We start from the raw sequence: 46793 nt of genomic DNA on the forward strand, positions 1-46793 counted from the left end.
CATCGCCATCCGCGGCCGCCGCCATCCGCGGGCATCGCCATCCGCGGGCATCGCCATCCGCGGCCGCCGCCATCCGCGGGCATCGCCATCCGCGGCCGCCGCCATCCGCGGGCATCGCCATCCGCGGGCATCGCCATCCGCGGCCGCCGCCATCCGCGGGCATCGCCATCCGCGGGCGCCGCCACCCGCGGACGATTCCGGCCGCCTCCTGTCAGAGCGGCCGGAACCACGGGTGCACCTTGCGGGGCCGGCGGCGCTTCACCTTCCCGCCCGGTGGGGGTGCCTCCCGGAGAACGCCGACTGGCCCAGTCCGTCCTGCGGGCGTCTGCCGGTGTGTGACACCGTGCTGAGGAGTGCGGCAAGAAGGGCACGACATGGGTGATCTCTTTCTCGTCCGGCACGGGGAGACCGAGTGGTCGCGGTCCGGCCGGCACACCGGCTGGACGGACGTGCCGCTCACCGAGCACGGCCGGGGGGAGGCGCGCCGGCTGACGCCGCTGATCCGCTCGCACCGGATCGGCGCCGCGTTCGTCAGCCCGCGGCAGCGGGCCCGGGAGACGGCGGAACTGATCGGCATTCCGGACGCCCGCATCGACGCGGACCTGCAGGAGTGGGACTACGGCGGCTACGAGGGCGTCACGACCGCCGACATCCAGCGCACCCTGCCGGACTGGTTCCTGTTCAGGGACGGGGTCGCCCCGGGGCCGCCGGAGCACCCCGGCGAGACGCCGGAGCAGGTCGGGGAACGCGCCGACCGCATGCTGGCCAAGGTGGACGCCGCGCTCGCCAACACCGAGGGCACCGTCGTCCTGGTGTCGCACGGCCACTTCCTGCGGGTGCTCACCGCCCGGCGCCTCGGCCTGCCGCCGTCGGGCGGCGCCCTGTTCCAGCTGGCCACGGGCACCCTGTGCCGGCTGGGCACGGAGCACGGACGGCCGGTGATCGCGGGGTGGAACATCAGACCCGGCACCGGATGAGCCGGCGGGAGGCCTTCGCGGACCGCGGTGTCAGACCTGGGCCGTAGTCTTCGAATGGGCCGGGCGGAGCACCACTGAGGCACCGCTGAGGCCCGAGAAGAGATGGCTGCCACCAGGGGGGAGTACGCCGTGACACGACCGCCCACCGCCGCGCAGCGCCGGGTCATCGACGCCGCCGACCCGGTCACCGGCCGGCTCAGCGGCGCCGAGGCGCACCTGGCGGCACTGGTCAGGCGCGGGCTCGCCTTCCGCCATCCGCGCCCGCCGCACGACCACTTCCTGACCCCGGCGGGCCACCGCATACGGGAGGGCACCCCGCAGACCCCTGAGCCCGCCGAGGCGCCCGCCGGCACCGGCGTGTTCGCGGCCCGGGCCGGCGGCGAGGAGGAGCCGCCCGGCCCCTCCCGGATGCGTGAGGTGCGCAGCGCCTGGCAGGGGCTGGTCGAGCTGCGCCGGATGACCAATCCGGACGGGGCCACGGACCGGCCCTGCGGCTGGGAGCGCACGCATCTGGTGCAGGCCGCTGCACTCGCCCTGGAGGCGGCCGGACACGCCCCGGCGGCGCCGGATGGCGACGGCTACCGGGTACGTGCGACCCCGCAGCCTGAGGCGGTCGCGGTGTACGGGCCGGACGACGGGACGCTGCGGGCCTGCGCGGCCACGCTGGAGGGGGCGGGCTGGCAGGCGGGCGAGTACACGGAGCCGCGAACCAGGGTGCGCTATCTCCTGGCCTCTCCGCGCCGGGTGTGACGAACATGCCAAGATCGACGGCGGTCGATGGGCCAGGGCCATGAGTGCGAGAAGGGGATGCCGTGAGCGAGCCGTTTTCCGTCCGGGTGACCGTCCGCGGGTACGAGACCGACGTACAGGGACACCTCAACCAGGCCGTATACCTCAACTACGCGGAGCACGCCCGCTGGTCGTTGCTGCGGGCGGCGGGAATCAGCCAGACGGAACTGATATCCGGGGGCGTGGGTCCGGTGGCCCTGGAGACGACCATCGGCTACCGGCGTGAGCTGCTCGCCGGTGACGAGGTCGACGTGACGTGCGCCTTCGAGTGGGGCGAGGGCAAGACGTTCCGGATCCGGCAGACGGTACGGAAGGCCGACGGCACGGTCGCGGCCGAGATCACCGCGGTCTGCGGACTGCTGGACCTCAAGGCCAGGAAGCTGGTCGCGGCCCCGCAGGACCACTTCAAGGAACTGGCCACGGCTCCGGCCCTGTTCGGGTTGTAGAGGTCCCGTGACCCCGGTCAGGGCGACGGCCGGTTCGGTGTCGTCGAGGCCGTCGCCCTGCCCTCGCGGCGGGTGTCAGCGCACGGCCGCGATCTCCTGCCCCGCCTCCACGGGGTGGGCGACGTCCGGTGCGTCAGGGCTTCTGCCCAGGTGGTTGAAGACCAGGTTGAGCAGCACCGCCGTGACGCACCCCGTGGAGATGCCGGAGTCGAGGACGGTCCTCGCGGTATCGGGGAAGGCGTGGTAGAAGTCCGGCGCGGTGATCGGGACGATGCCCACGGCGAGCGAGACGGCCACGACGAGGACGTTGTTGTCCTGGTCCAGGCCGGCCCGGACCAGGGTCTGGATGCCGCTCGCGGCCACCGACCCGAAGAGCACGACTCCCGCGCCGCCGAGCACCGGACGGGGGACCACGGCGATGAGGGAGGCTGCCATCGGGCACATGCCCATCAGGGCCAGGAAGCCGCCGCCGGTCGCGACGACGAAGCGGCTGCGGACGCGGGTCATGGCGACGAGCCCGATGTTCTGCGCGAAGGCGCTGCACATGAACCCGTTGAACAAGGGGCTCAGGGCCGAACCGAGGGTGTCGGCCCTCAGCCCCGCCGCGATCGTCTTCTCGTCCGCGGGACGCTCGACGATCTCACCCAGCGCCAGCATGTCCGCCGTGGATTCGGTCATGGAGACCACCATCACCACGCACAGGGACAGGATCGCGGCGAGCTGGAACCGGGGGGCGCCGAAGTGGAAGGGGGTCGGGAAGCCGACCACCTCGGCGTGCGCCACCGGCCCGAAGTCCGTGGCCCCGAACGGGATGGCGATCAGTGTGCCGGCGATCAGCCCGAGCAGCACCGCGACCTGCTTGACGAAGCCGCGGGTGAAGCGCCGCAGCAGCAGCACGACGACGAGGGTGATGCCGGCCAGGGTGAGGTTGGTGGTCGAACCGTAGTCGGGCGCGGCCGGGTTGGGGCCCTGGGCCCAGCCGAAAGCCACGGGCAGCAGGGAGACACCGATGAGGGTGATCACGCTGCCGGTGACGACGGGCGGGAAGAAGCGGACCGCCTTGCAGAAGACGGGGGCCGCCAGGAAGCCGAGCAGGCCCGCGACCATGACCGCGCCGAAGATGATCGGCAGCGCGTCGGACTTGTCGTGGGTGGAGGCGACGATCGCGGTCATCGGCGCCACGCCGGCGAAGGTGACGCCGTTGACAAAGGGCAGCCGGGCGCCGATCTTCCAGATGCCGAGGGTCTGGAGGAAGGTGGCGAGGCCCGCGGTGAACAGGCAGGCGCCGGTGAGGAAGGTCAGTTCGGTGCCGGTCAGGCCGATGGCCGCGCCGACGATCAGGGGTGGGGCGACGACACCGGCGTACATGGCGGCCACGTGCTGCAGGCCGCTGGTCGCCGTCTTCAGGGCGGGAAGTCTCTCGTCGACGGGGTGGGTCTCGTCGACGGGGCGGGTCTCGTCAACTGGGTGAGCGGTCACGGCGGCTCCTCCGGTCGGGTGACACGTCGGCTCTGACGTGGGTTTCATGGAGGTGGTGCGCGGGCAGGGCGGCGCCTCCCCGCTCGAGCGAGGCCGAGAGCTCGGGAGAGGGGCCGGGGACGGTGACCGTCCGGGGCGTGCGCGGCGACGCACGCCCCGGAGACGGCCGCCATGGACCCCGCTCGGATCCACGGCTGCCGACCGGGAGCCGTCCCTCCCGGCCGGAGTCCTTCAACTGGTCAGCTCTGGGCGGCGATCCGCGCCAGGCGCTGTGCTTCCTTGCGGGTCGAACGGGCGATCTCGTCCTCGTCCACGGTGAGCATCCGCCCGTGCTCGACGATCTGGCGGCCGTTGACGAAGGAGGCCGTGACCGGCGCCGCCGCACCGAAGACCAGCGCGGTCACCGGATCGGCGATCGAGGAGTGGGCCAGCGTGCCGAGGTTCCACAGCACCAGGTCGGCCAGCTTGCCCGGCTCCAGCGAGCCGATCTGCGCGGCCCGGCCGAGCACCCGGGCGCCGCCGTAGGTGCCCAGGCGCAGGGCCTGGCGGGCGTTGAGGGCGGCTTCGCGGTGCGCGCCGAGGCGGTTGATCAGCAGTGCGTTGCGCAGTTCGGTGTGCAGTTCGCCGGACTCGTTGGAGGCCGTGCCGTCGACGCCGAGGCCCACCGGGACACCGGCGGCGAGCATGTCGGGGACCCGGGCGATGCCGGCCGCGAGCCGGGCGTTGGAGGAGGGGCAGTGGGCGACGCCCGTCCCGGTGCGGGCGAAGGCGGCGATGTCGGAGTCGTTCATGTGGACGCAGTGCGCCATCCACACGTCCTCGCCGAGCCATCCCGTCGACTCGAAGTAGTCGGTCGGGCCCATGCCGAACAGCTCGTGGCAGAACTTCTCCTCCTCCACGGTCTCCGAGCCGTGGGTGTGCAGCCGCACGCCCTTGCGACGGGCCAGCTCGGCGCCCTGTTTGAGCAGTTCGGTGGTCACGGAGAACGGGGAGCAGGGGGCGACGGCCACCTGGGTCATGGCGTCGAAGGAGGCGTCGTGGTGCTCGTCGACGGTCGCCTCGGTGGCGGCCAGTGCGCCCTCCAGACTCTCCACGGCGAAGTCCGGCGGCAGGCCGCCGTCCGACTCGCCGCGGTCCATGGAGCCGCGGGCCAGGGTGAAGCGGACGCCCGTCTCGCGGGCGGCGCCGATGATGGCGCCGGACAGGTCGCCGGAGCCCCGGGGGTGGACGTAGTGGTGGTCCATGGCGGTGGTGACGCCCCCGCGGGCCATCATCGCCAGCGAGCCCCGGGCCGCCGCGGAGACCATCGGTTCGTCGATGCGCGCCCACGTCGGGTACAGCGCGACGAGCCAGTTGAACAGGTTGTGGTCGGTGGCCAGGCCCCGGGTGATCCACTGGTAGAAGTGGTGGTGGGTGTTGACCAGGCCGGGGGTCACGAGGTGGCCGGAGGCGTCGATGCGGCGTACGACGTTCTCCAGGCCCTCTGGTGCCCTGCCCGAGCCGAGCGCCTCGATGCGGTTGCCGGCGACGACGACGTGCCCGCTCGCGTACTCGGTGTCGTTCGCGTCGACGGTCGCGATCGAACAGTTCTCGATGACGATGCGCTGGGCTGCTGCCATGGTTGGTCCTTTTCGCTCTGTGGAGAGGGCACGGCAGGACCCTGGGAGTTTTGAGTGCCGCGGCCGGGGAGACGGATCCGGGGCCGCGGGTGCCGAAAGGGGGTGCCCCCGATGGGGCCGGGGGCACCGGCCACGCTTTACAGGTTGGTGAGGTCCACGGGGATCCTCGCCTCGCAGCCGTCCCGCAGGACGGTGGCCTCGATCAGGCCGTACGGGCGGTCGGCGGCGAAGTACACCTCATTGTCGTTCTTCAGCCCGAAGGGCTCCAGGTCCACCAGGAAGTGGTGCTTGTTCGGCAGCGAGAGGCGGACCTCGTCGATCTCGCTGCGGTGGTTGATGATCCGCGCGCCCATCTGGTAAAGCGTCTGCTGCAGCGAGAGGGAGTACGTCTCGGCGAAGGCCTGGAGCATGTGCTTCTTGGTCTGCTCGTAGGACTTCTCCCAGTTGGGCATCTTCTGCTCGTCGTCGCTCCAGTTGAACCGCCAGCGGCCGGAGACCTCGGTGGCCAGGATGCGGTCACGGGCCTCCTGGAGGGTCGTGTACTGGTCCTTGACGTAGCCCCAGAACTCGGAGTTGGTCGAGTTCATCACGACCAGGTCCTTCAGACCGGAGATGACCTCCCACTTCTCACCGTCGTAGGTGATCTGGGTGAGCCGTATCTCCTGGCCCTTGCGGACGAAGGAGTGCTTGACCTCGTCGGCGCCGATGAACTTGGAGTTGGCCTCGGAGGTCTCGATCCGCTCCCAGGCGTACTCCTCGATGCGGATCCGGGCCCGGTGGATCGGCTCCTGCGAGGTGACGAAGTGGCGGGCGAGGTGGATGCCGAACTGCTCGGCCGACTCGATGCCGTACTCCTTGGCGAAGGCGAACACCGTGTTCTTGGTGGTGTCGGTCGGCAGGACGTTGGCGTTGGAGCCGGAGTAGTGGACCTCGTCCATGTCGCCGCTCAGCGCCACGGAGACGTTGAGGTCCTTGATGTGGTGGGTGGCGCCGTCCCGCGTGATCTTGACGACTCGGTTCTCGGCCTTGCCGTACTGGTTCTGTCCCAGGATCACGGGGCGGGCAGGGCGGGAATGGTCGGACATTTAGCTAGCTCCCTCGGTAAACGGAGTAGCCGAACGGGTTGAGCAGCAGCGGTACGTGGTAGTGCTCGCCCGGTACGACGGCGAAGGTGATCGCCACCTCGGGGAAGAACACGTCCGCGGCACCGCTGTCCCGATTCGCGGGGTCGTCCTGCTGCGCATCGGCTTGCTTCTTCTCGAACTTCTCGGACTTCTCGGACTTCTCGGACTTTTCGAGGTATGCCTCGACGGCGAAGTCGAGCCGTACGTGAGTGGTGCCCTCCGGCAGGACCGGGAGGTCCTTGCACCGCCCGTCCGCGTCGGTCACGGAGCCGCCCAGCGCCTGCCAGTGCGCCTCGCGCCCGGCACGGGCGGAGAGCCGGACGGCGACGCCCTCGGCGGGGCGGCCGATGCTGGTGTCCAGGATGTGCGTGGACACGGAGGCGGTGGTCGCGGTGCTCATACTCAGTCCTCTTCAAGCAGTCGGGCCAGCCGGATACGGTTGATCCTGCCCAGCTCGGTGCGGACGATCTCCCGTTCCCGCTCCGGCGAGTTGCCGATCCGCTCCTTGAGCGCGTCGCGCATCTGCTCGCCCGTCCTTCCGGTGGCGCAGATGAGGAAGACATGGCCGAACCTGTCCTGGTAGGCCAGGTTGAGGTCGAGCATCTCCGCCTTCAGTTCCTCGGAGGCCCCGGCCATGCCGCGCTGCTCGCGCGCCGAGGCCGGGTCGCCCGGCCGGGGGCGGCCGATCGGCGGGTGGCCGGCCATCGCCTCCCGCAGGTCTTCGGCGGTCAGCTCCGCCACGGCGGCGTCGCTGGCGGCGTAGAGGTCCTCGGGGGTGGCGTACGGACGGGTGGCCAGCAGCCGCCTGCCCCACGCCGTGGAGGCGCACGCCTCGTGGAGCGCGGCGAGGGCCGCGCGCTCCTCCAGGGCGTTGAGACGGGCGAGACCCGGTGGCGTGGAAGTGGGCTTCACGGGTGCCTCCGCGGCCTGGTGCTGAACGGGCTGCCTGTAGCTAACGCCCTCGAAAACACCACGTCAACACTTTGTTGAAAATTCGGTGTAACAAGCGGCTCCGGCGGGGCGGCGAGAGCAGCGGGACGGTGCGGGCCGGACGGCGCCGCTCGTCAGCAGGCCGGCGGTGGCCACGACGGCCGCTCGCCGGGGCCCGGCCTCCGCCCGTCGGGGACCCGGCGGTGGCCGAAGTCGCCGCTCAGGCCTTTTCGCGGTTGAGGTAGTTGTAGACGGTGAAGCGGCTCACGCCCAGCGCGCTCGCGACGGTCTCCACGCCGTGCCGTACCGAGAAGGCGCCGCGCGCCTCCAGTATCCGTACGACCTCCTGCTTGGACTTGCGGTCCAGGTCGGCCAGGGGCCTGCCCTGCTTGCGCTCCATGGCGGCCAGGATGTGGTCGAGGGAGTCGGCCAGCTGCGGCAGCCGCACGGCGACGGCGTCGGCGCCCTCCCAGGACAGCACGACATCGTCGGGACCGGCCTCGTCCGGCGGGAGCATCTCGCCGCCAATCGCGTCGACCAGCGGTTTCACCGCCGTGATGAACGGCTCGTCGGCGGCGCCGGTCACTTGTCCTCCCCGACGACGTTGAGCTGCAGGGAGATCCGCGTGGCGCCGGCCTCCAGGGTCTTGCGCAGCAGGGCGTCCACGGCGGTGAGCACGGCGTCGGCGCCGCCCTCCGCCGTGTTGCCGAACGGGCCGACGTCCACCGCGTCGAGCTCGGCGGCCTCGACGACCTGGCGCGCCACCAGCGCGTGCGCCGGCGCCTCGTCGAGGTCGAAGGGCTCGGTCGTGAACTCCACTCTCAGTCGCACTGTGCCCCCAGGCATCTGCTCCGGCCCGCGCTGTGCCGCCGGGTCCGCGACCGGGGCCGGACCGCTCCGGCCGCTTGGTGAGACCTTAACCGACGCAGATGAGGACCTCGTCCCCCGAAGTCACCGCTTCCCGCCCCCCGAAGTCACCGCCTCGCGCCCCCCAAGTCACTGCCTCGCGCCCTCCGAAGCCGCCGCCTCGCGCCCGCCGCCTCGCACCCCCCAAGTCACCGCCTCGCACCCCCCGAAGCCGCCGCCTCCCGCCCGCCGCCTCGCACCCCCCAAGTCACCGCCTCGCACCCCCCGAAGCCGCCGCCTCCCGCCCGCCGCCTCGCACCCCCCAAGTCACCGCTTCGGAAGCCGCCGCCTCGCGCCCGCCGAAGTCGCCGTCTCCGAAGTCACCGCCTCCCGTGCGACGGACGCTCCGCCCGCCCGCGTAGAGCAGACGACGGACATCAAGCGCGACATCAGCACGAAGAGGGGACGGCACGGTGGCAGGGCGCACATCGAAGGGTGTACTCAGGACGGCCCGTACAACGGCGATCGCGGCGGCGGCCATGGCGGCGCTGACCGCGTCCCAGGCACCGGGGGTGGTTCCGGCGGGGGTCGCGGAGCCCGCGCGGCGGGCGGCACCCGCCGATCACGGCCCCAGCGTGTCGGGCGACACCCCGTACCGCACCGAACTCCCGCCGCTGCGGGCCCGGAATCCGGCGCAGCACACCGGATCGGCGGTCACCGGCGGCGCCGTACCCGCGAGCGTGTTCGCGGCGTACCGGCGCGCGGAGGCGGAGCTCGCGCGTACCGAGCCGGCATGCCGGCTGCGCTGGCAGTTGCTTGCCGCGATCGGCCAGGTGGAGTCCGGGCAGGCGCGGGGCGGCCGGGTGAGCCCGGACGGGACGGCCGTGCCGCCGATTCTCGGGCCCCGGCTGGACGGCGGCGCATTCGCGGCCGTCCGGGACACCGACGGCGGCGTCCACGACGGGGACACCGTGTACGACCGGGCGGTGGGTCCGATGCAGTTCATCCCGTCGACCTGGGCGCGCTGGGGCGTGGACGGCAACGGCGACGGCAGGGCCGACCCGGAGAACGTCTACGACGCGGCGCTGGCCGCGGGGCGCTACCTGTGCGCGGGCGGGCGGGACCTCTCCGACCCCGCCGAACTGGACCGGGCGATCCTCGGCTACAACCACTCGCGGTCCTATCTGCGCACGGTCCGGTCCTGGTACGCGTACTTCCTCGACGGGCACCGCGTGGTGCCGGACGCGGCCGCCGGGGCCTCGGCGCCGCCCGAGCCCGCGCCGGCCGGCCGCCCGAAGCCCTCGCCCAAGCCGTCGGCCGGGCGCCCGGACGGCGCGGAACCCTCCGCGTCCCGGACGCCGTCCGGGCCGCACCCCGCGCCCTCCCCCACGCCGTCCGGCACGACGGGCACGCCACTGCAGCCGCTGCAGACGCCGCACACCCGGCAGCCCGGTGTGCCCGTCCCCGCACCGAGCGTCACGCTTCCCGGCGGCGGGCTGCTGACCGGCGCGGATGAGAAGTCGATGGGTTCCTCCCCCTCCACAACCGCGGATACTCGGCGGTAATGTCGCCCCCCGCCGGTTGCACAGGACCGGCGGGTGAGCGCGAAGGGGCCCTCATGGCGACGGACATGCCTGCGGAGACGTCCGCGGACCTCCATCAGGACGTAACGGCGGCCCACGACCGGTGGCAGCGCATGTGGAGTCACCGCGAGCAGTTGCTCAAGGTGGCCCGGCGCCGGTCGATGAGCCCGGAGGACGCCGAGGACGCCGTGCACGAAGCCATGCTTCGCGCCGCCGAGCGCCCGGACCTGGACGACGAGCGCCTCGGCGCCTGGCTGACGACCGTCACCATGCGGCTGTGCGTCGACCGGTACCGCCAGGTCAACCGGGAGGCCCAGGTACGCACCAGCCCCACGCTCGTCGCGCCGGGTCCGGTGCCCGTCGAGGAGGCGGTGTGCGACCGGGCCGAGGCCAGGTGGCTGGCCGTGCGAAGCGGTGAGCTGCCCGCCCGCCAGGCCGAGGCGCTGCGGCTGAAGTCCGAGGACCTGGACGTCGGTCAGGTCGCCGTGCGGATGGGGCTGAGCTACCGGACCGTGGAGTCGCTGCTGGCCCGGGCCCGGCGCACACTGCGCGCCTCGCTGGCCGGGACGCTCGGATTCGCGCTGTTCCTCATCGGGCACGGGCGCCCGCGCGGGGCCGGGAAGGCCCAGACGGCGGCCGTCGCCTCCACGGCGGCGACCCTGGCGGCGGCGGGACTGGTGCTGCCGTACGCACTCGGCGGGGGCGGGAACGGCACGGACGCCCCGGCGCCGCGGCCGGCCGTGTCCAGCAGTGCGCAGGCGCCCGGGGCCGACACCACCGGCGGGGTGCACACCACAGCGGCACCCGGGTCCTCCTCCGCGACGGCCGCGGCCCGCTCTCGGCGCACATCGGTCTCCCCCTCCGGCGGAACGCTTCTGCCGCTGTCCGTGCCGTCCCTGCGGGACGTCTCGTCGGCCCCCCTTCCTCAGCTGTCGGCGCCCGGGGTCCCGCGGGTGCCCGGCGTGCCGAAGGTGCCGGACCTGCCGGTCAGGTCCGTCCTCCCGCCGGCGCCGTCGGGGCCGTCGGTCGCGGCGGTGCCGTCGGCCCCGGTCACCCGGGCCGTACCGTCCGCTCCGCCGACCGTGCCCGGCCCGGGCACGCCTTCGCCGAAGCTGCCGTAGCCGCCTCCCGGTAGAGGCGCCCGGAAGCCCCCGTAGAGGGGCCCGAAAAAATATCTCGCCGTGGCGCGACGGACGCCCCGCCCCTCCCCGTAGAGCAGATGTCGGAGCTGTTCACGCGGGCGGAGGGTAGACCGGATGGGTGTCGAGATCTGTGTGGAAGGGCTCACCAAGTCCTTCGGCCACCAGGTCATCTGGCAGGACGTCTCGCTGACGCTGCCCGCCGGGGAGGTCTCCGTCATGCTCGGCCCCTCGGGCACCGGCAAGTCGGTGTTCCTCAAGACGCTCGTCGGACTCCTGAGGCCGGACCACGGTTCGGTGAAGGTCGCGGGCCGGGACATCACCAGGCTGCGCGAACGCGAGCTGTACGAGGTGCGGAAGCTGTTCGGCGTGCTGTTCCAGGACGGCGCGCTGTTCGGCTCGATGAACCTCTACGACAACATCGCCTTCCCGCTGCGCGAGCACACCCGCAGGTCCGAAAGCGAGATCCGGCGCATCGTGCTGGAGAAGATGGACATGGTCGGGCTGATCGGCGCCGAGGAGAAGCTGCCCGGTGAGATCTCCGGCGGGATGCGCAAGCGGGCCGGTCTCGCCCGCGCGCTCGTGCTGGACCCGGAGATCATCCTCTTCGACGAGCCCGACTCGGGCCTCGACCCGGTGCGCGTGGCCTATCTCAACCAGCTGATCGTCGACCTCAACGCGCAGATCGACGCGACCTTCCTGATCGTCACCCACGACATCGCCTCGGCCCGCCAGGTGCCCGACAACATCGGGCTGCTGTTCCGCCGTGAGCTGGTGATGTTCGGCCCCCGCGAGCAGCTGCTGACCAGCGACGAGCCCGTCGTACGGCAGTTCCTGAACGGCCGGATGCAGGGGCCGATCGGCATGGCGGAGGAGAAGGACGCCGCCCAGGTCCGGCAGGAGCTCGCGCAGTTGGACGACCACACGCTCCGGGAGCCGACTCCGCGCCTGCTGCCGGGGCCGGGCATCACCCGCCCGCCGCGCTGGGAGGCCATCGCGAGGCGGGAGGCCGCACTGCACCGGAAGGAGGCCTCCGACGCATGAGCCTGTCCCCGACCGCGGCGCTGCGCCATTCGGGCAACCTGTTCGCCCTGGCGCTGGACGTCGTGCGTACCGTGCCCCGACGCCCGTTCCAGGCGCGGGAGTTCATCCAGCAGGCGTGGTTCGTCGCGAGCGTCACCATCCTGCCGACGGCTCTGGTGTCGATCCCCTTCGGCGCGGTCGTCGCCCTGCAGATCGGCAGCCTGACGCGGCAGTTGGGCGCGCAGTCGTTCTCCGGTGCCGCCTCCGTGCTGGCGGTGCTGCGGGAGGCGTCGCCGATCGTCACCGCGCTGCTGATCGCGGGCGCGGGCGGCACGGCGATCTGCGCGGACCTCGGCGCCCGCAAGATCCGTGAGGAGATCGACGCGATGCAGGTCCTCGGCATCGACCCGGTCCACCGGCTGGTCGTCCCCCGCGTGCTGGCGTCCATGGTGGTGGCCGTCCTGCTCAACGGACTGGTGTCCGTCGTGGGCGTCGCCGGCGGCTACTTCTTCAACGTCGTCCTGCAGAACGGCACTCCCGGCGCGTACCTGGCGTCCTTCACCACCCTCGCCCAGCTGTCCGACCTGTGGGCGGCCGAGCTGAAGGCGCTGGTGTTCGGGGCGATCGCCGCGATCGTCGCCTCGTACAAGGGACTGACCGCGCAGGGCGGCCCGAAGGGCGTCGGCGACGCGGTCAACCAGTCGGTGGTGATCACCTTCATGTTGCTGTTCGTGACGAACTTCGTGATGACCGCGGTGTACTTCCAGGTCGTTCCGCAGAGGGGCTGACCGATGGGACCACTACGACGCCCCCTGCGCTCCCTGGAGGAGCTGGGCACCCAACTCGCCTTCTACGGCCGCTCGCTGGCGTGGACGGGCCGCACGCTGCGCCGCTACAAGAAGGAGGTGCTGCGGCTGCTCGCCGAGGTCAGCTTCGGCCGGGGCGCGCTCGCCGTCGTCGGCGGCACGGTCGGCGTGATCGCCTTCCTGTCCTTCTTCACCGGCACCGAGGTCGGCCTCCAGGGCTACGCGGCCCTCAACCAGCTCGGCACCTCCAACTTCGTGGCGTTCCTGTCGGCGTACTTCAACACCCGGGAGATCGCCCCGCTGGTCGCCGGGCTCGCCCTGTCCGCGACGGTCGGCGCCGGGTTCACCGCGCAGCTCGGCGCGATGCGGATCAGCGAGGAGACCGACGCGCTGGAGGTGATGGGCGTGCCCTCGCTGCCGTTCCTGGTGACCACGCGGATGATCGCCGGTTTCGTCGCCGTCGTCCCGCTGTACGTGATCGGGCTGCTGTCCTCGTACCTGGCCGCCCGCACCATCACCACCGGCTACTACGGGCAGTCGACGGGCACGTACGACCACTACTTCCACCAGTACCTGCCGCCCGTCGACGTGCTGTGGTCCTTCGGCAAGGTGATCGTCTTCGCGATCCTGATCATCCTGGTGCACTGCTACTACGGCTACCACGCGAGCGGCGGCCCCGCGGGGGTCGGCGTGGCCGTGGGCCGTGCGGTGCGCACCTCGATCGTCGCGATCAACGTCCTGGACTTCTTCCTGAGTCTGGCGATCTGGGGCGCCAACACGACCGTAAGGATCGCGGGGTGAGGCCGGTGAGAACACTGAGACTCAGGCTGTACGGCATCGTCTTCCTGGCCGTGCTCGCACTGCTGCTGTCACTGGCCGTGGCCGTCTACCGGCAGGCGTTCACGCCCGTCGTGCGGATCACGCTGCAGGCCGACAGCCTCGGCAACCAGCTGGATCCACGCGCCGACGTGAAACTGCGCGGGCTGCTGGTCGGCGAGGTGCGCGCGGTGCACGCCGACGGCTCCAAGGCGACCCTCGACCTCGCGCTCAAGCCGCAGTACGTGACGTACATCCCCTCGGACGTACACGCGCGGCTGCTGCCCAAGACGCTGTTCGGGGAGAAGTACGTCGACCTCGTGGCGCCCGCCCGCTCCACGGCCCGGCCGCTGCGCGCCGGGGACGTCATCACCCAGGACCGCACGACGGTCGGAATGGAGCTGCAGCAGCTGATGAACGACCTGCTGCCGCTGCTGCGCACGGTCCGGCCGGGCGAACTCAATGCCACGCTCTCGGCGTTCGCCACCGCTCTCGAGGGCCGCGGCGACCGGATCGGCGGCAACCTCACCCGGGTCGAGGGCTACCTGCGCCGGCTCAACCCGCATCTGCCCTCCCTCAAGGAGGACATCTCACGGTTCGCCGACGTCGCCCAGGTGTACGGCGACGCGGCGCCCGACCTGATGGCGGTACTGCGCAACACCGTCACCACCAGCCGCACCCTCGTCACGGAGAAGGACCGGCTGGCGGCGGCGCTGCGCACGACCGCGACGGTCGCGGGCACCGCGCGGGACTACCTGGACGCCAACGGCGACCGGCTGATCACCCTCGGCCGGGTCTCCCGCCCCACGCTGGAGCTCTTCGCCCGCTACTCCCCCGAGTACCCCTGCCTGCTGAACGGGCTGGTCCGCCAGGAACAGGCGTCCGAGGACGCGTTCCGGGGCGGGGAGATGCGGATCACCCTGGAGGCGGTCCGCCCGCAGGGCGCGTACCGTCCGGGCGAGGAGCCGCGCTACGCCGACCGGTCGGGCCCGAACTGCCGGGGCCTGCCCCATCCGCCGGTGCCCGGTCCGAAACCCAGGCTCGACGACGGGACGTCGGGCGGCGGTTCGGACGGCGCCCTGCCCCAAGGAGCCGCCGTGTCCGCCACCCAGGCCGAGCAGCGGGCCGTCGACTCGCTCGTGGCCCCCGTCATGGGCGTGTCCGCGGACCGGGTGCCGCCCGTCGCGACCTTGCTGTTCGGGCCGCTGGCCCGCGGAACGGCGGTGAGCGTGGTATGAGGACCTCACAGGCCCGGCGGACCGCCGCGCCGCTGCTGAAGTTCAGCCTCTTCGCACTGGTCACGATCGCGGCGACGGCCCTGCTCGCCGCCACCGTGGTCAACGTCTCCTTCACCCCGAAGGACACCTACCACGCGGTGTTCAGCGACGTCACGGGGTTGGAGAGGGGCGACGACATCCGGGTGGCCGGAGTGCGGGTCGGGCAGGTCGAGGGCATCCGGATCAAGGACCGGACGCTGGCGGAGGTCACCTTCACCGTCGCCGTGGACCGGCCCCTGCTCACCAGCACCCATGCGGTCGTGCGGTACCGGAACCTCGTCGGCCAGCGGTACATCGCCCTCACCGAGGGCGCGGGTGACGGGACCCGGCTGCGACCCGGCGGCACTGTCCCACTGTCCCGCACGCAGCCCGCGCTGGACCTCAACGCCCTGCTGAACGGCTTCAAGCCGCTGTTCGCCGCGCTCAGCCCGAACGACGTCAACCAGCTCGCCACCGAGATCGTGCGGACCCTGCAGGGCGAGGGAGGCACGGTGAACAGCCTGCTCGCGCACACGGCGTCCCTCACCACGACCCTGGCCGACCGCGACCAGCTGATCGGCTCGGTGATCGAAAACCTCAACACCGTGCTGGCCACGCTCGACCAGCGCGGCGCCCGCTTCTCGGGGCTGCTCACCCAGTTGCGCCGGGTGATCTCCGGCCTGTCCGCCGACCGCAAGCCGCTCGGCGACTCCCTGGTGAACATCGGCGACCTCACCGAAGCCACCTCCGGGCTGCTGACGGACGCGCGTCCGCCGCTGAAGGACGACATCGCCGGGCTGAGAGATCTCACCGGAACGCTGAACAAGAACGAGAAAACCGTGGAGGGCGTGCTGAAGCGGCTGCCGAACAAGCTCGACGAGCTGACCGGGACGGCGTCCTACGGCTCGTGGTTCAACTTCTACCTCTGTGATTTCGACGGGCGCGTCGTGCTGCCGAAGACGAAGCAGGTGCTCACCCCCGAGTTGCACGTGGCGCAGGCGAGGTGCGGCGGATGAGCCCGCGCGTCGTGCCGGGCGGAACCCGGCGTCCCCGCCCCGAACCACTGGTGAAGGTGCGCGTCCTGCCACCGCGCCTGCCGAGGCCGAGGCTGCTGCCCCGCGGGAATCGGCGCCCCGGCCCGGAGCCGCTGGTGAAGGTGCACGTGCTGCCGCCCAGGCTGCCGAAACCGCGCCTGCTGCCCCGCCGCAGCGGGAGCCGCCGTCCCGAGCCCTTGGTGAAGGTGCGCGTCCTGCCGCCCAGGCTGCCGCGTGTCCGGCTGCGCCGGCCACGGCTGAAGCCGTTCCGCGAGCGCAACCCCGTCGTCGTCGGCGCGATCGGCCTCACCGTCCTGGCACTGCTGACGGTTGCCGCGTTCAACGCCGACAGCCTGCCGCTGATCGGCGGCGGACCGACGTACAGTGCGGCCTTCTCGGAGGCGGGCGGGCTCAAGCCGGGCGACGAGGTGCGGATCGCCGGTGTCAAGGTCGGCAAGGTCAAGGGCGTCGACCTGGACGGCGACCACGTCAGGGTGACCTTCAAGGTCGAGGACGGGCCCGCGTTCGGCACCGAGACCGGTGCGTCGATCCGGGTCAGGACGATCCTCGGCGCCAAGTACCTCGCGCTGTACCCGAAGGGCCCCGGCCAGTTGAAGCCGGGCAGCGAGATTCCGCGCGCCCGGACGGTGTCGGCGTACGACGTGGTGCAGGCGTTCAGCGACCTGACGACCACGACGGAGAAGGTCGACACCCAGCGGCTCGCGCAGGCGCTGAACACCATCTCCACCACCTTCCAGGACTCCCCCACGGAGGTACGGGCCTCCATCAGGGGACTGTCGAGGATCTCGATGACGATCGCCTCGCGCGACAAGGCGCTGCACGGGCTCCTCGACCACGCGAACGGAGTCACCAAGGTGCTGGCCGAGCACTCCATGGACTTCTCCGCGCTCGTGAAGGACGGCAGCGCGCTGTTCAAGGAGATCAGCCTGCGGCGCGCGGCCATCCACCAACTGCTCACCAGCTCCGCCCTGCTGGGCATCGAGCTGTCCGGCCTGGTCGACGACAACCGCAAGGAGATCGGGCCCGCCCTGAAGAACCTCAACACGTTCGTCACCATGCTGGAACGCAACCAGGCGAGCCTGGACCGCAGCGTCAAGCTGCTCGCCCCCTACGTCCGGGTCTTCACCAACACCCTCGGCAACGGCCGCTGGTTCGACTCCTACGTCCAGAACCTTCTCGCCGCGCCCGTCGTGCCGCGGACGGGAGGCTCGCGATGACCGCCCGCCGTATCCCGAGGAGCCGTCTGTCCCGCGCCCTGGCGCTGCTGACCGCGCTCGCGGTCGCCATCGCGCTCGCCGTGCGGCTGTGGCCGCACCACGACACCGTCCGCGTCACGGCGTACTTCCCGCGTACCGTCGGCATCTACCCAGGCTCCGACGTCCGCGTCCTCGGCGTCCGCATCGGCGAGGTGGAGAGGATCACGCCGGAGGGCGGCCGGGTGCGGGTGGAGCTGTCGTACGACAAGGGGCGCAGGGTGCCCGCGGACGCACAGGCCGCGATCATCAACTCCTCGGTGGTCAGCGACCGTTACGTGCAACTGCTGCCGGTGTACCGCAAGGGCCCGGTGCTGCGGGACGGTGCCGTGATCCCCGAGTCGCGCACGGCCGTGCCCGTCGAGCTGGACCGGATCTACGACAGCCTGCACACCACCGCCGACGCGCTGGGCCCGAAGGGCGCGAACAAGGACGGCTCCCTTTCCCGGCTGCTCGGGGTGAGCGCGGACAACCTCAAGGGCCAGGGAACACGGCTCAACCAGACGGTGGCGGACCTCTCGCAGGCGGTGGACACGCTGTCCGGCGGGCGGGGCGACCTGTTCGGCACCGTACGCAACCTTCAGGTGTTCACGGCCGCCCTGGCGGCCGACGACGCGAGCGTGCGGTCGTTCAACGCCGACCTCGCCGAGGTGGCCAAGCAGCTCTCCGGGGAGCGGGCGGACCTCGCGACGGCACTGCAGCACCTGGGGACGGCTCTGGGCGACGTGTCCGACTTCGTGAAGAACAACAGGACGTCACTGGCCTCGGACGTCAAGGGCCTCAGCAAGGTCACCAAGGTCCTGGTCACCCAACGGGCCGCACTGGAGGAGCTGTTGACGGTCGCGCCCACGGGTGTGTCGAACCTGGAGAACGCCTACAACGCCTCCGCCGGCACCCTCGACACCCGCAACAACGCGCAGAGTCCGCAGGACCCGGCGTCCCTGCTGTGCTCCCTGCTGAAGACGACCGGCGACGAGGGCGGCGGGAACCCCAGCTGCGCACAGCTGCGGAAGCTGTTCGACTCGCTGCCCGACCTCCCGGCCGCCCCGGCGGCCACCGGCACGGGCACGGTCGACCGCACGCTCGGCGGAATCCTGGGGGGCCGGGCATGAGTACGGTGCGCGGGGCTCGGGTGGCCGCGTGGACGGCGGCCGGTTCGCTGCTGCTGTCCGGCTGCGAGTTCAACGGCTGGTACGACGTCCCGCTGCCCGGCGGCGCGGCGGCGGACGGCCACGCCTACCACGTCACGGTCGACTTCAGGGACGTCCTCGATCTGGTGCCGCAGTCGGCGGTCAAGGTCGACGACGTCACGGTGGGGGCGGTCGAGAAAGTGGAACTGGACGGCTGGCACGCGCGCGTGCGGCTGCGCGTGGCCGACTCGGTCAAGCTGCCCGCCAACGCGGTCGCCGACCTCAGGCAGAGCAGCGTGCTCGGCGAGAAGTACGTGGCGCTGTCGGAGCCGTCCGGCACCCCGTCCGTCGGACGGCTGCGCGACGGCGCCGTGATCCCGCTGTCCCGCAGCGGCCGCAACCCGGAGATCGAGGAGGTGCTGTCCGCCCTGTCCGCGCTGCTCAACGGCGGCGGGGTGGCCCAGCTCAAGACGATCACCGTGGAGCTGAACAAGGCGCTGGGCGGCCGTGAGGACCGGGTCAGATCCCTGCTCGGGCAGCTCGACACGTTCCTCGGGAGCCTGGACGAGCAGCGCGGGGAGATCGTCCGCGCGCTCAAGGGCGTCGACCGGCTGGCCAAGCGGCTGGGCAAGGAGAAGAAGACCATCGCCCAGGCCGTGGACGCGATCCCGCCCGCCCTGAAGGTCCTGGCCGACCAGCGCCGCGACCTGACGAGGATGCTCACCGCCCTGTCCGAGCTCGGCAAAACAGGCACCAGGGTGGTCAACGCCTCGCACGACGACACGGTCGCCGACCTCGAACGGCTGCGGCCGATCCTGCAGCAGCTCGACAAGGCGGGGGACGACCTGCCCAACGCGCTGGAGCTGCTGACCACCTACCCGTTCCCGCGGAACGCGGCGGACGCCGTCAAGGGCGACTACGTCAACCTCAGGATCACCGCCGATCTCGACCTGGCGGGCATCTACGGCAACGTCACCGGCAAGCCCGGCGACAACAACGGCGGTCACGGGAGCGGGCCGGTCCCGGCGCCGACGCTTCCGCCGTTGCCGAAGCCGCCGGACCTGCCGGGCGCACCGGTGCCCACGGGGCTGCCGAGCGCGCCGGGCCTGCCGAAGGCGCCGACGGCCTCGCCCCGGCCCTCGGTGTCCCCGGGCGGCGGTGAGGTGCTGTGCCCGCCGGTGTGCACAGCGAGCTACGGAACCTGGCGCACCGGGCACCGCCTTCCGCCGGGGATCGACCTGGCCCTCGCCGAGCTCCTGCTGAAGGGGATACAGCCGTGATGACACGTATGGTCAAGGCCCAGTTGGTCGCCTTCGCCACCGTCACCGCCCTCGGGGTGTCCTATGTGGGCGCGCGGTACACGGGCCTGGCGGACGCCGTCCTCCACCGCGGCTACACGGTCCGGGCCGACTTCGCGGACTCCGGGGGTGTCTTCCCCGGCGCCGAGGTCACCTACCGCGGAGTGCCGGTGGGCCGGGTGGGCGAGCTGCGGCTGACCGGGTCGGGGGTGTCGGTGCCGCTGCGCATCGAGGACGGCGCACCGCGGATCCCGGCCGACACACTGGCGGTGGTGGCCGACCGTTCGGCGGTGGGCGAGCAGTACGTCGACCTCCAGCCGCGGCACTCCGGCGGCCCGTACCTGAGGGACGGCAGCACGGTCCCGCGCAGCCGCACCCGGACCCCGCTGCCGGTCACGGACCTCGTGCTCAGTCTGGACCGCCTGGTCGAATCCGTCGGCAAGGACGATCTGCGCACCACCGTGGACGAGTTGGGCAAGGCGTTCGCCGGCACCGGGCCGCGGCTGAGCCGCCTGGTGGACTCCGGCAACGCGCTCGTGGAGTCGGCGTCCGGCTCCCTCCCGCAGACGGTGTCGCTGATCGAGGACTCGCGCAGGGTGCTCAAGACGCAGGCCGACCAGGGCTCGGCCATCAGGTCGTTCTCCCGTGACCTGGCGGCGCTCACCGCACAGTTGAAGTCGAGCGACGGGGACCTGCGCCGGCTGATCGGCAACGCGGCGCCCGCCGCCGAGCAGATCGACTCGCTGCTGAGGTCCACCCGCCCGCAGCTGCCGGTCCTGCTGGCCAACCTCATCAGCGGCGGCCAGGTCACCCTGGCGCGGCTGCCGGGCGTGGAGCAGGCCCTGGTCACCTTTCCGGTGGTGGTCGCGGGCAGCTACACGGTGATACCCGGCGACGGCACCACCCACTTCGGCCTGGTGGTGAACGCCGACGACCCGCCCGGGTGCACCCAGGGCTACGGGACACGGTGGCGCGACCCGTCCGACACCAGCAGCCGTCCGGCGAACACCGAGGCCCGCTGCACGGCGCCGCGCGGCGGCCGGATCTCGGTGCGCGGCGCGCAGAACGCACCGGGCGCGCGGTCCGGTGCGGGCGGCGCGAACCGGACCGCGTACGTCACCCCGTACGACCCGGAGACCGGCACCACCACCGGCCCGGACGGCACGCCCGTCGCGATCGGCTCCACGGGCGGAGAACGGACGACGTTCGGAAAGGAGTCCTGGCAATGGCTGCTCGTGGGGCCGATGGCCTGAAGGCCGTGACCGTGAAGGCAAAGGGTGTGCTCGGCCGCCGGGGGGTGCTGACCGCGGGCCTCGTCGCCGCGACGGTCCTGACCACCGGGTCGGCGGGCTGGCTGGGCCTGCACCTGTCCGGCCAGCGCGCGGCCGAACACCGTCGGCAGGACGTCCTGGCCGCGGCCCGCCAGTCGGCGCTGAACTTCACCTCGCTCGACTACCGGCACTACGGCCGGGACAGCGCGAACGTGCTGAAGGGGGCCACCGGTGACTTCAAGAAGGAGTTCGCCGCGCAGACGGCGCAGTTGACGAAACTCGTCGCCCAGAACAGGTCGGTGTCCGAGGGGCAGGTCCTCGAGGCGGGCATCGTGCGGTCCGACGAGCGCACCGCCCGGGTACTGGTCGTCGCCGACAGCAAGGTGACCAACACCGCCGTGCCCGAGGGGCAGGCGCGCACCTACCGGCTCCAGCTCGACCTGGTACGCCAGGGCGGCCGCTGGCTGACCTCCGACGTCGAGTTCGTGGGCTGACCCGCGCCGTCGTGTACCACCAGCACCACCAGTGAGGAGAATGACCGTGGCGAACCCGACCACCCGACTCCGCGGTGCCGGCTCCCCCGGCCGCCGCACCCTGTCGGCGGCCGCCCGTGCGGCGGCCAAGCGCACCGGGCGGCCGGATGCCCCCGGCGAGCCGTCACCGTCGCGCGCCGGGGAGCGGCGCTCCGGGGCCACCGTGCTGGTCGAGGCCCCGGCGGACGGCTGGGAGGACCCGCCGGAGCCGTCGTCCCGGCCCGCGCAGGAGGAGCCGGAGGCGGGCGTCTCCGTACGGCGGCTCGGGCGGAAGCCGGTCACGGTGGTGTGGTGTGCGCTGCTCGTGGCGGCTCTGGTCGTGGCGGCCGTGCTCGGCCGGCAGTACTGGCTGGGGCGGCAGGCACAGCAGGCCCGGGGGCAGGCGCTCGCGGCCGCGCAGCAGGCGGCGCCGGTCGTGCTGTCGTACGACTACCGGCATCTGGACCGGGACTTCGCGCGGGCCCGCGCCCACCTGACCGGTGCCTTCCGCGACGAGTACCTCAGGACGACGAAGACGGTGGTCGGGCCGACGGCGCGGAAGTACCACGGGGTGGTGCAGGCGACGGTGGCGCGGCCGACGGGCGGCGGCGCTGAGGCCGCCTCGGTCGTGTCGGCCGCGCCGGACAGGGCCGTCGTCCTGCTGTTCGTCAACCAGGTCACGCGGAGCACCCAGGTGTCGGGCTCCCGCCTGGATCTGAACCGGGTGCGGATGACGCTGACCCGCACCTCGTCGGGGTGGAAGGTGAGTGCACTGGACGCCCTTTGACGCCTCCTTGGCCCGACGACCGGGAAGTGCCCCTGCGCAGGTCGCGCGGGGGCACTTTTTCGTGGCCGCTCTTGACAGTCGTCCCCGCCCACGGGCAGCCTTCCGTTAAACAGAAACACACTTCCGCATTACGGAAATTAATGCGGCTCCGCCGACAGGAAGGGAGCGCCACCCCCGATGGGATTCGCAGACCAGCGCTTCAACGTCAACCTGTCGATCCTCTTCACGGAACTCCCGTTCCTGGAGCGCCCCGCGGCCGCAGCCGCGGCCGGCTTCACCGCGGTCGAGCTGTGGTGGCCCTGGGTCGACTCCCCCACCCCCGAGCGGTCCGAGCGGGACGCCCTGAAGCGGGCCATCGAAGAGGCGGGCGTACGGCTGACCGGGGTGAACTTCTACGCCGGACAGCTCCCGGGACCCGACCGCGGCGCCCTGTCGATCCCCGGCGAGGAGTCGGAGAGGTTCCGCGCCAACATCGACGTGGCCGCAGCCTTCGCCGAGTCCCTCGGCTGCACGGCTCTGAACGCGCTGTACGGCAACCGCGTCGGGGGCGTGGACCCGGCCGAGCAGGACGCGCTCGCGCTGGAGAACCTCGTCCTCGCGGCGCGGGCGGCCGACCGGATCGGCGCGACCCTGCTGATCGAGGCCCTGAACAAGCCGGAGTCGCCGCTGTACCCGCTGGTGAGCGCCCCCGCCGCGGTCGGTGTCGCCGACCGGGTGAACGCGGCCACGGGGCTCGGCAATGCGAAGTTCCTGATGGACCTCTACCACCTGTCGATGAACGGCGAGGATCTGCCCTCGGTGATCGAGCGGTACGCGTCCAGGACCGGCCACGTCCAGATCGCCGACAACCCCGGCCGGGGAGCCCCGGGCACGGGCTCGCTCCCGCTGGAAGACCTCCTCGACCGGCTGAGGAAGGCCGGGTACGACGGCTGGGTCGGCCTGGAGTACAAGCCCGGGGACCGGCCGAGCGCCGAGTCGTTCGCCTGGCTGCCCGCAGAGGCCCGCGCGGCCCGCTGAGTGCCGCGCCACAGACGTCCCAGAGCACCCAGAGAGGCACCCCCATGACCACCACCCTGCCCAAGGTCGCCTGGATCGGCCTCGGCATCATGGGCTCACCCATGTCCGAGAACCTGATCAAGGCGGGCTACGACGTCACCGGCCACACCCTGGAACAGGAGAAGCTGGACCGGCTCGCCGCCGCCGGCGGCACCGCGGCCGGATCGATCGGCAAAGCCGTCCGCGACGCGGACGTGATCATCACGATGGTGCCCGCCTCCCCGCAGGTGGAGGCGATCGCGTACGGCCCGGACGGCATCCTGGAGAACGCGCGCCCCGGCGCCCTGCTGATCGACATGTCCTCGATCACCCCGCAGACGTCCGTCGACCTGGCCGCGGCCGCCGGGGACAGGGGCATCCGCGTGCTCGACGCCCCGGTGTCCGGCGGTGAGGCCGGCGCCGTCGAGGCAGTGCTGTCGATCATGGTCGGCGGCGACCAGGCCGACTTCGACGAGGCGAGGCCCGTCTTCGAGGCCCTCGGCAGGACCATCGCGCTGTGCGGCCCGCACGGCTCCGGCCAGACCGTGAAGGCCGCGAACCAGCTGATCGTCGCGGTGAACATCCAGGCGTGCGCCGAGGCCGTGGTCTTCCTGGAGAAGTCCGGCGTGGACCTGGAGGCGGCACTGGACGTCCTCAACGGCGGCCTGGCCGGCTCGACCGTGCTGACGCGCAAGAAGGACAACTTCCTGGACCGCGACTTCAAGCCGGGCTTCCGCATCGACCTGCACCACAAGGACATGGGCATCGTCACCGACGCCGCCCGCACCGTCGGCGCCGCCCTGCCCGTCGGCGCCGTGGTCGCCCAGTTGGTCGCGAGCCTGCGGGCCCAGGGCGACGGCAGCCTGGACCACTCGGCGCTGCTGCGGGCCGTGGAGCGCCTGTCCGGCGCACAGGTCTGAGCCGGACCCCCACAGCTCCGGGTGGCGCCGCCGCCGACACCTGTCCTGTCGCGCCCAAGGCGGCGGCGCCCCCGGAAACCTGCTTCAACAAACTGTTGACGCCCTGATCGCGGCAAACCTAGGCTCCACGAAGCGGAAACAGCCTTCCGCTGCCCCTCGCACGGAAGGTCCACGATGTCGAAGCGCGTGCTCACCACCGAGTCCGGCGCCCCGGTCGCCGACAACCAGAACTCCGCCACCGCAGGCGCCGGCGGCCCGCTCCTGCTCCAGGACCAGCACCTGCTGGAGAAGCTGGCGCGCTTCAACCGCGAGCGCATTCCGGAGCGCGTGGTGCACGCCCGCGGCTCCGGCGCCTACGGCCACTTCGAGGTGACCGACGACGTCACCGGCTACACCCACGCCGGCTTCCTCGACGCCGTCGGCAAGCGCACCGAGGTGTTCGCGCGCTTCTCCACCGTGGCGGACTCGCTCGGCGGCGCGGACGCGGTGCGCGACCCGCGCGGTTTCGCGGTCAAGTTCTATACGGAAGAAGGAAATTACGACCTGGTCGGGAACAACACCCCGGTCTTCTTCGTCAAGGACCCCATCAAGTTCCCGGACTTCATCCACTCGCAGAAGCGCGACCCGTTCACCGGCAAGCAGGAGCCGGACAACGTCTGGGACTTCTGGGCCCACTCCCCCGAGGCCACCCACCAGGTCACCTGGCTGATGGGCGACCGCGGCATCCCGGCGTCGTACCGCCACATGAACGGGTACGGCTCGCACACCTACCAGTGGACGAACGCCGAGGGCGAGGCCTTCTTCGTCAAGTACCACTTCAAGACGAACCAGGGCATCCGCTGCCTGTCCACCGAGCAGAGCCAGGAGACCGCGGGCAAGGACCCCGACTCCCACCAGACGGACCTGCTCCAGGCGATCGAGCGCGGGGTGCACCCGTCCTGGACCCTCTACGTCCAGATCATGCCGGCGGCCGAGGCGGCGGACTACCGCTTCAACCCCTTCGACCTCACCAAGGTGTGGCCGCACCGGGACCACCCCCTGCGGCGCGTGGGCCGGCTGGTCCTCGACCGCAACCCGGACAACGTCTTCGCCGAGGTGGAGCAGGCCGCCTTCTCCCCCAACAACTTCGTACCGGGCATCGGCCCCTCGCCGGACAGGATGCTCCAGGGGCGCCTGTTCGCCTACGCCGACGCCCACCGCTACCGCCTGGGCGTCAACCACACCCTGCTCGCGGTGAACGCGCCCAGGGCGGTGCCGGGCGGTGCGCACAACTACGGCCGCGACGGCTTCATGGCCGCCAACGCCCAGGGCCGCCACGCCAAGAACTACGAGCCGAACTCCTACGACGGCCCGGTCGAGACCGGCCGCCCGCTGTCGGCGCCGCTGGCGGTCAACGGGCACACCGGCACGCACGAGGCCCCGCAGCACACCAAGGACGACGACTTCTTCCAGGCGGGCGAGCTGTACCGCCTGATGTCCGAGGAGGAGAAGTCCCGGCTCGTCGCCAACATCGCCGGCGGCCTGTCCCAGGTCTCCCGCGACGACGTGATCGAGGAGAACCTCGCGCACTTCCAGGCCGCCGACCCGGACTACGGCCGACGCGTGGAGGAGGCGGTCCGCGTACTGCGCGAGGACTGAACCCCCTGACCGCGCACGGAGTCTGACGGGAGGTCATGACTCCGTACGCGCGGCCCGCACGAGGCGTCGAGCGACCCGGACGAGGGGTGGTCGCCCGGCGCTCGCGCGGGCAGGGCGAGGACCACGGCGGCGTGCGAGCCAGTGCGGTGGTGAAGGTCCCGGGGCCGTCCTCCCGACCGGAGGGAGGGCCGTCCCGGCTCCGTCGCGGCCGCCGCGGCCCCAGCCCCACGCCTCGACGCACGAGGCCGCACACTCCGTCCGGCGACGCGAACGTCCTGGCGCGCCCAGCCTCGCGCCGTCGGACGGCCACAACCATATGCCCCACCGGCCCGGAGCGCCGGATGCGGACGGATCCCGCATCCGGCGCTCTCCGGCGTCCGCGGTCGCCCGCCGTTCCGGCCCCGGCCGCCACGGCGACTCCGGGGTGCGGATCCGTCCCGCCCGCAGGAGTCTGAAGGCATGGACAACCTCACGCAGTACCCGCACATCGTGGTGCACGCGCCGGCCCTGGACGGCTCCCGGCGGGTAACCGAGGGAGACGTGACCCTCGGGCTCGCGTCCCATCTGGACGACGTGGTCGAGATCCTGCGGATGGCCGACCTGGACCGGATCGAGGTCGAGGAGAGCGATCTGATCGAGTGGCAGGGCGGCGGCCCGGACGAGTGGCCGGGCCTGTCGGAGCCCTACGACGTCTGAGCCGCGCACGCGGGGACGGCCAGGAGCAGGTACCGGCGGCAGCACAACCGGTGCGCGGCGCACCCCGGGACGCACACCGGAACAACCGGGACGCACCCCGGAACGAAGGGCGGCCCACCCCTCGGGTGAGCCGCCCTGTCTCCGACGCCGGAGCGTCAGACCTTCAGCGTCCTGATCGCGGTCGGCGCGTGGCCGGGCTCGGTGGCGAGTTCCTCGAACTCGACGACGTCGGCGATGTCGTTGGTCGTCGACATCGAGATGTTGGTGACCCGCTCCAGGATCGCCTCCACGACGACCGGGACCCGGTGCTCGGCGGCGAGTTTCCCGGCCTTCTCGAAGGCGGCGCCGAGTTCGTCGGGGTCGGTCACCCGGATCGCCTTGCAGCCGAGGCCCTCGGCGACCTTGACGTGGTCGACGCCGTAGACGCCCAGCTCGGGCGAGTTGATGTTCTCGAACTCCAGCTTGACCTGGAAGTCGATGTCGAACGCCCGCTGCGCCTGGCGGATCAGCCCCAGGTAGGAGTTGTTCACGAGGACGTGCACGTACGGGATCCTGTGCTGGGCGCCGACCGCCAGCTCCTCGATCATGAACTGGAAGTCGTAGTCGCCGGACAGGGCGACGACCTGTGCCTGCGGGTCGGCCTTGGCCACGCCCAGCGCGGCCGGGACGGTCCAGCCGAGGGGGCCCGCCTGCCCGCAGTTGATCCAGTGCCGTGGCCTGAACACGTGCAGCATCTGGGCGCCGGCGATCTGGGAAAGGCCGATCGTGGAGACGTACCGGGTGTGCGGGCCGAAGGCCTTGTTCATCTCCTCGTAGACACGCTGCGGCTTGATCGGGACGTCGTCGAAGTGCGTACGGCGCTGGAGGCGGGCCTTCTTCCCCTGGGCGGCGGCCGCCCAGCCGGAGCGGTCGGGCAGCCGGCCGGCCGCCCTCAGCTCCTTCGCCACGACGACGAACAGCTCCAGGGCGGCCTTCGCGTCGGAGGCGATGCCGTAGTCCGGGGGGAAGATCCTGCCGAGCTGGGTGGGCTCGATGTCCACGTGGACGAACGTCCGCCCGGCCGTGTAGACGTCCAGCCTGCCGGTGTGGCGGTTGGCCCAGCGGTTGCCGATGCCGAGGACGAAGTCCGACTCCAGGAAGGTCGCGTTGCCGTAGCGGTGCGAGGTCTGCAGGCCCACCATGCCGGCGTTCAGCTCGTGGTCGTCCGGGATGACGCCCCAGCCCATCAGGGTGGGCACGACCGGGGTGCCGGTCAACTCGGCGAATTCGACGAGGAGTTCGGCGGCGTCGGCGTTGACGACTCCACCGCCGGCGACGATCAGCGGCCGCTCGGAGGCGTTCAGCAGCGAGAGGGCCTTCTCGATCTGCGCGCGGGTGGCGGCCGGCTTGTACACCGGCAGCGGCGCGTACGTCTCCGGGTCGAACTCGATCTCGGTGAGCTGGACGTCGATCGGCAGGTCGATCAGGACCGGGCCGGGGCGGCCGGAGCGCATCAGGTGGAAGGCCTGCTGGAAGACCCCGGGCACCTGCGCGGCCTCCAGGACGGTGACCGCCATCTTGGTCACCGGCTTGGCGATGGAGGCGATGTCGACGGCCTGGAAGTCCTCCTTGTGGATCACGGCGGTCGGGGCCTGGCCCGTGATGCACAGGATCGGGATGGAGTCCCCGGTGGCCGAGTACAGGCCCGTGATCATGTCGGTTCCCGCCGGACCGGAGGTGCCGATGCAGACACCGATGTTGCCCGGGTGGGTACGGGTGTAGCCCTCGGCCATGTGCGAGGCGCCCTCCACATGGCGGGCGAGGGTGTGGGTGATGCCGCCGGAGGCCTTGAGTGCCGCGTAGAACGGATTGATCGCCGCGCCCGGCACGCCGAACGCGTCCGTGACGCCCTCGCGTTTGAGGATCTCAACTGCCGCGCGGGCAGCGGTCATACGAGCCATCGAGTACTCCTGCTTCGGCTGTCTTCGGCTGTCGGATTCGCACTCCCGTCGCGCCCCGCGGTGAGCTCTTCCGTGTAATTTCGTATAACGGAAATATTTTTCTACTATCTGGAAGCAATCTAGGTGGGAGGGCGGAGGCCGTCAAGGGAAGGCAAGGAGGATCGCGCCAGTGGCCGAAGCGGCGGACAGGCGGGGGTCCGACGGAGCACGATGGGACGGCTGTCCGCCTGCGACGCCTTGGAGTGGGCCATGGATGGGGCCATGGAGTGGGCCATGCCGGAGAGAGTGCCGGTGCGCTGCCCGGCCTGCCGGCGCGAGCACGTCTGCACCGTGCCGGCCTATCCCTGCGTGTGCGGCGCCCGGGTCGCTCCGGAGCCGGACCCCCGGTCCGCACCCGCCGTCGTCGTCCACCGCGTCTGGGACGAGGACTGGATCACCGTCCGCTGCGGCTCCTGCGGGCGTCCCGCCCAGTGGCCGCGCCCGGAGCTGGGCTGCCCGTGCGGGACGCTGCTGCGCATACCGGTGGCGGGGGCGGAGGGGGACGCCGACGCTCCCACCGCGCGCCCCGACCCCGAGCCCGAGGCCGCCGTGATGCACACCGCACGTGATGCCGTCACCGCCGCTGTGCTGTACCTGCGGCGACTCGGTTACGAGGGGATACGCCGTGCCGACCGGCGGCCGCCGTCGGGGGTGGGGCTTGCCGCGCGGGGGCTGCTCGCCCAGGTGGATCCGGCGGTGCGCCCGGCGTCGCTGCGGGACGTGGAGTGTCTGTGGCTGACCGCCATGACGGAGACGGTGGACTGCCTCTACTTCTCCCGCGCCGGGTACGCGGACGACGCCCGCGCATGCGCGGACGCCCTCGGCATTCCCCTCTTCCTCCTCGACCTCACGGGCGTTCCACGGCCGGTCAACGGCCCCGCCGACGGACTGCACGCCACGAGGGCCTGAAAGCCTCACCCGGTCCTACGAGTCGACGCTCGACCGGTCTTCCCGGTCGAGCGTCGCTCCCCGCCCAGGATCGGGGCGGCTGGGGTGGCTGGGCTGCTAGGCGCCGGTTACCACCACGTGCGAGTCCGTCGCGGTGGCCCCGACGAAGTCGGTGCTCCCGCCGTAGTTCGCGGTGATGGTGTACGGGCTCCCTGTCGCGTCCGTGTAGGTGTGGGTGGTCGTCACGGTTCCTCCGGCGAGGGTCTGGGTGTCGATCGGTGACCCGTCACCGAAGTCGAACGTGACCGTTCCGGTCGGCGTCCCCGAACCCGGGGCGTTCGCGGTCACCGTCGCGGTCACCGTCACCTGCTCGCCCTCGGCCGACGGATCCGGTACATCCGTCAGAGCCAAGGTCGTCGGCGCCGCGTTGACGGTGTGGCCGCCCGCACCCTCGGACGCGGTGTAGTTGCCGTCACCGCTGTACGTGACAGTGACGGTGAACGGAGACCCCGAGGTCGTCGCGTAGGCGTGCGTGGTGGTGGCGACGCCACCGGACAAGGCCACCGGAGCCGAGACGTTCCCGTCACCGAAGTCGAAGACCACCGACCCCGTAGGAGTCCCCGCACCCGGAGCCACCGGTGTGACGTGGGCGGTGAAGGTCACCGGCTGACCCACTACGGAGGGGTCGGGCAGGTCGTCGAAGAGGCTGGTGGTGGTCTCCGCCGGGTTGACGGTGTGGGTGCCCGTACCCACGGACGTGGTGAAGTCGCCGTCGCCACCGTAGGTAGCGGTGACGGTGAACGGAGACCCCGAGGTCGTCGCGTAGGCGTGCGTGGTGGTGGCGACACCACCGGACAAGGCCACCGGAGCCGAGACGTTCCCGTCACCGAAGTCGAACGTGACCGACCCCGACGGCGTCCCCGCCCCCGGAGCCACAGGGGCAACCGTCGCCGTGAACGTCACCGGCTGACCCACCACCGACGGATCCGGCACATCCGTCAGAGCCGTGGTCGTCGCCGCGGGACTGACGGTGTGCGTACCGCTGCCGGCCGAACCACTGAAGTTGCTGTCGCCACCGTAGGTGGCGGTGACGGTGTAGGGGCTGCCGGCGGTGCTGGTGTAGGTGTGGCTGACCGTCGCCGTACCACCCACCAGGGTGCCGCTCTGAGTCGGCGAGCCGTCACCGAAGTTGAAGGTGACCGACCCGGACGGGGACCCGGCCCCCGGAGCCACCGGGGCAACCGTCGCCGTGAACGTCACCGACTGACCCACCACCGACGGATCCGGCACATCCGTCAGAGCCGTGGTCGTCGATGCCTGGTTCACCGTCTGCGTGTCGGTGCCGGTCGAACCACTGAAGTTGCTGTCGCCACCGTAGGTGGCGGTGACGGTGTAGGGGCTGCCGGCGGTGCTGGTGTAGGTGTGGGTGACCGTCGCCGTGCCACCCACCAGAGTGCCGCTCTGAGTCGGCGAGCCGTCACCGAAGTTGAAGGTGACCGACCCCGAGGGCGTCCCCGCACCCGGAGCGACGGCAGCGACGGTGGCCGTGAAGGTCACCTGCTGCCCGACCACCGACGGATCCGGGGAGGACGTGACCGCCGTGCTGGTCGACGCCTGGTTCACCGTCTGCGTGTCGGAACCCGCCGAACCACTGAAGTTCCCGTCCCCACCATAGGTGGCGGTGACGGTGAAGGGGCTACCGGCCGTGGACGCGTAGGAGTGGGTGACCGTCGCCGTACCACCCACCAGAGTGCCGCTCTGGGCCGGTGATCCGTCACCGAAGTTGAAGGTGACCGTGCCCGTCGGCGTGCCCGCCCCCGGAGCCACAGGGGCAACCGTCGCCGTGAACGTCACCGGCTGCCCCACCACCGACGGATCCGGCGAGGACGACACCGACGTACTGGTCGACGCCAGAGTCACCGTCTGCGTGTCAGAGCCCGTCGAACCACCGAAGTTCCCATCCCCACCATAGGTGGCGGTGACGGTGAACGGGCTACCGGTTGTGGACGCGTACGAGTGGGTCGCCGTCGCCGTACCGCCGGCCAGGGTCACCGTCTGGACCGGGCTGCCGTCACCGAAGACGAACGTGACCGACCCCGACGGCGTACCCGCACCCGGAGCGACGGCAGCGACGGTGGCCGTGAACGTCACCGACTGACCCACCACCGACGGATCCGGCGAGGACGACACCGACGTACTGGTCGACGCCTGATTCACCGTCTGCGTGTCGGAGCCGGTCGAACCACTGAAGTTGCCGTCCCCACCGTAGGAGGCCGTCACCGTGAACGGGCTACCGGTCGTGGACGCGTACGAGTGGGTCGCCGTCGCCGTACCGCCGGCCACCGGGGCAGCCACCGACGGCGAACCGTCCCCGAAGTTGAAGGTGACCGTCCCGGACGGGGACCCGGCCCCAGGAGCCACCGGGGCAACCGTCGCCGTGAACGTCACCGGCTGTCCGACCACTGACGGGTCCGGGGAGGACGTGACCGTCGTACTGGTCGCCGCCTGGTTCACCGTCTGCGTGTCGGTGCCGGTCGAACCACTGAAGTTGCTGTCGCCACCGTAGGTGGCGGTGACGGTGTAGGGGCTGCCGGCGGTGCTGGTGTAGGTGTGGGTGACCGTCGCCGTGCCACCGACCAGAGTGCCGCTCTGAGTCGGCGAGCCGTCGCCGAAGTTGAAGGTGACCGACCCCGAGGGCGTCCCCGCACCCGGAGCGACGGCAGCGACGGTGTCCGTGAAGGTCACCTGCTGCCCGACCACCGACGGATCCGGGGAGGACGTGACCGCCGTGCTGGTCGACGCCTGGTTCACCGTCTGCGTGTCGGAACCCGTCGAACCACCGAAGTTCCCGTCCCCACCATAGGTGGCGGTGACGGTGAACGGGCTACCGGCCGTGGACGCGTAGGAGTGGGTGACCGTCGCCGTGCCACCCACCAGAGTGCCGCTCTGGGCCGGTGATCCGTCACCGAAGTTGAAGGTGACCGTGCCCGTCGGCGTGCCCGCCCCCGGAGCCACAGGGGCAACCGTCGCCGTGAACGTCACCGGCTGCCCCACCACCGACGGATCCGGCGAGGACGACACCGACGTACTGGTCGACGCCAGAGTCACCGTCTGCGTGTCAGAGCCCGTCGAACCACCGAAGTTCCCATCCCCACCATAGGAGGCAGTGACGGTGTAGGGGCTGCCGGCGGTGCTGGTGTAGGTGTGGTTGACCGTCGCCGTACCGCCGGCCAGGGTCACCGTCTGGACCGGGCTGCCGTCACCGAAGACGAACGTGACCGACCCCGACGGCGTACCCGCACCCGGAGCGACGGCAGCGACGGTGGCCGTGAACGTCACCGACTGACCCACCACCGACGGATCCGGCGAGGACGACACCGACGTACTGGTCGACGCCTGGTTCACCGTCTGCGTGTCGGAGCCGGTGGAGGCGGTGAAGCTGCTGTTCCCGCCGTAGGCGGCGGTCACGGTGTACGGGCTGCCCGCGGTGGAGGTGTAGGTGTGGTTGACCGTCGCCGTACCGCCCGCCAGGGTCACCCCGAGGAGCGGGCTGCCATCGCCGAAGTCGAACGTGACCGTCCCCGACGGCGTCCCCGCACCCGGAGCCACCGGCGCCACTGTCGCGGTGAACGTCACCGACTGACCCACCACCGACGGATCCGGCGAAGACGACACCGTCGTGGTCGTCGAGGCCTGATTCACCGTCTGCGTGTGCGTCCCTGACGACGGCGAGTAGTTGGCATCCCCGCCATAGACCGCGGTGATCGGGTGTGAGCCGACGCTCAGCGTGCTCGTGTTGACCGTCGCCGTTCCGCCCACCAGCGGAGCCGTCAGCGTCGGCCCCCCGACGATGGTGAAGGTGACCAGGCCCGTCGGCGTCCCCGCGCCCGGAGCCACCGGCGCAACCGTCGCCGTGATCGTCACCTGCTCGCCCGCCACCGAGGGATTCGGCGAGGACGTCACCGTCGTAGTGGTCGCCGCCTGAGTCACGGTTTGCGTGTCGGAGCCGGTGGAGACCTGGAAGTTGGCGTCGCCACTGTAGGTGGCCGTCACCGTGAAGGGGCTGCCGGCCGTGGAGGCGTAGGAGTGGGTGACCGTCGCCGTACCACCCACCAGAGTGCCGCTCTGGGCCGGTGATCCGTCACCGAAGTTGAAGGTGACCGTGCCCGTCGGCGTGCCCGCCCCCGGAGCCACCGGCGCCACCGTCGCCGTGAACGTCACCGACTGACCCACCACCGACGGATCCGGCGAAGACGACACCGTCGTGGTCGTAGCCGCCTGAGTCACCGTCTGCGTGTCGGAGCCCGTCGAACCACTGAAATTGCCGTCCCCGCCGTAGGTGGCCGTCACGGTGAACGGGCTGCCGGTTGTGGTGGTGTAGGTGTGGTTGACCGTCGCGGTACCGCCGGCCAGCGGTGCCGTCACCGACGGCGAACCGTCCCCGAAGTTGAACGTGACCGTCCCGGTCGGCGTGCCCGCACCCGGAGCCACCGGCGCCACCGTCGCCGTGAACGTCACCGACTGACCCACCACCGACGGATCCGGCGAGGACGACACCGTCGTAGTGGTCGACGCCTGGTTCACCGTCTGCGTGTCGGAGCCGGTGGAGGCGGTGAAGTTGCCGTCCCCGCCGTAGGCGGCGGTCACGGTGAACGGGCTGCCGGTCGTTGACGTGTAGGTGTGGGTGACTGTCGCCGTGCCGCCCGCCAGGGTTACCACCTGGGACGGACTGCCGTCACCGAAGCTGACGGTGACGTTCCCCGTGGGCGTGCCGGCACCCGGCGCCACCGGCGCCACCGTCGCCGTGAACGTCACCGACTGACCCACCACCGACGGATCCGGCGAAGAGGTCACCGTCGTGGTCGTGGCCGCCGGGTTGACGGTCTGGGTGTCCGTGCCCGAGGACCCGGCGAAGTTGGCGCTTCCGGTGTAGGTGGCGGTCACCGGGTACGGGCTTCCGGCCGTGGACGCATAGGCGTGCGTCACCGTAGCCGTGCCGCCCACCAGGGTTACCGTCTGGACCGGGCTGCCGTCACCGAAGTTGACGGTGACCGTCCCCGTCGGCGTCCCCGCACCCGGAGCCACCGGCGCCACCGTCGCCGTGAACGTCACCGACTGACCCACCACCGACGGATCCGGCGAGGACGACACCGTCGTGGTCGTCGAGGCCTGGTTCACCGTCTGGGTGTCCGTGCCCGAGGAGCCGGTGAAGTTGGCGTTCCCGTTGTAGGTGGCCGTCACCGTGAACGGGCTGCCGGTCGTGGAGGCATAGGCGTGGTTGGCCGTCGCGGTACCACCGGACAGCGGCACCGTCACCGACGGCGACCCGTCCCCGAAGTTGAAGGTGACCGTGCCCGTCGGAGATCCGGCCCCCGGAGCCACCGGGGCCACCGTCGCCGTGAACGTCACCGACTGACCCACCACCGACGGATCCGGCGAGGACGACACCGTCGTGCTGGTCGACGCCTGGTTCACCGTATGGATGTCGGTGCCGACGGAGGAGTTGAAGTTGCTGCTCCCGCCATAGGTGACGGTGACGGTGTAGGGGCTGCCGGTCGTGGAGGTGTAGGTGTGGTTGACCGTCGCCGTGCCGCCCACCAGGTTCACCACCTGGGACGGACTGCCGTCACCGAAGCTGACGGTGACCGTCCCCGTGGGCGTGCCCGCGCCGGGAGCCACCGGCGCCACCGTCGCGGTGATGGTCACCTGCTGGCCCACCACCGACGGGTTCGGCGAGGAGGTCACGGTCGTGGTCGTGGCCGCGCGGTTGACGGTCTGGGTGTCCGTGCCCGAGGACCCGGCGAAGTTGGCGCTTCCGGTGTAGGTGGCGGTCACCGGGTACGGGCTTCCGGCCGTGGACGCATAGGCGTGCGTCACCGTAGCCGTGCCGCCCACCAGGGTTACCGTCTGGACCGGGCTGCCGTCACCGAAGTTGACGGTGACCGTCCCCGTCGGCGTCCCCGCACCCGGAGCCACCGGCGCCACCGTCGCCGTGAACGTCACCGACTGACCCACCACCGACGGATCCGGCGAGGACGACACCGTCGTGGTCGTCGAGGCCTGGTTCACCGTCTGGGTGTCCGTGCCCGAGGAGCCGGTGAAGTTGGCGTTCCCGTTGTAGGTGGCCGTCACCGTGAACGGGCTGCCGGTCGTGGTGGCATAGGCGTGGGTGGCCGTCGCGGTACCACCGGACACCGGCACCGTCACCGACGGCGACCCGTCCCCGAAGTTGAAGGTGACCGTGCCCGCCGAAGTCCCGGCCCCCGGAGCCACCGGCGCCACCGTCGCCGTGAACGTCACCGACTGACCCACCACCGACGGATCCGGCGAGGACGACACCGACGTGGTCGTGGCCGCGCGGTTGACGGTCTGGGTGTCCGTGCCCGAGGAGCCGACGAAGTTGGTGTCCCCGCTGTAGGTCGCGGTGACCGTGAAGGGGCTGCCGGTTGTGGTGGTGTAGGTGTGGTTGGCCGTCGCGGTGCCGCCGGCCAGCGGGACCGTCACCGACGGCGAACCGTCCCCGAAGTTGAACGTGACCGTGCCCGTGGGCGTGCCGGTCGCCGGAGCCACCGGGGCCACCGTCGCGGTGAAGCTCACCGACTGACCCACCACCGACGGATCCGGCGAGGAGGTCACCGTCGTGGAGGTGGCGCCCTTGCCCTGTACCGTCTGGGTGTCGAGCCCCGTCGACGCCAGGAAGTTGGCATCTCCGCTGTAGACCGCGGTGATCGAGTGGGTGCCGACGCTCAACGTGTTGGTGGTGACCGTCGCCGTTCCCCCCACCAGCGGCGCCGTCAGCGTCGGCCCCCCGGAGATGGTGAAGGTGACCGTACCCGTCGGCGTCCCCGCACCCGGAGCCACCGGCGCCACCGTCGCCGTGATCGTCACCGTCTGACCGAAGGCCGACGGATCCGGCGAGGAGGTCACGGTCGTCGTGGTGGACGCCTTGACGACCGCCTGGACCGTGGAACCCGTCGACGAGGTGAAGTTGGTGTCACCGCTGTAGGTGGCGGTGACCGTGTGGTTCCCGACGGACAGGTTGTTGACCGTCGCTGTGGCGGTGCCGCCCACGAGGGGCACCGTCACGGTCGGCCCGCCGCTTACGGTGAAGGTGACCGTACCCGTCGGGGTTCCCGGCCCGAGCGGGACGACGGTCGCGGTCAGCGTCACCGGCTGACCGAAGGCCGATGCATTCGGCGAGGTGGAGACTAAGGTTACGGTGGCAGCCATGAATCTGCCCTCCCAGGGGTGTACGGGTGGTGGAAGCCGCCTCGCGCGCCCCTGTGACGGGGGCCGCGACCGGCGATGACGCGTGCTGAGCAGCACGAATCGCCGTTCCCCGACTGGGAGATGGGCGGCCCCGGTCGGTATCATCAGTACGCGCCCGACCGGTTCCGCCACGCCAGGGCCACGACGCCCGAATCCCCCGAACAGCGGAGCGCACAAGCCGCGCACGCGGCGCGAAGACCGCCTGCGTCACCGGCGCGCAACGACCGCTGTGCGCTGCGCAGTCGCACGGAGGAGAGGAACGCGCCGGTCGAGGAGTCGCCTCGGCCGGCTCATGAATCGCACCTTCCACAGACCCCGCACCGGCGCATCGGCGCCGCCGATGCTCAGTCCGCCGCGTACTTCTCCCGCAGCTCCACCTTCCGCACCTTCCCGGACACGGTCATCGGGAAGGAGTCCAGGATCTGCAGCCGGGTCGGGATCTTGTAGTGCGCCAACTGGCCCTCGCAGAAGGCCCGCAGCTCCTGAAGGGTCAGCGGGTCGTCCGCGTCCCGTGGGATGACGCAGGCGACGACCTCCTCGCCGTACTTCTGGTGCGGCACGCCGACGACCTGGACGTCCCGGATCTTCGGGTGGGCGTAGAGGAACTCCTCGACCTCGCGCGGATAGATGTTCTCGCCACCCCGGATGATCATGTCCTTGATGCGGCCGACGATCTCGACGTACCCGTCCTCGCGCATCACCGCGAGGTCCCCGGTGTGCATCCAGCGCCCCGCGTCGACGGCCTCGGCGGTCTTCTCGGGCTCGTTCCAGTAGCCGAGCATCACGCTGTAGCCGCGGGTGCACAGCTCGCCCGCCGCGCCACGCGGCTGTGTCACACCGGTCGCCGGGTCGACGACCTTGACCTCGATGTGCGGCAGGGCGCGGCCGACCGTGCCGGTGCGGTGTTCGAGGTCGTCGTCCCGCCGCGTCTGCAGGGAGACCGGCGACGTCTCGGTCATGCCGTAGCAGATGGAGACCTCCTCCATGTGCATCTCGGCGACCACCCGCTTCATCACCTCCACCGGACAGGGCGAGCCCGCCATGATGCCGGTACGGAGGGTGGACAGGTCGTAGGCCCCGAAGTCGGGCAGGTTCAGCTCCGCGATGAACATCGTCGGCACGCCGTACAGCGACGTGCAGCGCTCCTGCTGCACGGCCTCCAGTGTGGCCCTCGGCTCGAAGGAGGGCGCCGGGATCACCATGCAGGCGCCGTGCGAGGTCGCGGCGAGGTTGCCCATGACCATGCCGAAGCAGTGGTAGTACGGGACGGGGATGCAGATGCGGTCCTGCTCGGTGTAGCCGACCGTACGGCCCACCCAGTAGCCGTTGTTGAGGATGTTGTGGTGGGAGAGCGTGGCGCCCTTCGGGAAGCCCGTCGTCCCCGAGGTGTACTGGATGTTGACCGCGTCGTCGCAACTCAGCTCCGCCTGCGCGGCCCGCAGCCGCTCGGCCGGCACCTCGGCCGCGCCCGCCGTCAGCTCGTCCCAGGACGGGTCCCCGATGTAGACGGTGGCCCGCAACTCGGGGCACCTGCCGCGGACCTGGTCGACCAGGGCCCGGTAGTCGCTGCTCTTGTGCGTGAGGGAGGCGACGAGGAGGCAGACGCCGGACTGCTTGAGAACGTACTCCAACTCGTGGGCGCGGTAGGCCGGGTTGATGTTCACCATGACGGCACCGACGCGGGCGGTGGCGTACTGCACGAGGACCCACTCGGGGCAGTTGACCGCCCAGATCCCCACCCGGTCGCCCTTGGCCACGCCCCGGGCGAGCAGCCCGCGCGCCACCTCGTCGACCGCGGACCCCAGTTGGGCGTACGTCCAGCGGCGTCCGGAGGGCACGTCGACCAGCGCCTCACGGTCCGGGAAGGCGGCGATCGCGCGGTCGAGGTTGGCCCCGATGGTGTCGCCCAGCAGAGGGGTCGCGCTGGTTCCGTGACTGTAGGACGGTTCGCTCACCGGAAGTCCTCCTCGCGGTACTCGTCGCCGGAGCCCGCGGCCGTGGCCTCGCGCAGCTCGATCCGGCGGATCTTGCCGGAGACGGTCTTCGGCAGCTCGCCGAACTCCAGACGGCGGATGCGCTTGTAGGGGGCGAGGACCTCACGGGAGTGCTCGAAGAGCACCTTCGCGGTGTCGGGGCCGGGCTGCCAGCCCTCCGCCAGCACGACGTACGCCTTGGGCACGGCCAGGCGCAGCTCGTCCGGCGCGGGCACCACGGCCGCCTCGGCCACCGCCTCGTGCTCCAGCAGGGCGCTCTCCAGCTCGAAGGGGCTGATCTTGTAGTCGGAGGCCTTGAAGACGTCGTCACTTCGCCCGATGTAGGTCAGATATCCCTCTTCGTCCCTCGAGGCGACGTCTCCCGTCCGGTAGTAGCCGCCCGCCATCGCCTCCGCGGTGCGGTCCGCGTCGCCGTGGTAGCCGGTCATCAGACCGACCGGCCGGACCGACAGGTCGAGCGCGATCTCGCCCTCGGCGGCGCCGGGGGCTCCCGTCACCGGGTCGAGCAGCTCGACCCGGTAGCCGGGACTCGGCCGCCCCATCGAGCCGGTCTTCAGCCGCTGGCCGGGGCTGTTGGAGACCTGGACGGCGGTCTCGGTCTGCCCGAAACCGTCGCGGATGGTCACCCCCCAGGCCCTGCGCACCTGTTCGATGACCTCCGGGTTCAGCGGCTCACCGGCGGCGACGACCTCCCGGGGCGGGGTGCGCAGCTGGGTCAGGTCGGCCTGGATGAGCATGCGCCACACGGTCGGCGGGGCACAGAAGGTGGTGACGCCCGCGCGGTCCATCTCGGCCATCAGCCGGGCCGGGTCGAATCGCGTGTAGTTGTGGATGAAGACGGTCGCCTCCGCGTTCCACGGGGCGAACAGGTTCGACCAGGCGTGCTTGGCCCAGCCGGGCGAGGAGATGTTCAGGTGCACGTCCCCGGGTTCGAGTCCGATCCAGTACATGGTGGCCAGGTGCCCGATGGGATAGGAGGTGTGGGTGTGCTCCACCAGCTTGGGGCGGGCGGTGGTACCGGAGGTGAAGTACAGCATCAGCGGGTCGTCGGCAAGGGTGGGGCCGTCCGGGACGAAATCGGCCGGGGCGGCGTACGCGTCCTCGTACGGCTCCCAGCCCGGCACCGGCAGGGCACCGACGGAGATACGGCTGTAGGTGCCGGGCACATCCTCGAACTTGGCGGTGTCCTCGGCCCGCACGATGACATGCCTGACCCGGCCGCGCTCGACCCGGTCGCGCAGGTCGGCGGGGCCGAGCAGCGGTGTGGCGGGGATGACGACGGCGCGCAGCTTCATCGCCGCCAGGGCCGTCTCCCACAGCTCCGCCTGGTTGCCGAGCATGACGAGGATGCGGTCCTCGGCGCCCACACCGCGGTCGCGCAGCCAGTTCGCGACACGGTTGGAGCGGTCGGCCGTCTCGGCGAAGGACAGCCGGGTCTCGGTGCCGTCCTCGTCGACGATGTGCAGGGCGGTGCGGTCGTTCCCGTCCGCGACGACGTCGAACCAGTCCAGCGCCCAGTTGAAGTGCTCGGGGCGCGGCCAGTCGAAGCCCGCGTAGGCCGTGGCGTAGTCCTCGCGGTGCGCCAGCAGGAAGTCCCGCGCCCTGCGGAAGAGCTCCGTCGCGGTCGTCATCTGTCCTCCTCGGTTCCGGACCATTGCCGGGCGGCTCACTGACATCGTGTAATCCGTGATGCGGGTCTCACTACCCCCGAACGGGGGTGTCGCCCGCAGGTGACCGCGACGAAGGGCGATCAGGTGGCAGCAGACGCTTCCGGGGCGGTGGAGATCAGGGGTGCGCTGGTACGGCTGCGGCGCACGACGGGGCTCCCGGTCGCCTTCGGCGGCCTGGTCGAGGACGGCCGGCCGCAGGTACGCATCAGCGAACTGACCGGCACCACCACGCTCGCGCTCAGCGCGCTCGCGGTGACCTCCGGCAACGGTCTGGGCGGCAAGGCGGTGGCCCTGGCCCGCCCGTGCGCGGTGACGGACTACTCCCTGTCCCGGCGGATCAGCCACGAGTACGACGCGGCGGTCGCCGCAGAGGGGTTGCGCTCGGTGCTGGCGGTGCCGGTCGTGGTGCGCCGCCGGGTGCGCGGAGTGCTGTACGGGGCGTTGCGCACCGCCCAGCCGCTGGGCGACCGCACGCTGAGCGAGGCGGTGGCGGCGGCCCGGGACGTGGAGCAGGCGCTGGTGGTGCGCGAGGAGGCGCGGGGTCTGCTGGCGGCCTCCCGCCCGGACCCCGCCGCGCGGGAGGCGCAGGCCGGTGCCGCGTGGGAACAGGTCCGCGAGGCGCATGCGGCACTGCGTGCCCTGGCCCCCCGCATCCCGGACCCCGGGCTGCGGGCGGAGCTGCTGGCCGCCTGCGGCCTGCTGACCGCGGCCGCGCCGGTGGAGGCGGTCGGCCTGGCTCCCCGGGAGGTGGATGTGCTGGCGTGCGTGGCGGCGGGCGCGACCAACGCGGCGACGGCCGTGCGGCTGGGTCTGAGCCCGGAGACCGTCAAGGGCTACCTGCGCTCGGCCATGCGCAAACTGGGAGCCCACACCCGGGGAGAGGCGGTGGCCTCGGCACGCCGGGCAGGAGTACTGCCGTAGGCGGACGGCCTGCTGCCGCGGGCGGCGTGGCCGAGGATGCACGGGGCCCGGCCTGCGGGCACGGGCGGCGTGGCCGAGGATGCACGAGGCCCGGCCTGCGGGCACGGGCGGCGCGGCCGAGGATGCACGAGGCCCGGCCTGCGGGCACGGGCGGCGCGGTCCGGGGCGGCCCGGGCGGGGCGGGCGGGTAGTACCGTCGTGGGGGCGGGTTCGGCGCGCGTCGCCCGCCGGCACGGTCGGTGAACGTCGAGGAGGGCCGGGGAGTGTGCCTCACGTGAGCGTTCTATTCAATCGGCGGCGCATTGAATTCACCGATGCCGCTCCTGCTGTTATTTGCCTCACCGTCCCGGCAGTCCGAAATTCAAGGACACGTTGCCTAGAATTTGGTCCGGACACGACATGGGAGGGGAGCGGTGACCGTGCGACGGGACTTCCAGGGCCCTGCGAGCTGCCGCTCCGAACTGGTCATCGGGCGGGAGGAACCGTCCGCGGCGGCGCGTGAGCAGCTCACCCGGGGCGGCAGTGTGCTGCTGCACGGCCCCGCCGGAATAGGAAAGTCGACCGTGCTGCGGGCATTGGCCGCGGAATACGGCCCCGCGGCCCGCACCGTGTTGCGCTGCTCCGCCACGGAGTCCGAATCGCACCTGCCCTTCCTGGCCCTCGCCGACCTGCTCGGCCTGGTCCTGGAGGAGGTGTCCGGCAAGCTGCCCGGCGCCCAGCGCACCGCGCTGGAATCGGCCATCACCGGCCGGGGCGAGTCCACTCTCCAGCGGGACGGCCTCGCTCTGCGCCTGGCCGTGCTGTCCGCGCTGCGCGCACTCGCCGCCGAAGGACCGGTCCTGATCGTCGCCGACGACCTGCAGTGGCTGGACCCGGCCAGCGCGGAGCTGCTCGGCTTCGCCGCCCGCCGCCTGGGCGACACTCCGGTGCGGTTCCTGTGCGCCGTGCGCACCGAGACCCAGGAGGAGTACGACCGCACGCTGCGTGCCTGCCCGCCCGACACCGTCGCCGTCCGCCTCGGCCCGCTCTCCCGCACCCAGGTGTCCGCCCTGCTCGACCACCGCGGCTACCCAGGCCTGTCCCGCTCCACGATCCGCGACATCCACCGCACCAGCGGCGGCAACCCCCTGTTCGCCCTCGAGTTGGGCCGGGCCCTGGCCGAGAGCCCGACCCCGCCACGGCCGGGCGAGCCGCTGCCGGTGCCGACCTCGCTGCGCGCCCTGGTGCTGAGCCGGCTGGAGATGCTCCCGGTCGAGGCCCGCCGCACCCTGCTCGTGGCCAGCGCCGGCGCCCGCCCCACTCCGGCGCTGCTGCACGCGGCCGGCCGGGAGAACGCCGAGGCCGAGTGCGCCCGGGCCGCCGAACTGGGGCTGCTGGCGACGGAGCCGGAGGGGCCGGCGGTACGGTTCGCGCACCCGCTGATCTCGGCCGCCCTGTACGCGTCGGCGCCCGCCCAGGAGCGCCGCGCCGCCCACGCCGCGCTGTCCACCGCCGCCTCCGATCCGATCGAGCGGGCCCGGCACCTGGCCCTGGCCACCACCGGCACCGACCCGGAGGTGGCCGCCCGGCTCGCCGGGGCCGCCGCGCTGGCCCGGGACCGCGGGGCCCCGTCGGTGGCCGCGTCGCTCGGGCTGCTCGCGGCCCGGCACACCCCGGCCGGCAGCGAACCGGGACCGGACGGACGGCGGTTGCAGGCCGCGGAGGACGCCATCACCGCCGGCGAGGTGGACCTGGCCCGGGACATCGCCCGCGAGGTGCTGACCCGGGCGAGCGTGCCGGCCGAACGGGTGCGGGCCTGGATGGTGGTGATCGAGGCGGCCGGGCAGGCCCTGGGGGATGTCGACGCCGTCTTCCCGCAGGCGCTGGCGGACGCGGGCGACGACCCGCGGCTGCTCGCCCTGGTCCACTACCAGCTGGCCTGGCGCGGGCTGGTCGTCGCGGGCGACTTCGCCGAGGCCCGGCAGGAGGCCGCCCATGCGGCGGAGCTGGCCGCGCGCGGCCGCGACCGGCGCACCGAGCTGATGGCGCTCGCCTTCCAGGCCTCGACCGAGACCCTGATGGGGCACCCCGACGCCCCCGCCACCATCAAGCGTGCGCTGAAGGAGCCTCAGGACCCGTATGTGGCGTGCCACCACAATGGCGTCGGCTCGGCCCGCTACCGCTGGCTGCTGATGAGCGACCAGCTCACCGAGGCGCAGGCCACCATCACCGCGCTGCTGCGCGAGGTGCGGCGGCGCGGCATGGTCGAGAGCGAAGTGCACTTCCTGCGCTTCCTGGCCGAGACCGAGCTGCGCTCCGGGCACTGCGGCCGGGCGCTCGACCTGGCCCGCGAGAGTCTGCGCCTGGCCCGGGACACCGGCATCGGCGAGGGCGCCTCCGCCATGCTCACCTCCCTCGCCGAAGCCTCGGGCGGGGACACCGAGCGGGCGCTGGCGCTGGCCCGCGAGGCGGTGGGACACGCCGAGGAGGACGGCGACCAGATGTACCTGTCCCGGGCCCTGGCCGCCCTGGGGTACGCCCAGTTGGTGGCCGGGGACGCCCAGGCCGCGGTCGGGGCGCTGCGCCGGGTGCGGGAGCTGGAGCTGGCGCTCGGCATCACCGACCCGGCCCGGGGTCGCTGGGCGGGTGATCTCGCGGAGGCCCTGGTGCAGATCGGGGAGCCCACCGAGGCTCAGGGCGTCATCGACGTGGCGCGCGAGCACGCGCTGCGGCTGGGCCGCGAGAGCGTGCTGGCCGTGCTGGACCGGTCCGAGGCGCTCGTGCGGGCGGCCCGCGGCGACCAGGAGGCCGCCGTCGCCCAGCTGACGTCCGTCCAGGACCGGTTGGCCAAGCTGGGACACGGCCTCGAGGAGGCGCGCGCCGCCTTCGCGCTGACCCGGCTGCGCACCGGACGGCCGGGACCGACGTCGTACGACGAGGCCACACGCCTGTTCCGGCGCTGCCGCGCACTGCCGTGGCTGCGCCGGGTGGACGCGGCCGCCGTCGCCCGTCCGGCCGAGCCGGAGGTGCTGCCGGCGGCACTGGACGGACTCGCCGCGATGGAACGTCAGGTCGCCGCGCTCGTGATGGAGGGCGCGACCAACCGGGAGATCGCCGCGCGGCTGTTCATCAGCGTCAAGACGGTGGAGGCGACCCTGACCCGGGTCTACCGCAAACTGGGGATCCGTTCGCGGGTGGACATCGTCCGATTGGCGGCAGGCCGACGCGCGAAGTGAGGGCGGCGCGGGTTAACTGCCTGCGTGGGTTCCGTGCGGGACGCCGTCACGGACACGGTGCACCGAGGGACGACCGAGGGTTTTCCCTGCCCAACTCCCTTAGGGGGTTCCCTCATTGGTGCAGGGTGTGCCGGGTCCTAGCGTAAGGGGCGTGCCGCTCGCTCGGGCACACGGGGGTCTGCAGGAAGGACCAGGACTCCCGCGCACCACCCACCCGCGCGATCCCCCACCGGCAACCCCTTGAGGAGACTCATGTTCGGGCTCACCCGCGCAAGACGGACCGCCGCCGCGGTCGCGGTCGGCGCCGCCGCTGCGACCGCGCTGCTCACCGCTCCCGCCGCGGTCGCCGCCCCCCAGCCGATCGTGGGCGGCACGACGACCACGACGTCCGCGTACCCGTTCGTCATGCAGATCACGGACGCGTCCGGCAACCAGTTCTGCGGCGGCACCCTGGTGGCCGCCAAGAAGGTGGTCACCGCCGCGCACTGCATGGTCGGCGAGTCCACCGGCAGCGTACGCGTGGTGGGCGGGCGTACCTACCTGAACGGCACCAACGGCACCGTCAGCAAGGTCAGCAAGATCTGGATCAACCCGGACTACACGGACGCCACCAGCGGTGACGACGTGGCCGTGCTCACCCTGTCGACGTCGATGCCGTACACCACGGCGAAGTACGTCTCCTCCTCCGACACAGGCGTGTACGCGGCCGGCACCACGGCCCGCATCCTCGGCTGGGGCACCACCTCCGAGAGCGGCAGTTCCTCCAACCAGCTGCGGACCGCGACCGTGCCGATCGTGTCCGACTCCAGCTGCAAGAGCTCCTACGGCTCCGACTTCGTCGCGAGCGACATGGTTTGCGCCGGATACTCCTCCGGCGGCGTAGACACCTGCCAGGGCGACAGCGGCGGTCCCCTGATCATCGGGGGCGTCCTGGCAGGGATCACTTCCTGGGGCAACGGCTGTGCGCAGGCGGGTTACCCGGGTGTCTACACCCGGCTGACCACCTTCTCCAGCCTGGTGACCGCGCAGGTCACCTCCTGACCCGGGGAAGGACTGCCTGAGCCACCACTCAGGCGCGTACCAGGGGGCGTTGCGAGCCACCACGAGCAGCCCGCAACGCCCCCTTTCCATGCGGTGCCCACCCCCGTCGGGCGCCGTCCGCTCCCGGCTACCTGTCGGCGGTGAGCCTGCCGGCCGCGCCCCAGCTGTCGGCCGGGACCTCGTGGATCCACACCTGCACGGTCTCGGCGGGGACGTGGTACGCGTCGACGAAGGCATCGGTGATGCGCTTGACGAGGTCGCGCTTGAGCTCGGTGTCGCGCGGGCCCTGCTGGACGGTGACGATCGGCATGACGGAACTCCCTTGAGTCGGGCGGTGTTTGCCGCCGCTGCTGTGATGCGGGTCCAGTCCATCGCCTGCGCGGCCGGCGACCAAGAGGCAGCCCGCGACCGCAGCGATCAGCTTTCCTGATCGCCGCAGGCCAGCAGCAGGGTGTCCAGGTGCGGGGGTGGAGTCGTGGCGTGCACGGCGAGCCCGGTCGGCAGGGCCAGGCCGGGCGCGCGGAACGGCACGAAGGCCACCCGGGGGCTGTGCAGCACGCGTGCGTGTGCGGCGTACACCACGGTCCACAGCGGGCGCGTTCCGATGGTGGCGAGCGTGTCCTGCAGCGAGCCGCTCACCGGTCCCGGCGGCGGCTCGAAGCCGGCCCGGTGGCAGGCGCCGACGACCAGGTCGACGAGGGCGGGGTTGTTCCGGCGCTGGGTGAGGGTCAGAGGGAGCCCGGCCAGCTCGGCGAGGTCGATCTCCGGCCGCGCGGCGAGCGGGTGACCGGCCGGGAGCGCGGCGACCAGCGGATCGGACCACAGGGGCAGCACCCGTACGCCGGGCGGGGGCTCGGCGCCCCGGACGAAGGCGGCGTTCAGCTGCCCGGCCGCGACCCGGTCCAGACGTTCGGCGACCGGCAGCGAGAACAGCTCGACGGGGACGTCCGGGGCACGCTCGGCGAACGCCGCGAGCACCCGGTCCAGGTGCGCACCGAGCCCGGTGCTCGTGCCGATCCGCAGGCCGGGCGGCGGGGCGACGGCCGCGCGCGCCCGGTCGGCGGCCGCGAGCACCGCACGCGCCTCGGGCAGCAGCCGCTCCCCCGCCCCCGTCAGCCGCACGCGGCGCGGCGAGCGGTCGAACAGCTCGGCGCCCAACTCCCGCTCCAGCCGCTGTATCTGCTGACTCACCGCCGACTGCACGATGTGCAGCCGCTCGGCGGCCCGCCCGAAGTGCAGCTCCTCGGCGACGGTGACGAAGTAGGTGAGCTGCCGCAGTTCCATGCGCCCGACTCTAGTGCCCCGGCAGGCAACGTTCGCCCGTCAAGGAGTGACGTCCGGTGCGTGCTCTCGGCGTGCCGGCCGGAAGTCCTCGTACTGGACGTACT

37 protein-coding genes are annotated in these 46793 nt (G+C 71.8%); 24 read left to right on the forward strand and 13 right to left on the reverse strand.

Features of this window, described 5'->3' with window-relative positions; all coding sequences use genetic code 11:
- The first annotated feature begins 374 nt into the window (after nt 1-374).
- The 3 genes from AB0A61_RS37085 to AB0A61_RS37095 all read left to right on the forward strand — a co-directional run bounded on the left by AB0A61_RS37085 (nt 375) and on the right by AB0A61_RS37095 (nt 2212).
- Complete coding sequence (locus AB0A61_RS37085) at nt 375-977, forward strand: histidine phosphatase family protein (protein ID WP_361302758.1); 603 nt, start codon at nt 375-377, stop codon at nt 975-977.
- A 129-nt stretch (nt 978-1106) separates the two neighbouring features.
- Nucleotides 1107-1727, forward strand: a complete 621-nt coding sequence (locus tag AB0A61_RS37090) for a hypothetical protein (protein ID WP_361302761.1) — start codon at nt 1107-1109, stop codon at nt 1725-1727.
- A gap of 62 nt (nt 1728-1789) precedes the next feature.
- Entirely contained in the window at nt 1790-2212 is a 423-nt protein-coding gene (locus AB0A61_RS37095) for a thioesterase family protein (RefSeq protein ID WP_361302764.1), read from the forward strand.
- Between the two features lie 75 nt (nt 2213-2287).
- Here AB0A61_RS37095 and AB0A61_RS37100 read toward each other — a convergent pair whose 3' ends face one another.
- From AB0A61_RS37100 to AB0A61_RS37130, 7 genes are all read right to left on the reverse strand, one after another.
- Nucleotides 2288-3691, reverse strand: coding sequence for a nucleobase:cation symporter-2 family protein (locus tag AB0A61_RS37100; RefSeq protein WP_361302767.1), 1404 nt, complete (start codon nt 3689-3691; stop codon nt 2288-2290).
- Nucleotides 3692-3930: 239 nt separating this feature from the next.
- The gene (locus AB0A61_RS37105; protein WP_361302770.1) at nt 3931-5310 is read right to left on the reverse strand and encodes an 8-oxoguanine deaminase; all 1380 of its coding nucleotides are present in this window, start codon (nt 5308-5310) and stop codon (nt 3931-3933) included.
- A gap of 137 nt (nt 5311-5447) precedes the next feature.
- The gene (gene pucL / locus AB0A61_RS37110) at nt 5448-6395 is read right to left on the reverse strand and encodes a factor-independent urate hydroxylase (protein ID WP_361302773.1); all 948 of its coding nucleotides are present in this window, start codon (nt 6393-6395) and stop codon (nt 5448-5450) included.
- 4 nt (nt 6396-6399) lie between these two features.
- Nucleotides 6400-6834, reverse strand: a complete 435-nt coding sequence (uraH, locus tag AB0A61_RS37115; RefSeq protein ID WP_361302776.1) for a hydroxyisourate hydrolase — start codon at nt 6832-6834, stop codon at nt 6400-6402.
- Nucleotides 6835-6836: 2 nt separating this feature from the next.
- Nucleotides 6837-7346, reverse strand: a complete 510-nt coding sequence (gene uraD / locus AB0A61_RS37120; protein ID WP_361302779.1) for a 2-oxo-4-hydroxy-4-carboxy-5-ureidoimidazoline decarboxylase — start codon at nt 7344-7346, stop codon at nt 6837-6839.
- 238 nt (nt 7347-7584) lie between these two features.
- Complete coding sequence (locus AB0A61_RS37125; protein WP_361302782.1) at nt 7585-7950, reverse strand: helix-turn-helix domain-containing protein; 366 nt, start codon at nt 7948-7950, stop codon at nt 7585-7587.
- Entirely contained in the window at nt 7947-8195 is a 249-nt protein-coding gene (locus AB0A61_RS37130; protein WP_361302785.1) for a hypothetical protein, read from the reverse strand. The genes AB0A61_RS37125 and AB0A61_RS37130 overlap by 4 nt, the downstream gene beginning before the upstream one ends.
- A gap of 554 nt (nt 8196-8749) precedes the next feature.
- On the opposite strand from AB0A61_RS37130, the gene AB0A61_RS37135 reads away from it, so the two are divergent.
- The 17 genes from AB0A61_RS37135 to AB0A61_RS37215 all read left to right on the forward strand — a co-directional run bounded on the left by AB0A61_RS37135 (nt 8750) and on the right by AB0A61_RS37215 (nt 26428).
- Nucleotides 8750-9775, forward strand: coding sequence for a lytic transglycosylase domain-containing protein (locus AB0A61_RS37135; protein WP_361302861.1), 1026 nt, complete (start codon nt 8750-8752; stop codon nt 9773-9775).
- Between the two features lie 53 nt (nt 9776-9828).
- Complete coding sequence (locus AB0A61_RS37140) at nt 9829-10914, forward strand: sigma-70 family RNA polymerase sigma factor (RefSeq protein WP_361302788.1); 1086 nt, start codon at nt 9829-9831, stop codon at nt 10912-10914.
- Nucleotides 10915-11049: 135 nt separating this feature from the next.
- Nucleotides 11050-11976 (forward strand): ABC transporter ATP-binding protein, encoded by a 927-nt coding sequence (locus tag AB0A61_RS37145; RefSeq protein ID WP_361302791.1) that lies wholly within the window; start codon nt 11050-11052, stop codon nt 11974-11976.
- On the forward strand, nt 11973-12743 hold the full coding sequence (locus tag AB0A61_RS37150) for an ABC transporter permease (protein ID WP_361302794.1): 771 nt from the start codon (nt 11973-11975) through the stop codon (nt 12741-12743). The genes AB0A61_RS37145 and AB0A61_RS37150 overlap by 4 nt, the downstream gene beginning before the upstream one ends.
- A gap of 3 nt (nt 12744-12746) precedes the next feature.
- Entirely contained in the window at nt 12747-13562 is an 816-nt protein-coding gene (locus AB0A61_RS37155) for an ABC transporter permease (RefSeq protein WP_361302797.1), read from the forward strand.
- A 5-nt stretch (nt 13563-13567) separates the two neighbouring features.
- Entirely contained in the window at nt 13568-14815 is a 1248-nt protein-coding gene (locus tag AB0A61_RS37160; protein WP_361302799.1) for an MCE family protein, read from the forward strand.
- On the forward strand, nt 14812-15849 hold the full coding sequence (locus AB0A61_RS37165; RefSeq protein WP_361302802.1) for an MlaD family protein: 1038 nt from the start codon (nt 14812-14814) through the stop codon (nt 15847-15849). The genes AB0A61_RS37160 and AB0A61_RS37165 overlap by 4 nt, the downstream gene beginning before the upstream one ends.
- A 275-nt stretch (nt 15850-16124) precedes the next feature.
- The gene (locus AB0A61_RS37170; RefSeq protein WP_361302864.1) at nt 16125-17105 is read left to right on the forward strand and encodes an MCE family protein; all 981 of its coding nucleotides are present in this window, start codon (nt 16125-16127) and stop codon (nt 17103-17105) included.
- Nucleotides 17102-18253 (forward strand): MCE family protein, encoded by a 1152-nt coding sequence (locus AB0A61_RS37175; protein WP_361302805.1) that lies wholly within the window; start codon nt 17102-17104, stop codon nt 18251-18253. The genes AB0A61_RS37170 and AB0A61_RS37175 overlap by 4 nt, the downstream gene beginning before the upstream one ends.
- Complete coding sequence (locus tag AB0A61_RS37180) at nt 18250-19551, forward strand: MCE family protein (RefSeq protein WP_361302808.1); 1302 nt, start codon at nt 18250-18252, stop codon at nt 19549-19551. The genes AB0A61_RS37175 and AB0A61_RS37180 overlap by 4 nt, the downstream gene beginning before the upstream one ends.
- Nucleotides 19548-20822, forward strand: coding sequence for an MlaD family protein (locus AB0A61_RS37185; protein WP_361302811.1), 1275 nt, complete (start codon nt 19548-19550; stop codon nt 20820-20822). The genes AB0A61_RS37180 and AB0A61_RS37185 overlap by 4 nt, the downstream gene beginning before the upstream one ends.
- The gene (locus tag AB0A61_RS37190) at nt 20795-21334 is read left to right on the forward strand and encodes a hypothetical protein (RefSeq protein WP_361302813.1); all 540 of its coding nucleotides are present in this window, start codon (nt 20795-20797) and stop codon (nt 21332-21334) included. Before AB0A61_RS37185 ends, AB0A61_RS37190 begins: the two co-directional genes overlap by 28 nt.
- A 46-nt stretch (nt 21335-21380) precedes the next feature.
- Nucleotides 21381-22139 (forward strand): hypothetical protein, encoded by a 759-nt coding sequence (locus AB0A61_RS37195; protein WP_361302816.1) that lies wholly within the window; start codon nt 21381-21383, stop codon nt 22137-22139.
- A gap of 177 nt (nt 22140-22316) precedes the next feature.
- A complete protein-coding gene (locus AB0A61_RS37200) occupies nt 22317-23156 on the forward strand; it encodes a TIM barrel protein (RefSeq protein WP_361302819.1) in 840 nt (279 codons plus the stop codon).
- A gap of 44 nt (nt 23157-23200) precedes the next feature.
- The gene (locus AB0A61_RS37205; RefSeq protein WP_361302822.1) at nt 23201-24094 is read left to right on the forward strand and encodes a 2-hydroxy-3-oxopropionate reductase; all 894 of its coding nucleotides are present in this window, start codon (nt 23201-23203) and stop codon (nt 24092-24094) included.
- Nucleotides 24095-24268: 174 nt separating this feature from the next.
- A complete protein-coding gene (locus tag AB0A61_RS37210) occupies nt 24269-25732 on the forward strand; it encodes a catalase (RefSeq protein WP_361302825.1) in 1464 nt (487 codons plus the stop codon).
- 459 nt (nt 25733-26191) lie between these two features.
- The gene (locus AB0A61_RS37215; protein WP_361302828.1) at nt 26192-26428 is read left to right on the forward strand and encodes a hypothetical protein; all 237 of its coding nucleotides are present in this window, start codon (nt 26192-26194) and stop codon (nt 26426-26428) included.
- Nucleotides 26429-26583: 155 nt separating this feature from the next.
- Here AB0A61_RS37215 and gcl read toward each other — a convergent pair whose 3' ends face one another.
- Nucleotides 26584-28368 (reverse strand): glyoxylate carboligase, encoded by a 1785-nt coding sequence (gene gcl / locus AB0A61_RS37220; protein WP_361302831.1) that lies wholly within the window; start codon nt 28366-28368, stop codon nt 26584-26586.
- Nucleotides 28369-28641: 273 nt separating this feature from the next.
- Here gcl and AB0A61_RS37225 point away from each other — a divergent pair, with 273 nt between their 5' ends.
- The gene (locus AB0A61_RS37225; protein ID WP_361302834.1) at nt 28642-29316 is read left to right on the forward strand and encodes a hypothetical protein; all 675 of its coding nucleotides are present in this window, start codon (nt 28642-28644) and stop codon (nt 29314-29316) included.
- 96 nt (nt 29317-29412) lie between these two features.
- On the opposite strand, the gene AB0A61_RS37230 is transcribed toward AB0A61_RS37225, so the two are convergent.
- From AB0A61_RS37230 to AB0A61_RS37240, 3 genes are all read right to left on the reverse strand, one after another.
- Nucleotides 29413-36525, reverse strand: a complete 7113-nt coding sequence (locus AB0A61_RS37230) for an Ig-like domain repeat protein (RefSeq protein WP_361302837.1) — start codon at nt 36523-36525, stop codon at nt 29413-29415.
- A 383-nt stretch (nt 36526-36908) separates the two neighbouring features.
- Complete coding sequence (locus tag AB0A61_RS37235) at nt 36909-38519, reverse strand: AMP-binding protein (protein ID WP_361302840.1); 1611 nt, start codon at nt 38517-38519, stop codon at nt 36909-36911.
- Complete coding sequence (locus AB0A61_RS37240; protein ID WP_361302843.1) at nt 38516-40189, reverse strand: AMP-binding protein; 1674 nt, start codon at nt 40187-40189, stop codon at nt 38516-38518. Before AB0A61_RS37240 ends, AB0A61_RS37235 begins: the two co-directional genes overlap by 4 nt.
- Nucleotides 40190-40312: 123 nt before the next feature.
- Here AB0A61_RS37240 and AB0A61_RS37245 point away from each other — a divergent pair, with 123 nt between their 5' ends.
- From AB0A61_RS37245 to AB0A61_RS37255, 3 genes are all read left to right on the forward strand, one after another.
- Nucleotides 40313-41149 carry a helix-turn-helix transcriptional regulator gene (locus tag AB0A61_RS37245; RefSeq protein WP_361302846.1) on the forward strand — a complete coding sequence of 279 codons (837 nt, stop codon included), beginning with the start codon at nt 40313-40315 and terminating at the stop codon, nt 41147-41149.
- Between the two features lie 413 nt (nt 41150-41562).
- Nucleotides 41563-44364 (forward strand): AAA family ATPase, encoded by a 2802-nt coding sequence (locus AB0A61_RS37250; protein ID WP_361302849.1) that lies wholly within the window; start codon nt 41563-41565, stop codon nt 44362-44364.
- Between the two features lie 252 nt (nt 44365-44616).
- Nucleotides 44617-45405 (forward strand): serine protease, encoded by a 789-nt coding sequence (locus tag AB0A61_RS37255; protein ID WP_361302852.1) that lies wholly within the window; start codon nt 44617-44619, stop codon nt 45403-45405.
- Nucleotides 45406-45532: 127 nt separating this feature from the next.
- Here AB0A61_RS37255 and dmpI read toward each other — a convergent pair whose 3' ends face one another.
- Nucleotides 45533-45715, reverse strand: coding sequence for a 4-oxalocrotonate tautomerase DmpI (gene dmpI / locus AB0A61_RS37260; RefSeq protein ID WP_361302855.1), 183 nt, complete (start codon nt 45713-45715; stop codon nt 45533-45535).
- 107 nt (nt 45716-45822) lie between these two features.
- Complete coding sequence (locus tag AB0A61_RS37265; RefSeq protein ID WP_361302858.1) at nt 45823-46689, reverse strand: LysR family transcriptional regulator; 867 nt, start codon at nt 46687-46689, stop codon at nt 45823-45825.
- Nucleotides 46690-46793: the final 104 nt, after the last annotated feature.

It is taken from the genome of Streptomyces sp. NPDC046197, from assembly GCF_040646295.1.
GTDB lineage: Bacteria > Actinomycetota > Actinomycetes > Streptomycetales > Streptomycetaceae > Streptomyces.

Bases quoted from the DNA above. Each gene is read 5' to 3' on its own strand.
- AB0A61_RS37155 (WP_361302797.1), top strand. From the start codon at position 12,747: ATGGGACCACTACGACGCCCCCTGCGCTCCCTGGAGGAGCTGGGCACC.
- uraH (WP_361302776.1), bottom strand. From the start codon at position 6,834: ATGAGCACCGCGACCACCGCCTCCGTGTCCACGCACATCCTGGACACC.
- AB0A61_RS37215 (WP_361302828.1), top strand. From the start codon at position 26,192: ATGGACAACCTCACGCAGTACCCGCACATCGTGGTGCACGCGCCGGCC.
- AB0A61_RS37175 (WP_361302805.1), top strand. From the start codon at position 17,102: ATGACCGCCCGCCGTATCCCGAGGAGCCGTCTGTCCCGCGCCCTGGCG.
- AB0A61_RS37150 (WP_361302794.1), top strand. From the start codon at position 11,973: ATGAGCCTGTCCCCGACCGCGGCGCTGCGCCATTCGGGCAACCTGTTC.
- AB0A61_RS37200 (WP_361302819.1), top strand. From the start codon at position 22,317: ATGGGATTCGCAGACCAGCGCTTCAACGTCAACCTGTCGATCCTCTTC.
- AB0A61_RS37265 (WP_361302858.1), bottom strand. From the start codon at position 46,689: ATGGAACTGCGGCAGCTCACCTACTTCGTCACCGTCGCCGAGGAGCTG.
- AB0A61_RS37210 (WP_361302825.1), top strand. From the start codon at position 24,269: ATGTCGAAGCGCGTGCTCACCACCGAGTCCGGCGCCCCGGTCGCCGAC.
- gcl (WP_361302831.1), bottom strand. From the start codon at position 28,368: ATGGCTCGTATGACCGCTGCCCGCGCGGCAGTTGAGATCCTCAAACGC.
- AB0A61_RS37225 (WP_361302834.1), top strand. From the start codon at position 28,642: ATGCCGGAGAGAGTGCCGGTGCGCTGCCCGGCCTGCCGGCGCGAGCAC.
- pucL (WP_361302773.1), bottom strand. From the start codon at position 6,395: ATGTCCGACCATTCCCGCCCTGCCCGCCCCGTGATCCTGGGACAGAAC.
- AB0A61_RS37240 (WP_361302843.1), bottom strand. From the start codon at position 40,189: ATGACGACCGCGACGGAGCTCTTCCGCAGGGCGCGGGACTTCCTGCTG.
- AB0A61_RS37205 (WP_361302822.1), top strand. From the start codon at position 23,201: ATGACCACCACCCTGCCCAAGGTCGCCTGGATCGGCCTCGGCATCATG.
- AB0A61_RS37190 (WP_361302813.1), top strand. From the start codon at position 20,795: ATGGCTGCTCGTGGGGCCGATGGCCTGAAGGCCGTGACCGTGAAGGCA.
- AB0A61_RS37180 (WP_361302808.1), top strand. From the start codon at position 18,250: ATGAGTACGGTGCGCGGGGCTCGGGTGGCCGCGTGGACGGCGGCCGGT.
- AB0A61_RS37165 (WP_361302802.1), top strand. From the start codon at position 14,812: ATGAGGACCTCACAGGCCCGGCGGACCGCCGCGCCGCTGCTGAAGTTC.
- AB0A61_RS37145 (WP_361302791.1), top strand. From the start codon at position 11,050: ATGGGTGTCGAGATCTGTGTGGAAGGGCTCACCAAGTCCTTCGGCCAC.
- AB0A61_RS37105 (WP_361302770.1), bottom strand. From the start codon at position 5,310: ATGGCAGCAGCCCAGCGCATCGTCATCGAGAACTGTTCGATCGCGACC.
- AB0A61_RS37140 (WP_361302788.1), top strand. From the start codon at position 9,829: ATGGCGACGGACATGCCTGCGGAGACGTCCGCGGACCTCCATCAGGAC.
- AB0A61_RS37230 (WP_361302837.1), bottom strand. From the start codon at position 36,525: ATGGCTGCCACCGTAACCTTAGTCTCCACCTCGCCGAATGCATCGGCC.
- dmpI (WP_361302855.1), bottom strand. From the start codon at position 45,715: ATGCCGATCGTCACCGTCCAGCAGGGCCCGCGCGACACCGAGCTCAAG.
- AB0A61_RS37085 (WP_361302758.1), top strand. From the start codon at position 375: ATGGGTGATCTCTTTCTCGTCCGGCACGGGGAGACCGAGTGGTCGCGG.
- AB0A61_RS37135 (WP_361302861.1), top strand. From the start codon at position 8,750: ATGGCGGCGCTGACCGCGTCCCAGGCACCGGGGGTGGTTCCGGCGGGG.
- AB0A61_RS37255 (WP_361302852.1), top strand. From the start codon at position 44,617: ATGTTCGGGCTCACCCGCGCAAGACGGACCGCCGCCGCGGTCGCGGTC.